The following is a 55,547-nucleotide window of genomic DNA, read 5'->3' on the forward strand; positions in this document are numbered from 1 at the left end:
CTCGGCGCCGCCGCTGCCGCGGGCTCGGCCGGCGCGGGTGGGCCCGCGCAGCGGCGGGATCGTGGAGCGACCGTCAGCGCCGGTGCGGTGTCCCCGTTCGGATCCGCCGGCGCGGCGGCGCCGCTCGGCGCGGCCACGCCGGGCGGGGTGACGGCGATCAGCGGCGCCGAAGCGACCCGCGCACCGGGTGAGGCCGGGGCGATGGCGGCGGCCGGCGGGGCCGGGGCGCAGCTGCGGTCCGGTTCCGGGGCTCCCCTCGGGGCGATGCCGGGCCGCGGCCTCGACGACGAGGACACCGAGCACCAGCCGGTGCGCCGGCCCGGCTACCTCGAACAGTTGCCGGTCGCCGGGTCGGTGGCACCGGCCGTGATCGGAGCGGACCCGGACGCCGGCTATGAGTGACGTGCTGGTGCCTCCGTCACGGGACGGCACGCGGCTGGACGGCGAGGAGATCGCGGCGGTCCTCGAGGTCCTGGCGCTCGACCGTCTGCCTCCCGTGCTCGGCCACCGGATCGTCGATGACAACGACGTCGACCACAGCGCCGCGATGCGGCGGGGTCGGGAGAGCCTGCGGTCGCGCGGGTTGATCGACGTCGGCAGCGGCGTGGACTCCGAGCTGCGCGACTGGATGTGGGCCCTGGTCCGGCCGGTCTGGCAGGTGTCGGTGCGGGTGGTGGTCGGCGACGCGATCGTCGACCGATTCTGCGTCGGCGCCGGAGCCTCCGGTGCGGTTGTGGTCGGCCGTTCCCTGACCGCCGACGAGTCCGGCGTCGAGACGTCGGGGATCGACGCGTTCGGGGCCGGCCACACCGTCGTACCGCCCGACCTCGAGATTCGCCGGGTCGTCGATTCCCCCGGGGACGTGATCGTCGGCATCATCGGCCGGGTGGGTGGCTTCCCGGTCGGCGTGCCCGGCCGTCCCACCGAGATGGTCGCGGACCTGTTGACGAAACGGCGATCGCCCGACCGGACGGCCGCTCTGCTCGAGCGGTGGGAGCTCGACGAGCGCCGCGCCCGTTCGCTGGCGTCCGCGCTGGCGAGCGAGGACCGCTACATCGAAATCGTCGTCGAACGTCGCCGGCACGAGGTACCGGTGCAGGCGGCCGCACCGATCGCGGTGATCGACACCCCGCAGGGCCGCATCCTGGTGTTGACGTCGACCGCCGGCGACGGCGCCGCGTGGATGTCGCTGGTGCCGGGATCGGCTCGGCGGCTGATCGAGGAGATCGACGGCGCGGTGCGGGCCGCCCGGCAGGCGCCGAACTCCGCCACCTTCGACGGAATACCGCCGGGCCTGCGCTGAGTCGACCGGGCGGCGCGTTGCCGACCCGGGCCTGCGCTGAGCCGACCGGGCGGCGCGCTCCCCGTCCTGGCCCGCGGCGCCCGTCAGTGCGCTTCGGCGGCCTTCTTGCGACGCGGGATCAGATGCATGATGCCGACCAGGATCGAGCCGACGATCAGACCGAGGACCGCGGAGCAGGCGGTGTTGATCAGCCACGCGAGCGCGCCGCCGACACCGGCCACGCCGTGCACCAACTCCTCGAGGTGATGCACAAACGCGTACAGCGGGTGGAATCCGAGCTCGTCCATGCCGACCAGCAGGATGTGGCCACCGACCCAGAGCATCGCGATGACGCCGACGACCGACAGCGTGGTCAGCACCTTCGGCATCGCGGCGACCAGCAGGCCGCCGACGCGCTTGGCGAAGGTGCTCTCGCGCTGCGCCAGGCCCAGTCCGATGTCGTCCATCTTGACGATCAGCGCCACCGCGCCGTAGACCAGCGCGGTGATCGCCACCGCGACGACGGCCAGGATGATCGCCCGCGACAGCAGGCCCTCACCGGCGACCTCGTTGAGCGCGATCACCATGATCTCGGCGGAGAGGATGAAGTCGGTGCGCACCGCGCTGCTGACGATCGAGTCCTCGTCGGCGGGCTTGTCGCTCTGCGCCTTCGCCTCGCCGTGGCCGAGGAAGTGGCCGAGGATCTTCTCGGCGCCCTCGTAGCAGAGGTAGGCGCCGCCGACCATCAGGATCGGGGTCAACAGCCACGGCACGAACTGGCTCAGCAGCAGCGCCACCGGCAGGATGAAGACCAGCTTGTTGCGCAGCGACCCGACCGCGATCCGGCGGATGATCGGCAGCTCGCGCGAGGCGGCGAGGCCCTGCACGTAACGGGGCGTCACCGCGGCGTCGTCGACGATCACGCCTGCGGCCTTGGCGGAGGCGCGACCCGCCGCCGCGCCGACGTCGTCGATCGACGCGGCCGCAGCCCGCGCGAGGACCGAGACGTCATCGAGTAGGGCGAACAGACCGCCGCTCATCGGACACCCCCGGCAGTCGCGGAGACGTCGGTGTGAAGGATGCGCACCCGACCAAGAATAGGCGGCTTCGGCGTCTTTCGGACATCACGGGCGCAACCATCCGATGATTTATGGGAATCGGATATCCCCGCTACCCCATAGGGTTTGACGAAATGTCCGATATATCCGAATCGATGGAGGGTGCATCGGCGGACGGGATGGGGAACGGTGGAATCTCGCGGCCCCAGCGCACGCAGGTCCACCGGCCGTCCGGGCCGAGGACCAACTCCGCGGTCTCGGTGTTGTCGAGATGCCGCGTGGTCGCGAAACGCCCGTCGACCCCGGCGAGGGTGGCGGCCACCCAGCGGATCGCGGCGCCGTGACTGACCACCCACACGTCGCCGTCGGCGAGGCGTTCGCGGATCAGATCGACCTCGGGCAGGTAGCGCGTGAGCACGTCGGTCCCGGATTCACCGCCGGGGATCGCCCGATCGGGTCGGCCGGTGAACCACTGCGCGTAGGTACCGGCGAAGAGTCGGTGCGCGTCCGCGTCGTTGCGATCCTCGAGGTCGCCGGCCTGGACCTCGTGGATGCCCTCGACCGTCTCCACCGGGCGGGCGATGACCCCGCCGATCAGGTCGGCGGTCTGTTGGGCCCGCACGGCGATCGACGCCAGCAGCGCGGCCGGAGGGCGACGGCTGTGGGTGCGGCCGAATGCGACCGCCTGATCGCGCCCGTCGTCGGTCAGGCTCTGGCCGGGCGGTCGGGTGTCGAGTTTTCGGGCGACGTTGGCGTTGCTCTGCCCGTGCCGAATCAGGATCAGACGCCCGGGAACGGCCGATGTCGGCTCCGGAGTCGTGGTCATTCCGGCACACCCGTGCGCATGCGATCGACCCAGGCGCGCGAGCCGGTCGTTCCGGAGGGCCGCGGCGCGGGACTGCCGCCGGCGGCGGGGCGGCTGCCGAGGAAGCGGATGTGCATCCGTCGATACAACGCCTCGATCGCCTCGCGGACGAGCGGATCGTCGATATGTCCGCTGCATTCGAGGAAGAAGCGGTACGTACCGCGCAGCGTCTTGGTCGGCCGCGATTCGATGAAGGTCAGGTCGACGCCGCGGGTGGCGAACTCGGTCAACGCCCCGTGCAGGGCGCCCGGCGCGTTGGTCGGCTCGACCACCACGGTGGTGCGATCGTCGCCGGTGGCCGCGGGCACCGCGTCCGGCCCGGTGACGTAGACGAATCGGGTGCGCGCGTCGCTGACGTCGGAGATCCCGTCGGCCAGGGTGTGCAGCCCCAGCTGCCGGCCGGCCAGGGCGGTCGAGACCGCCGCGTCCGCGTGGCCGGCGGCCACGTCGAGTGCGGCGGCGGCGTTGGAGGCCGCGAAGCGGACCTCGGCGTCGGGGACGAAGCGGGCGAGCCAGTCGCGGACCTGGGCGGTGGCGTGTGGGTAGCCGCAGATCGTGCGGACCTCCGCAGGGTCGATCGGCCGGGCGGTCAGGATCGCGAAGGTGATGTCGAGTTCGTTCTCGGCGACGATCTGCAGACGCGAGCCCTGCACCAGGGCGTCGAGCGTGGCCGGGACCGCGCCCTCGATCGAGTTCTCGAAGGGGACCACGGCGCCGTCGACCGCTCCGGTCCGCACCGCCTCGAGGGTGGCTCCCGGTGCGGCCGCGGATACCCGCTCGACCGGTCCGGTCCGGCCGCCCGCAGGGGTGCCGAATCCGCCGTCGAGTTCGAACCGTTCGAGGGCCATCTCGGTGAAGGTTCCCGATGGCCCGAAATAGGAGACACGCACCCTCCAAAGGGTACGTGCCGGGCGGGACCGGTTGGTAACACGCACTTGCGATGAAGGTATGGATAACCTAACTTGTGAGAGAGAGTTGATGCCGAGGAGGCCCCGATGGTTGCACCCACCTGCACCGGACCCACCGCGGCCGAGGCGGTGCGCAGCTGTCTGCAGCGGCATACCGAGGCGATGCTGGCCGTCGACGGCCAGTGCGCGCGCGAGGTCGCCGCGCACTTCCTGTTGCCCGCCGAGGCGCCCGACGCCGGGACCTCGATGATCCTGCTGGCCGATACGCGGCGGGATTCCGCGGCGGAGCGTGCACGACCGGCGGTCCTCGAACTAACCGACGATTGCCCGCTGGAGCTCAACGAGCGAGTGCGCGCCCTGGTCTGGATGCGCGGCCGCGTCGGCGCGGTTCCCGCCGAGCAGGTGCGTCCGACGCTGGCCCGGCTGGCCGATCTGCGACCCGATCATCGCCTGCTCGACGTGGGCGACGGTCTGGAGTTGCTGCGCCTCGACCTCGACTCGGTGGTCGTCGCCGACGGCGGTGGTGCCGAAGCGGTCACCCCGGCCGCGCTTGCCGCGGCGGGACCGGACCCCTTCTGGCGCGAGGAGCCGATCTGGTTGCGGCATCTCGACGCCCATCGCCCGGATCTGTTGGCGCGGATGGCCCGCCGGCTGCCCGCCCGCCCGCGTGGAGCGGCGGTGCGGCCGTTGAGCATCGACCGGTACGGCATCCGACTGCGCTTCGAAAGCGCCGACGGCGATACCGATATGCGGCTGCCGTTCGATCACCCGGTCGATGATGTGCAGGGGCTCTCGCGCGCCCTGCGCGTCCTGATCGGGTGCCCCTTTCTGAACGGCCTGCGGGCGAGCTGACCGGCTACGCGCGGACCGGCTCCGGCTCGGGCTCGACCACCGCGACCCGGGCGGGGTGTCCCCGCCGCCGCTGTGCCACCGTCCCGACCAGGACCGCCACGAAGATCGCGCCGTAGAAGACCGACATGCCCGCCGCGGTGGCCGCATCCAGGTAGTAGGCGATCAGGAAGCCCCCCAGAGCGCCGACCGCGGCGATCACCACCGTCCAGGCGACCATCACCGTCAACCGCCGCGAGATCAGCAGCGCCGTCGCCGGCGGCGCGATCATCAACGCGACCACCAGGATCGCGCCCGCGGCGTTGAACGCCGCCGTCACCGTGATCGACACCAGCAGCATCAGCGCCATATTCAACAGGCCGGTGCGAATCCCGCTCACCCGGGCGAACTCCGGGTCGAAGGTCGTCACCTCGAGGCGCCGCCACAGCAGGCCGACGAAGGCGGCGTTGATCACGAGAACCGCGAGCATCAGATACAGATAGCTCGGCCCGATCGAGACCCCGCCGATGTACCAGCGGTCGAAGGCGATCAGGTTCGGGTCGCCGACCAGCACCGCGTGGGTGTCGAGGTGCACATCGGCGAAGCGCGCCGAGACCATCAGCACCCCGATACTGAACAGGGCCGGGAAGATCAGGCCCTGCGGCGCGTCGCCGGCGAGCAGTCCGGTGCGCCCGAGCGCCTCGCTGCCGAGGACCACCAGCAGCCCGGACAGGGCGGCGCCCACCAGCAGCACCGGCGATTCGAGGTCGCGGGTCAACCAGAAGCCGACCACGATGCCCGGCAGGATCGCATGGGACACCGCGTCCACCAGCATCGAATTGCGGCGCAGCACCACGAAGACGCCCGGGATCGCGCAGGCGATCGCGGTGACGATCGACAGGGCGGCCACCCCGGCGGCGAAGCTCATCGCAGGCCCTCCGCGACGGCCGCCTCGGTCTCCAACCGGCGCAGCAACTCCCGGCGTGCCCGCCGTCGGCGTCGCCAACCGGTGACCACGCTGCGGTCCGGGGCGGCGAGCAACGAGATCACGAAGATGACGAACAGCGTCAGCACGATCAGCGGTCCGGTCGCCCAGCCGCCCAGCACGATCGACAGGTACGCGCCGATCCCGCTGCCGACCGCGCCGATCGCCGCCGAGCAGGCCACCATCGACGGCAGGGTCCGGGTCCACTGCCGCGCCGCCGCGGGCGGGGTGACGACGAAGGCGACCATCAGCACCAGCCCGACCGCCTTCACCCCGATCACCGTGGCGATGACAATCGTGGTGAACATCGCCAGATCGACACGGCGGCCACTGAATCCGAGCACCCTACTGTGGTCGGGGTCGAAGGTGCGCAGCGCGAATTCCTTCCAGAACAGCGCGGTCAGCGCCAACGCGATCCCGCCGACCACCAGGCTGGTGATCAGATCGGAGATCGTGATGACCGAGGCGTTGCCGAACAGGTAGCTCGAGATGCCGCCCTTGCCGGGGTAGTCGCCGTTGGTGATCGTGCGCAGGATCAACATGCCGACGCCGAAGAAGAGGGTCAGCACGATCGCCATCGCCGCGTCGATGCGGATGATCGACAGCCGGGTGATCGCATTGGCGAAGATCACCGCGAGGGTGCCGACCACGATCGCGCCGACGATCAGCGCCGGCATGCTGCGCCCGTCGACACCGATCGCGACGCACACCAGGAAGGCGATCAGGGTGCCGGGCAGCGCGGCATGCGAGATCACATCGGAGATCAGGCTCTGTTTGCGCAGGTAGGCGAAGCTGCCCAGGGCGCCGGACACCAGGCCGATCGTCGCGGTGCCGAGCAGCACCATCCGATAGGTGTGATCGGCGAATATCTCGACGGGGCTCACGAGATGATCTCGGCGAAGGCGTCGTCGGCCTCGCCGACGTTGTAGGCGGCGCGGATGTTCTCGCGGGTGTAGACCTCGTCCGTGGGGCCGGACGCGATCACCTGTCGGTTGAGCAGGGTGACGTGATCGCAGACCTTCGCGACGCCGGCGAGATCGTGGTGCACCATCAGCAGACTGTGGCCCCGCTGGTGCAGATCGAGCAGGACCGCGAGGATCGCGTTCTGGCTGCGGGCGTCGATCCCCGCGAACGGCTCGTCCATCACCAGCAGATCCGGTTGCGCCACCAGCATTCTCGCGAGAAAGACCCGCTGCTTCTGGCCGCCGGACAGCGCGCCGATCTGCCGATCGGCCAGGTCGGCGATATCGGTGCGGGCCATCGCCTCGCGCGCGTCGGCCCGCTCCCGCTTGCCGGGGCGCGAGAACCAGCCGAGCCGACCGTAGGTGCCCATCGTGACCACGTCGAGCACCGTCGTCGGGAAATCCCAGTCCACCGAGGTGGATTGGGGCATGTAGCCGACGCGGCGACGGACGCGGTCGAGGGGCTGCTCGAAGAAGGTCGCGCCGCCGGTCAGGGTGGGAACCAGGCCGAGCATCGCCTTGATCAGCGTGGACTTACCGGCGCCGTTGGGGCCGACGATGCCCATGAACGCGCCCTCGGGGACGGTCATGTCGACATTTTCCAGGACCGGATCGGCCCGATAGGCGACCGACAGTCCTGCTGCGCGGCATGCGGATTCGCTCATCGTGGTCCGTCCTGTGCAATCGGCTCGCCGGCGTCCGGCGATGTTTCGAGGGTGCCGCCCAGGGCGGCGGTAATCGCCCGGGCATTGTGTTCGAGGACCCCGAGGTAGGTGTCGACGCCGGGGTCGGCCCCGAGGGAGTCGGCGTACAGCTCTTCGGGGGCCAGCCGGACATCCCAGCCGCGCGCCTGCACCGCCTCGCGCAGGCTGGTCACCGCCTGCGGGTTGGCCTGATTGTCGGCGAAGATCGCCGGCAGCCGCCTGTCGGCGATCAGGGAGGCGAGCGAGCTGAGTTGGGCGGGGCTGATCGCCGCGCTGGTCGAGATGAAGTCGGTGGCGTGGACCTCGAAGTCGTAGGCCGCCGCGAGGTAGCCGAAGGCGTCGTGACCGGTCACCAGGACGCGGGTGTCGGCGGGGATGCTGTCGAACTGGCGGCGCACCGACCGGTCGACCGCGTCGATCTGCGCGATATAGGCGTCGGCGCGCGCGTGGTAGGCGTCGGCGCGTTCGGGGGCGATGGTCGACAGGTGGTCGGCGACGATGCCCACCACCCGTTCCCATAGCGCCGGGTCGTTCCATATATGCGGATCGTGCAGGGTGGTTCCGCCCGCCGACGAACTCGGCAGGGGTCGCAGCAACTCCTCCGGGATCCGGGAGCCGACCGCGACCTGGCGGTCGCCGAGGCTCGACAGCAGGTCGCCCATCTGCGCCTCGAGGTGCAGCCCGTTCCAGATCACCGCGTCGGCGTCCTCGATCCGTTGGATGTCGCGGGTGCTCGGCTGATAGGTATGCGGGTCGCCGCCCGGCCCGACCATCGTGGTGACCTCGGCGTCGGGGTCGAGCGTGCGCACGACGTCGGCGAGGTAGCCGGTCGTCGCGTAGACGTGCAGCCGATCCGGGTCGGTGGAGTTGGCCGAGCAGGCGGTGAGCAGGCAGGCGAGCACCAACACGAACCCGACGAGACCTCGGCGGCCGCGACGTGACCCGGCAGTGTTCACAGACCCTCCCCAAAAAGTTTGGTGGGCCGAACTTTACTCTACGGTTGACCTTCTTGGGTGGGATGTGATGCATCGCGCGTAGACCCGGTCTGCCGACCCGAGTGGGCGGATACCCGTGTGGAACATCCGGGCGCGGCACAGACTGGTGACACGGCCGAAGCGGCCGGCGGCGATACCCACCGATCCACGATCCGGCACCCGGGAGCGCACTGTGACGACCTCCTCCACCACGCCATCGGCCTACCCCACCGATCCCGCCCTCGAATGCGACGTCGTCATGAAGGGCGGCATCACCAGCGGGGTGATCTACCCCCGCGCGATCTGCGAACTCGCCACGACCTACCGGCTGCGTTCGGTGGGCGGCTCGTCGGCGGGTGCCATTGCCGCTGCCGGTGCGGCGGCCGCCGAATTCGGGCGCGACGGGGGCGGTTTCGAGCGCCTGGAGTCCTTGCCCCGCGAGATCACCGCCGAATCCCCGGCGGGCGGGTCCGTGCTGTTCCGACTCTTCCAGCCCTCCCGCGCGACCCTGGCCCTCTACCGGGCGTTGACCGCCGGCATGGGCGCTTCCCACGGGGTGGTGCGCACCGGTGTCGCGTTCCTGACGGGATTCTGGCGGTGGGCGCTCGTCGGCGCGCTCCCCGGCGTCGTGGTGGTGGCGCTCTGCGCCTTCGGAACCGGTCTGCCGCGCATCGCCGGGATCGTCGCCGGGGTGCTGCTCGCGCTGGTCGGACTGATCGGTGCGATCGCGTTCGGCGCCGGGAGGATGCTCGTCGGAGTATCCGCAACGGGCTTCGGCCTGTGCACGGGTATGCCGGGGGCCGGCGCGCGGAACGCCGCCGCGCTGACCCCGTGGCTGCACGAACTGCTGCAATCGCTGTCCGGTCTGCCCTCCGGCGAGATCCTTACCTTCGGTGCGCTCGCCGACCGGGGCATCGAGCTGAAGACGATGACCACCAACCTCACTCGGCAGCAACCGATGACGATGCCGTGGACCACCCACGAGTACTTCTTCGAGCCCGCCGAGATGCGCGAACTGTTCCCGGAGGACGTCGTGCGCTGGATGGAGGAGCACCCGCCGCTGCTGTCCTCCGACGGTCGGGAACCGAGTGCGGCCGATCGGCGGCAGCGCGACCTGCTGCGCGCGCAGGCCGGCACCAAGCGGCCCTGGCCCGACGCCGCCGATCTTCCGGTGGTCGTCGCCACCCGAATGAGCCTCAGCTTTCCGCTCCTGATCACCGCGGTGCCGCTGTACGCGATCAACTACTCGTCGAGGGCCAACGCGATCGCCCGCGACCGGGCCCGTGCCTGGCTCACCGCGCACCCGGATCGGCCGGCGACCGCGGGGGCGAGCGAGGTCCCGGCCCGTGACTTCGAGCGGGTCTGGTTCTCCGACGGCGGGATCTGCGCGAACCTGCCGGTGCAGTTCTTCGACGCCCCGCTGCCGACCCGACCGACGTTTGCCGTCAACCTCGCGCCGTTCCCACCCGATCGGGCCAAGAGCGCCGACGAGGCCGACAACTGCTACCTGCCGATCGAGAACTCCGAGGGCCTGCAACGTCCGTGGACGCCGCTGCCGACGTCGGGTCTCGGCGCGCTGCCGGCGTTCCTGCTGCAGATCGTCGATACCGCGCGCGGGTGGGTCGACGCCGCCCAATTGGTGATGCCCGGCTACCGCGACCGGGTGGTCACGATCTTCCACGACGCCGACGAGGGTGGGATCAACCTCGCGATGCCCGAATCGGTGGTGACCGGCCTGGCCGACCGCGGCGTGGCCGCCGCCGACCTGCTGGTCACCAAATTTGCCGGCACCCTCCCCGGCCGGCCCAAGGGCTGGGGTTGGGAGAACCAGCGGTGGATCCGCTTCCGCACCTCGATGGCCGGGCTCGATGATTGGCTCGGCGCCTACCGGGAGAAGTACGACTACAAGGCCGCCGCGGGCACCCCGTACGCGGACCTTGCGGGGCTCGGCGCCGACGCACCCCTGCCGTCGTACCCCTTCCCGTCGGCCGCGGACCGCACCGTCGCCAACGAGCAGACCGCGGAGCTGTTGGCCACCGCCGCGGCTTGGCAGGCCGACGAGGTCTGGCCCAAGCGCGCGCCCCGTCCCCGCCCCGTGCTGCGCCTGACCCCCGCCGACGACAGTTCCGACTGACCCGGCCCCGCCGCGCTGTCTCGCTACGGCCCATCCCTCGGCGCCGCCAGAGTGTCACTTTCGTCGGCTGAACCGCAGAGAATGACACTTTCGCGTGCGGCCCGGACGGGGGCCGGGTGCGGGTGGGCGCAGGGCGGTGGTGAGGTAGATCAGGCTCCGGCGTAGGTGCCGAAGCTCCAGGCGTTGCCTTCGACATCGCGGATGCTGAACCCGCGCGAGCCGTAGTCGGTCTCCTCCATCGGGCGAATCACCGGTGCTTCGAGCGCCTCCGCCCGGGCGAACACCGCGTCCGGGTCGTCGCAGACGACGTAGATGTTGGCCGCGCCGGGAGGGGAGACGAACTCGGACTCGGTGGAACGGGTGCGGCTGTGCACCATCACCCGACCGCCCTCGGGCCACAGCATCTCCGAGTGGATCAGTTCCCCCTCGGCCGGACCGGGGACGGCGATGCCCTCCTCGAACCCCAGAGCCGCGAGCCACCGCCGGGCGGCGAGGGCGTCGTCGTAGCTGACGCCCGGCCACAGATTGTGATCGGTTCGGGTGGGTACTGCGCTTGTCGATGTCATGGCGACAGTCTGTTCCGCCGACCTCCACCCGGTCTTGAACGAACCCGAACGGCGCTACTCGACCGCGACTCGATCGCGGGTGGTCAGCGTCTCGACCGCGCGCCAGCGAGCGGGCGTGATGTCCGCGAATCGTGACCATGACCTGGTCATATGCGGCTGATCGCTGTACCCGGCCAGAACGGCGACCTCGGCCAGCGAGCGACTCGGATCGCTCGCGAGATGGACCGAGCGGTGGAACCGGTCGAGCCGGGCCGGTTCGGCGGGGCTGATCCCGAACTCCGCGCGAAAGCGCTTCTGCAGGGTGCGGGTCGACCACCCGACCTCCGCGGCGACCGCGCCGATCGAGGCAGCGGTGTGGCAGAGGTCCCAGGCATGGCGCAGATCCCGATCGACCGCGCCCGGCGCGGACGCGGCCCGATCGAGCAGCGCCGTCTCGAGCAGGGCAAACCGCTGCGGCCAGGTCGCAGCACACCGCATCCGGTCGACCGTCCGATCGGCGTCCGGGAGAACCTCGGCGATCGGGACGCTGACATCGGCCAGCTCGCGGGCGGGCAGGCCCAGCAGCAGGCGCGCGGCGAGCGGCGCGAGCTGCAGCTGGATGCCGAACTGCCGGCCCTCGTGATGGATGTGCGCGGCGCCGATGTGCAGACCCGCCAGAACGGTGTCGAACGGCCGCGGCGTTGGCCCGTGCTGCCGCATGATCAGCGGCTCGTCGAGCGGGATGACGACGGTCAACGTCGACGACGGCATGCCGAGGTGGACGCCGGGCGCCGCGCCGACGATCCGATAGCCGTGCGCCGCGACCACCAGCCCCCGCAACAACGGGTGCGGCCGATGGTCGACGAACTCGTCCACACCGGCGACGATAGGCGCGATCACCGACACGGGTGTCGCAGCGGCCGCCACCGTGCCCGGCCCGACCACAATGGGCCCATGGCCGACGACGACACCTCCCCCCGGGCAGCCGACCCGCCGGCGTCCGGCTCCGACGCCGCGCCCGCGGTCCGGCAACCGCCGCCGGAAACGCGTCGGTCGATCGGCATCGAGATCGTCATCGTCCTGCTGTTCACCTTCGGACTGTCCGGGCTCTCCTCGATCCTCGGACTGCTGCGGACCTGGCTCGAGGCCCGTGCCCGCGGCGAATCGCTCGGCCAACAGGCCGTCGCCCTGAGCACCAACCAGTCGGCGATCTCCCTGATCGACTTCGCCCTGCAGCTGCTGCCGATCATCCGGCTCTGCGCCTGGGCGGCGCTGGTGACCTACCTGCTCTGGCGCGCCGGACACCACCTGAACCGGATCGGCTTCCGGTGGCGGCGCACGGACATCCTGCACGGGCTCGGGCTGGCGGCGCTGATCGGCCTGCCGGGCCTGGCGTTCTACCTGGTCGCGGTGGCGGCCGGGTTCAACCTGACCGTCCTGCCGACCGCCCTCGACGCCGACTGGTGGCGGGTGCCGGTCCTGATCGGGCAGTCGATCGCCAATGCCCTGGCCGAGGAGATCCTGGTGGTCGCGTATCTGATGACGCGGCTGAACGATCTCGGCTGGTCGAACCGGCGGGCGTTGGTGTCCTCGGCGCTGCTGCGCGGCAGCTATCACCTCTACCAGGGGCTCGGCGGCGGGGTCGGGAACCTCGTGATGGGACTGGTCTTCGGTGCCTACTGGCTGCGTTATCGGCGGGTGTGGCCGCTGGTGATCGCGCACGCGGCGATCGACATCGTCGCCTTCGTCGGATACGCGTTGCTGCGCGATCGGCTGACCTGGCTACCCGGCTGAGCGAACCTCTGAGCAAACCTCGACGGCGGGTCCCGGAACGTTGGGTCCGGCGGCGGATACCGACGGGTGGCCGCCGCGAGGTGCGAAGGCGTCATCCGGAACACCCCAGTCACTACTGTGGCGACCATGAGTGGCCGTGACCTCCCGCCCCGGGACGGAGATCGACGCGACGACCCGTCGCGCGATCCGCGTCGCCGCGATTCGGCGCGGGACGCCGGTCGACCAGAGGATCCGCAGCGTCCGCCGAACCCGGCCGCAGGTCCGCCGCCGCAGCGTCCACCGAACCCTCCGGGGGCCGACCGTCGGGTGCCACCCGCGGACGGTCGTGAGCCGAATCCGCCGCGCGGCCGGGAGCCGTATCCTCCCCGCGGTCGTGCGCCGTATCCACCCGGTGGTCGAGAGCCGTATCCGCCCGGTGGTCGCGGGGCCCAGCCGCCGCGCCGGCCCGAGGCCGATCCTCGCCGCGCCGACGGATCTCCTCGGCATCCGCAGGCCCAACCCCCCGCCGGTTACGACCCCCGGCGGCCGGATGCCCCACCGCCCCGCCGAGCGGACGGGTACCCGCAGCGTCCGCCGGAGGGATATCCGCCGCGCCGTCCCGAGCCGCCGCGTGACGGTCGGCCCGCTGCCGGTCGATCCGCGGAGCCCCCGCCCGCGGCGCCGCAGCAGGGCCGATCCGCGGCGCCCGTCCGGCCCGCGGGACCCCCGCCCGGCCACGGCGCGCCGCAGCGGGCAAACCCGGCCGATGCGCCGCGTCGCCCCGACGGCCCCCCTCCGAACCGCGGCGCCCGCCGACCCGACGGTCCACCCGCTGGCGAGCCCGGCGTCGGTCGCGGCGCTCCGCCGCGCGGATATCCGCCCGTCGACCCCCACGCCGGCCGACCGGGAGCCCCCGGGCGATCACCCGCGGACGAGCGGCCCACCGTGGTCACCCCGCAGGACCGAACCCCGCAGGATCGCACCCCGCCGGGTCGCATCCCGGCCGGCCGACACGAAGGCCCCGGCGCCCGGCCCGCGGGTCCCGATCATCCCGGCCGCCACGAGGCGCCGGAGGGGCGGAATCCGCAACGCCCGGGGCCCGGAGCTCCACCGCCACAACGACAACCGCAGCCTCGGCCGCACGAGATTCCGGTCCGTCCGGCCGCGGACGCGACCGTGGTGCACGGCAATGAGAGCCCCACCGCGTTCCGACCGCACCCGGCCCCGAGCAGTGGCGCTCCCACCGTCTTCGCCGGTGGCGGCCAACCGACCGTTTTCGACGGCGGCAAGGGTGGCGCGGCCGGGCCCGTCGATGCAGGTAACGCCGCCAAACCTCCCGGCGGACACGCGCCGCCAGGGGGCGGGAACGCGACCAAGGTGTACCCCGGCGACCCGGCCGCTGACCCCACGGCCCTGCACGGCGCCGGCGCCACGGCGATCGCGGGCGGTCCCGGTCGGGCGGCCGGAGCCGACCCGCGGGCGTGGTCGGCCCAACCCGATCGTCGCGCCGGTGATCGGCCGCCCGCCCACGCCACCAGGATCGAGAGCCCGCAGGATGCCCCCGCGGGCCTCGGGGTCCCCGGCTACGCCCCGCCGCAGACCCCCGAGCGTTATGCCGACGGCGCCCGCTCGTCGACGGTCGCACCCCCGCGCCCCGGGATCGATCGCCGCCCCCCGGCGGGACCGAAGCGCCGATTCGGCGGTCCACCGAAGCCCCCGGGCGGTCGGCGCGGGCTGCCCACCGCATTTCGGCGGCTGCCGCGCCCGCGCGCGGGCCTGTTCGGTCTGCTCGCGATCGGCCTGGTGGTGCTGCTGATCGGATCGGTGTTCTTCTTCGATTCCCGTTTGCAGCGAACCGACGTCATGCCGGAACCGCGCCCGGCGGATACCCCCGGTACCAACTGGCTACTGGTCGGCTCGGACAGCCGCGTCGGACTGACCCCGGAGCAGGAAGCGGAGTTGGCGACCGGCGGCGATATCGGCTCCAGTCGCACCGACACGATCATTCTGATCCACATTCCGTCGGGGTCCGGGCCGACGACAATGGTTAGCCTACCCAGGGATTCTTATGTATCAATTCCCGGGTATGGACAGGATAAGCTAAATACCGCATTCGCTCTCGGCGGTGGTTCTTTGCTAATCCAAACCATAGAGCAATCCACGGGAATTCGCATCGACCGCTATGCCGAGATCGGATTCGGCGGTTTTGCCGGAATCGTGGACGCGGTCGGCGGGGTCAATATGTGCCTGCCCAATCCGATCGACGACCCGCTCGCGGGTATCAATCTGGCGGCCGGATGTCAGGATCTCACCGGCGCCGAGGCGCTCGGTTTCGTCCGGACCCGCGCCACCGCCCTCGCCGACATCGATCGCATGAACAACCAGCGAATGTTCCTGTCCGCCTTGCTTTCCAAGGCGACGAGCTGGTCGACACTGCTCAATCCGTGGCGGATGTGGAACCTGACCTCGGGGGTGACCCAATCGCTGACGGTCGACAGCGGCACCCATCTGTGGCATCTCGCTCGGCTCGGCTGGGCGCTGCGTTCGTCGGTGGTGGCCACGACGGTGCCGGTCGGGGGCTTCGCCGATACGGCCGCGGGAAACGTGTTGCTGTGGGATGAGGTAAGGGCACCCGAATTCTTCGGCTATCTTTCTCGGGACGAACCGCTACCGGAAAATTTGATCACGACGACGCCGTAACGCAACTGTTAATTCGAAGTTTTGGTGGAACCCGAATATGTCGCTATTCTTGTCGACATGAGCGACGGAGACAGCAAGTTTGTGAAGCTGCTGAAGGATCAGGTGCGCAACGAGTTCACCGCGTCCCAGCAATATATCGCCATCGCCGTGTACTTCGATGGCAAGGATCTTCCGCAGTTGGCGAAGCGGTTCTACGAGCAGGCGCTCGAGGAGCGCGGCCACGCGTTGATGATGATCCAGTACCTCCTCGACCAGGACGAGGAGATCGAGATCCCCGCCATCGACGCGGTGGTCAACGGCTTCGGATCGGTGCGCGAGCCGGTCAAGTTGGCCCTCGATCAGGAGCGCACGGTCACCGAGCAGATCATCACCCTGGCCCGCACCGCGCGGGACATCGGCGATTACATCGGTGAGCAGTTCATGCAGTGGTTCCTGGCCGAGCAGGTCGAGGAGGTGTCGTCGATGACCACTCTGCTGGCCATCGTCGACCGCGCCGAGGACAACCTCTTCGACATCGAGGACTTCGTGGCGCGCGAGTTCAAGAGCGAGAAGGTCGCGGCGGTCGCGCCGCGCGCCGCCGGTTCCTGACCGGTTCCATCGGGTAGGACCCGCAGACACCACGAGGGGCACGGCTTCGGCCGTGCCCCTCGTGTGTTCGGTCCCGCCCGGACGCGGATCCGGATGCGACCGGGTCAGCGCAGGGTGACCTGGCGGCTGCGCAGGCCGTCGCGGGCCCGTCGCTCCGCCGCGGTCAGATCCTCGTCGGACCGGGCCAGCGCGGCCGCGAAACGCTGTTCGAGCTCCTCGAGCGGTGCGGCCCACTCGTCGGCGTGCCGCTCGGGGTCGAGATCGAAGACCGGCACCAGCAGCCCGTGGGTGCGGAACGAGCCCGCGAAGCGGGAACCCTCACCCAGGTGCAGCTCGCCGGACGCCGAGAGCCGCGCGAGGGTCGACATCAGGGCTTCCTCGTCCTCGGTGCGCACCCAACGCAGATGGGCCTTGTCCCCGGCGTCGACCCACCAGGGCGCGCCCGGCACATCCGCGGCGATCCGCGCCGACGGCATGACGGCGACGTTGGCCTGCGAGATCGTCGATGCCACAGACGGATCGGGATCGGAGCCCTCCGGTACCCACCAGTTGAAGTCCTGATGGACGGTCACCTCGAGCGACCCGTCGGCGTCGATCAGATCGGTCAGATCGGGGGTGTCGTCGTCCGGCTCCGCCCGATTGAGCGAGTCGCCGGTCGAGGCGTCGAGCACCCAGCGGATCGACTCCGCGAAATCCGCTGCCAGATCCGGGGACTCGCCGGCCACCTGGGCGCCGATGTAGCCGATGTTGTCGGTGCGGACCAGTGCGGCGATCGCACCGGGCAATACGGTGGCCAACTGCACCGGGCGGGAATTCTTGCGCAACGGCAGTTCCGCGACGGCGGACGGAACGAATTCGCGCAGCGCAACCAGGTCCGCCTCGAACGCCAGGTCGGCAAACGGCCGGACCGGGATCTGTGCCGCGGCGGCGCGTTCGGCGGCGCGTTTCGCCAGCAACTCGGCGCGGGCGGCGTTCTTGGGTTTGGGAGCCTTCTTGCGTGCCATGCGGGGCAATCTAGCGACCGAGCCACCCCGCGGTGCGACCGGGATGGTTGGTCGCCAGGAAATCGACGCCGACATCGCGGCAGAATTCGACGTCCTCGAGCGAGTCGACCGTCCAGCAGTAGGTCGCCCGTCCGGACGCCGCCGCCCGATCGACCGCATCGGGACGTTCCCGCAGCGTGCGGATCGACGGACCCACCGCGGTCGCGCCGACCGCGGTGGCGGCCGAGCCACCCATGTAGAGCGAGCTGTTCCCCAGCAGGACGGTCGGCAACAGCGGCGCCGACCGCCGGACCCGCCAGATCGCCGAGGGTGCGAAGGACATGACCACCGCGCGCGCGAAGGTCGGCGACGGGGGGCGGGCGAGGCCGTAGCGCTGCAATTCCGCCAGTACCTTGCTCTCGATCATCCCGCCGTAGCGGACCGGATGCTTGGTCTCGATGAACAGCTTGACCGGCTTCGACCGCCAGTCGAGGGCCAGTTCGATCAGGTCGGCGAGCCGCGCGATCGGTTCCGGCTCCGCCAGATCCTTGCCCCGCGCGTAGTCGTACTGGCGCAGGCCCTCGAGGGTCATCTCGCTGACCACCCCGACGCCGGTGGAGGTGCGGTCGATGCGGCGATCGTGGACGCAGACGACCTCGCCGTCACGGGTCAGGCGCACATCGCATTCGATACCGTCGGCGCCCTCGCGCAGCGCTCCGTCGTAGGCGGCGAGGGTGTTCTCGGGGTAGCTGGCCGATGCGCCGCGGTGGGCGATGATCAGCGGACGGCCCAGTTCGGTGGTCATATGCGTTCGGTTCCCACTGGGCTCGGAGCAGAGGCGGGCACGTCGGAGTCCGATGTGCTGCTGTCCGATGCGTCCGGGTGCGGCGCGTCGACACCGCGGATGGGGGCGATCGCGCCCGGTGTGGCCTTGTCGACCATGGCGTCCCCCTCGACAGAGATCACCCAACGCCGCAGGCGGCGCGGTCCACCTTCGATCGCCTCGTCCCGGATGCGACGGAAGACGACCGCGGTGGCGACGGCCACCGCCGCGGCAACCAGATCGGTTACCGCGCTGAACAATACCGCGTTGGCGGCGGCCTGCAACCCGTCGACGCGACGCAGTGCGAGCTGCCCGAGGAACATCGCCCAACCGAGCACCCACAGCGCCCACCACCAGCGGATCGCCGAGGTGAATCGGTGGGCCGTCGGGATCGCTCCGGCCCGGTCGATCTCGGTGAGGAAGACGCCGGGATAGACCCAGTTGACGACCGGCACCAGGCAGCCGAGAGCCAGGGCCCGGGCGGAGCGGGGATCGCTGCGCCCGACGACGTCGAAGACCGCCGCGCGATCGACGATCAGCCGGCAGACCGCCGCCGCAGCGGAGACCGCGGCCAGCACGATGGCGGCCGGGGACGCCAGCCAGACCAGGGCGTCGGAGACGAACCCCACCCAGAGCGGGATCAGGTGGGTGCGGTTGTAGGCGAGCAGCAGGTACCGGATCAGCTCCGCTGCGGCGGCCGCCGCGTAGAGCACCGCCGTCGCGAGCAGCAGGCCGGGCGCCCGGTAGGCCCACCGCTCGATCATCGACGGCCGATCGTCGCGCTCGTCGGCGTCCTCGGTCGACTGCCACAGCCCCCACCCGGGATTGCCCGGGTAGGTGGGAGTCGGAGACACCGCGGCGGTCTGCCGGGTGCCGGTCGACAGGGCGACCGAGGAATTCGGTGGCGGGGTGGCGACCCAGCGCACCCGCCCGGGAGCCGGCATCCGCTGCGGCACCGGCGCGGTGGCGAACGGTGCGCTCAGCCTGCCACCGCACCGCGGGCAGATCGCCGCCGGCGCCGCACCCACCGCCCAGACCGCCCGGCAGTGGGAGCAGACCTGATGGTGCGGCATGTCAGAAGATCGAACCCGCGTCGCCGGAGTCGGTCACGACCGGCCGTCCCGCCACCTGCCACCCGACCATGCCGTCGACGACGACCATCGGCTCGTATCCCACCTGCTCGAGGTAGGCGGCGACGCGCGCCGAGCGCCCACCCTGGCGGCAGACGACGTAGAGGTCGGCGTCCGGGTCGATCTCCTCGAAGCGGGTCGGGATATCGGTCATCGGAATATGCTGCGCGCCCGGGGCATGCCCCAGCGCCCACTCGTCGTCCTCCCGGACATCGAGCAGCACCGTGCTCTCGACCGCCGTGGGGTCGGGGACCTCGGCGGCCGTGATGGCGCTTGGTTCGGTCACCTCGCGATCCTGACACGTTCGGCGGCCACGTGTCACACCATGTCGGCTCTTCGATGTCCCGGCGACATCCCGCGAGCCCCCCGCCGTCGGCCGCGGCGACTCGGCCGACCGAGAGGTGTTCGAGAGGTGTTTCGGTGTCGTTCGATCGATCGACGTGGCCGGCCCGCTCACCGGGAAGGGCCCGATGAGGATGCGGGGAAACCAGGACTCGGTATGGTTTGCGGGTGACCCGCCGAGGTCTCGGTCGAAGGAAAGGTGCCCCGTCGTGAGTGCAGTTCGTCGGTGGCCGCCCGAACGGGGAGGTCACGCGCTCATGTTGATGAGCATGTTGATGCGGGAAGCCACGGCCGAGTTGGACGAGGAACGCTGGGATGGCCTGGCCGCGGACGATCTTCGGGTGATCGAGGCGACCACCACCGAGGGTGTCACCGTCGCCGAGGTCTCCCGCCGGGTCGGCATCCCCGAGGACGAGGGCCGCGCCGCCGTGGAGCGCCTGGTGGCCAGCGGCCACCTCGAGATGACCGACCACCCCTCCGATCGCGGCCGGAGGGTGCTGCACCGCACCCGGTCGGGCCAGCACGTGATGGCCCGGGCCGATCTGCGCATCCGGCAGATCGAGGCGCGGTGGGCCCAGACCGTCGGTGCGGGTGGCTATCGCCAGTTCCGCACGGCGCTCGAGCAGTTGGCGGTCGACCACGCCGGGATCGTCGCGAGCGGCCCGGAGCGGTCGGCCACGACCTCTCGGGAACGATCGGACGTGTCGGCCCGCGATCGGGGGGATTCCTCCGGTCGATCCGACGCCGCTCGCCGCGAAGGGGTGGGCAGAGCCGATAGCGGGACCCGGGACCGGCCGTTGGCATCGACGCGGGAGCGGTCCGCCGTACCGCGGCAGGCCGGCGTCCGGTCAGGCGATCAGACCCGCTCCCGCACCTAGCGTCGCCGGCGGTACCCAGCCGCGATCGAGCACCTCGCGATAGCCGGCCGCGACGCGGGCGACCACCGCGTCGAGGGTGTCGGCGCGACCGCCGTAGGTCAGCCGCACGTGGTGGGCCAGTCCACCGCCGACACCGAATTGATGGCCGGCGACGATCAGCACCCCGCGCGCCTGCGCCGCGGCCACCACCAGCGGCGCGATCGGTTCCGGCAGCCGGCACCACAGCGACAGCCCACCGGGCGGCACCGTCCGGCGCCACTGCGGCAGGTGTTCGCCGACGGCAGCGACCAGCCGATCGCGCGCCGACCGATACGAGCGGCGACGGTCGGGCAGGATCGTGTCGATCTCGCCGAGCAGGTGGGTCGCGATCAGCTGGTCGAGCAGCGAAGCGGACAGGAAGAGCGTCGACATCGACCGGGCCAGCCGATCGATCTCCGACCGTGGAGCGCGGATCCACCCGACGCGCAGCCCACCCCAGAAGGTCTTGCTGGTGCTGCCGACGGTCACCGTGTGCGGGTCGAACCGCGCGAACGGCGGTGGCTGGTCGATGTCGTCGAGGACCAGTTCGGCCATCGTCTCGTCGATGACCGCCGGTACCCGAGCCGCCCGCAGGACCTCGGCGACCGCCCGGCGGTCGTCGGCGCCCAGCAGCGCCCCGGTCGGGTTCTGAAAGTCCGGCATCAGCAGCGCGAACGCCGGCGCGCTGCGACGCACGGTGGCGGCGAGTTCCTCGACATCCCAGCGGCCCGCGCCCAGCCCCAGGGCGATCGGGCGGGCCCCCGAGGCGGTGACTGCCGCCATCGAGTTCGGATAACCGGGGGATTCGACGACCACCCGATCGCCGGGGTCGAGGTAGGTGCGGGCGACGACGTTGATCGCGGCCAGGGCGCCCGGCGTCACCAGGATGTTCTCGGCGTCGGTCGGTAGGCCGCGGGCCCGGTAGCGATCGGCGATCGCCGATCGCAGTTCCGGCAGGCCGAGCGGGTGGTAGCCGATCCCGCGCAGGTGCCCGGGCAGCGAGCGGGTGGCCGCCTCGAGGGCCGCGGCAAATCCCGGCGGCGCATCCGATGCGGCGCAGGTCAGATCGCCCGGGGTCGGCGCGCCGGCGCTGCCGCCGACCGAGGGTTCGGTCGGCACCAGTGGTCCGCTCGGCTCGGGGCGCCGGCCGGGCAGCTTGAGCACGGTGCCGGACCCGCGGCGCGAGATCGCCCAATCATCTGCCACCAGAACGGCATAGGCGCGCGTGACGGTGGTTCGGCTGACATCGAGCACCTCGGTGAGCGACCGTTCGCTGGGTAGGGTCGCCCCGGTGGGGATCCGCCCGTCGACCACCGCCGATCGGATCGCCTCGGCCAGCCGCCGATAGGCCGGCAGCCGCTCGCCCGGATCGCCCTGCTCGGCGCCCGCGCCGGCGCCGTCGCGGAGGGGGCCGCCGATCTCACGGACGAGTCGGGAGGCGGGAATGCGGGCAACCATGTGGCCATGTTGTCACAAGTGGCTATTGAATCAATATCCACTTGCTTGACAGGGTGTCCACATGAACATACGTCCTACCGGCGGCTCGACACCGCTGTTGCGGGTCGGTCCGGTGGCCCAGCTGCGTGCCGGCCGCCTACCGCGCCGATTGCTGCAGTTATTTGTCGGGCTGAGTCTCTACGGCCTGTCGATGGCGATGATGATTCGCGGAGCGCTCGGACTCAACCCGTGGGATGTCTTGCACCAGGGCGTAACCCGGCATATCCCGCTGAGCTTCGGCGCCGTGGTGGCGGTGGTCGGCGTGCTGGTGCTGCTCGCCTGGATCCCGCTGCGTCAGAAGCCGGGGCTCGGGACGTTCGCCAATGTCGCGGTCCTCGCGATGGCGGTCGATGTCGGCCTGGCCACTATCGCTCCACCCGAGCATCTTTCGTCACGATCGGCGCTATTGGTGGCCGGGATCGTGCTCAACGGTATCGCCGGCGCGCTGTATATCGGCGCGCAGTTCGGTCCCGGCCCGCGAGACGGACTGATGACCGGTCTGGCGGAGCGAACGGGGGCATCGATTCGGTTGGTGCGCACGGCAATAGAGATCTCCGTGCTCGGGGTGGGATTTCTGCTCGGCGGTACCGTCGGAATCGGTACAGTCGCCTACGCCGTGGGAATCGGCCCGCTGACGCAATTCTTCCTGCGCTACACCGTCGTCGACATTCGACCGGCGTCGGATCGAGCCGCAGCCGTGGATGCGGCCGAACCACGCGGGCACGTCGGTGTGCCCGCGGGTGCGGTGCGATCGGTGGAAATCAGCGCGGCACCTCGACCGCGGCGGCTTCGACTCGGCGGATCGCTCCGGTCGGACAGGTGACGCCGTTGAATCGCTGATTGCTGTAGGCGCCGGGATTCTTCACGAGATAGCGCTGGTGGTAATCCTCTGCGTGCCAGAAGCGTTCGAGGGGGGCGATCGTGGTGGTGATCATGCCGCGGTCGGCATCGTGCAGACGCTGCTGGTAGATGTTCATCGACTGGACCGCCACGGCGTGCTGGGCGGATCGGGTGGTGAGAATGATTGAGCGATACTGTGATCCGATGTCATTGCCCTGCCGGTCACCCTGGGTGGGGTCGTGATTCTCCCAGAAGTAGGTCAGCAGGTCGGTCATCGAGATCCGTTGCGGCTCATAGGTGATAAGCACCGATTCGGCATGGCCGGTCGTATCGGAGCAGACGTCGCGGTAGGTCGGATCGCAGGCCGCGCCGCCTGCATAGCCTACCGCCGTATCGGTGACACCGTCCAAGGTACGAAAGAGCTCCTCGGCGCCCCAGAAACACCCCATGCCCACGACCAGCGAACCGAGACCGGCCGCGTGCCCATCGGGTGTCACCGGGAAGGTGATCGGTCGCCCTGCGGCGACGTGTGTGGCGGTTGGACCCATGGGCGAATGTTACGCGTGATGCGGACCGATCCGCTTGCGGCCCGCGCGGCGCCGCCGGCCAAATCTCCTGTACGCGAGATGGAAGATGACCTTTCTCACTCCCCGGGATCGGCGCCCGGAGATCGATCGGCGCCCGGAGATCGATGCCCGGAGATGGTCGTCCCGTACGGGAACCGGGAATGGTGCTCGTGGTCGAAATTGTTGCATCCGAGGTAGGAATGCTATTGGGTTGGTTGGCGGCGTCGCCTCGCGCGGACGGCGACGCCTCGGCTGACCGCGGACGGTTCGGATCACTCGTTACCCGGATCCGGCGTGCCCGACGACTGTGAGAACCGCTTGAAGGAAAGGAACCACGTGTCCGTATACACGCTGCCCGAGCTTGATTACGACTACAGCGCGCTCGAGCCGCACATTTCCGGCCAGATCAACGAGCTCCACCACAGCAAGCACCATGCGACCTACGTCGCCGGTGCCAACTCGGCCCTCGACAAGTTGGAAGAGGCGCGCGAGAAGGGTGACCAGAGCCTGATCTTCCTGAACGAGAAGAACCTGGCGTTCCACCTCGGTGGCCACGTCAACCACTCGATCTGGTGGAAGAATCTGTCCCCCAACGGTGGTGGCAACCCCGAGGGCGAGCTGGCCGCGGCGATCGACGACCAGTTCGGTAGCTTCGACAACTTCCGGGCGCAGTTCACCGCTGCCGCCAATGGCCTGCAGGGATCGGGCTGGGCGGTGCTCGGATACGACACCCTCGGCAAGAAGCTGCTGACCTTCCAGCTCTACGATCAGCAGGCGAATGTGCCGCTGACCATCATCCCGCTGCTGCAGGTCGACATGTGGGAGCACGCCTTCTACCTGCAGTACAAGAACGTGAAGGCCGATTACGTGACCGCGTTCTGGAACGTCGTCAACTGGCCGGATGTCCAGGCGCGCTTCGAGCGGGCGACCGCGGCCGAGGGTCTGTACTTCCCCGCCTGATCCCAGCCCGGGGTTCGATCGCGAACGACATCGACACGGCCCGACCGCAGCCTGCGGTCGGGCCGTGTCGTGTCCGTGGGTCGCAGTCGGCGGCACCCGGTGCCGGCACTCGTGCGGTCTTGTGTGCCGGCACAGCTGTATGGGATCTGTTTTAACAGGCTCAGCGGCGTGCCCCGCCCGGGCGGATGTACGTCCGCCAGTTCGCGCTCGAGGAGGTCGGCATGTCGTCATCGGATGCTCGAATCGGAATCACCCCGTTTCAGTCCGACGGAAGTCTGCGGGGTTTCGTGCTGTCGGGCCGGTGGCCGGACACCACCAAGGAGTGGGCGCACCTGCTGGCGTTCACCGTCCGCATCGCCTCGATGCCCGGACTGCTGTCCACCTCGACGGTCTTCGGCGTGCGCGAGGAACTCCCGGAGGATCCGCCCCCGGGAACGATCGGTCTGGTGCTCGCCGAGGGCCCGGTGCTCGGCGACGAGGCGATCCCGCCCGGCCACTTCGCCGGCGGAAGCCCGCCCGCGGTGATGGTCCTGCATCCGCCGCACGACACCCGACCGAGCCTGCCGGAATGTGCCGGCGCCGCGTCGGGGTGCGTGCTGCTGCCCGGCCTGCCTCATCTGGGGCTCGACCACCGCGCGGCATGGGTGGAGGCCGACGCGGAGGGGACGGTGACCTCGATGGTCAGCCGGGTCGGCGTCGACCCGATCACCGACCCGGATACCGCCGTGCTGGCCATGCTGCTCGCGGCCTGAGCGGCAGCGGAGCGCGGGCTGCGCCGGGGCGGTCGCCGAACCGGCCGATCGGCGACCGGCCCGCCGACATATCGGGCACAAACGGGGAGTGGCTCCGTAGTGCTGCTGGTGCGACGTTTGTCCGGTATGGTGGCGTACGCAAGTGGAGGGGAGTATCCCGCCACGGCGGTGTCGTCATCACGGTCGCATTCTCCGCGGCCCGGTACCGTCGGCCTCGGCGTTCGTCCGAGGTTGGGAGAGACCTCCGGTGACCGTTGGTGGAAGCCGGAGGTATATCTGTGTTCGACGTACCCGTGTGGGCCTGGATCGCGACGATCAGCCTGATCGTCGTCATGTTGGTCGTCGACTTCGTCGGCCACGCGCGCACCCCGCATGCGCCCACTCTCAAGGAATCGGCCTGGTGGTCGGCCGCCTACGTGCTGCTGGCGGTGATCTTCGGCGGATTCGTCTGGTGGGGCCTCGGCGGTGACGCCGGGCAGCAGTACTTCGCCGGGTACATCACCGAGAAGTCGCTGAGCGTCGATAATCTGTTCGTCTTCGTGCTGATCATGGCGGCGTTCAAGGTGCCACGTATCTATCAGCAGAAGGTGCTGTTGATCGGCATCATCATCGCGCTGATCATGCGCGTGATCTTCATTCTGCTGGGCGCCGCGCTGGTCGAGAACTTCTCGTTCATCTTCTATATCTTCGGCGCCTTCCTGCTCTACACCGCCTGGGTGCAGCTGCGGCACAACTCCGACGACGATGACGACGAGTACGAAGAGGGCCGCTTCATGCGGGCGGTCCGCAAGGTGCTGCCGACCACCGACACGTACGTCGAAGACAAGATGTTCGTCCGCCGCAACGGCAAGCTCTTCGTCACCCCGATGCTGATGGTGATGATCGCGATCGGCAGCGCCGACCTGCTGTTCGCGGTCGACTCGATCCCGGCGATCTTCGGTCTGACCCAGAGCGTCTTCCTGATCGTCGCTGCGAACGCGTTCTCGCTGCTGGGCCTGCGCCAGCTCTACTTCCTGATCGACGGCCTGCTCGACAAGCTGGTCTACCTGCACTACGGCCTGGCGGCCATCCTCGCGTTCATCGGCGCGAAGCTGGTCATCCACGCCATGCACACCAACGAGCTGCCGTTCATCAACGGCGGCGAGCACATCACGATCATCCCCGAGGTCCCGATCTCCGTGTCGCTGGTGGTTATCCTCGCGATCCTGACGATCACCACCGTCACCTCGCTGACGATCGGCAACCGTCGCGCCGAGCGGGCGGCGGCGCTCGAGGACGGCGCCTCGGAGGACAAGACCATCTGATCCCGATAGGGATCCATTCTCACCCGGACGGGTCGAGCAGCCGGTCGAGTAGATCGACCAGCTGTTCGGCCCGTTCGTCGTTGCGGCCGCCGATCGGCGCGAGTGTCTGGTTCTGCAGCGCGGTGACCACCCCGACCGCCGCGCGCAGCCGCACCCGCCCGATCGGGGTCAACGTCAGCCGGTGGGCGCGCCCGTCCCCGGGGTCGGGTCGGCGGACCAGGAAGCCGTCGCGTTCGGCCGCCCGCACCAGCTTGGAGACGTAGAGCGGTTCGAGCCCGATCGCCTCGGCCAGTTCGCGCTGGAGCGGGCTGCGCCCGGCGTTGTTCATCGCGAACAGGGCGACCGCGACCGTATAGGTCGCATGGGTCAATCCGTGCGGCTCGAGCGCCCGATCGACCGCAACACGCCATCGGGTGGCGAGCACCCAGAGCCGATGGCCCACCGAGGACCAAGTTGTAGCCATGGCATCAATATACATGGCTACTATATGAATATTCGCCCAGTTCAGAGCCTGCTTCGACCCCTTCGGCGCGGTCCGTGCGGTCGGACAACCGGCACGTCGGACCGGGTGTCCAATGGCCCTTTCCGGGCCGTCCCGATGCCCTGACCAGGAAGTTCGGTGACCCTAACCTTTGCGCTCGATTGCTGGAGCGAGGTGCGAATTCCTACAGTCGGCGGCGGTTCGAGACAAGCAATTCCGGGCCCGACAGACGGATACATCGCCGCAGCCGAGCAAAGAGGCTCCCGCCGGCACGACGGAAGGTTCTATCGGTCATGACCACTGCATTGGTGGTGAGCTTCGCGGTCATCTTCATCGCCGAGTTGGGCGACAAGTCTCAGCTGATGGCGATGACCTTCGCTTTGCGATACCGCTGGTGGGTGGTCATCGGTGGCATCACCGCGGCGACCGGCCTGGTCCACCTGGTGTCGGTCGCGATCGGACATGCGGTCGGCACCGCGATGCCGACCCATCTGATCGGCGTCATCGCCGGTATCGCCTTCCTGATCTTCGGTGCCTGGACGTTGCGCGGCGACAGCCTCAGCGATGCGGAGGCCGGCAAGGCCGCCCGCGTCACCGGATCGGCCTTCCTGGCCGTGACCCTGGCCTTCATGCTCGCCGAGCTCGGCGACAAGACGATGCTCGCGACGATCACCCTGGCGACCGACCACAACTGGGTCGGCGTGTGGATCGGCTCGACCGTGGGCATGGTCGCCGCCGACGCCCTGGCGATCCTGCTCGGCGCGCTGCTGGGCAAGCATCTGCCCGAGCGGGTGGTCAAGATCGGCGCCGGCGTGCTGTTCTTCGTCTCCGGTACCTGGATGATCGGCGACGCCCTCGGCCTGCCGGCCGCGGTCACCATCCTCGCCGCCCTCGCGGTGGGAGCGGCCGTCACCGCCGCGGCGATCCGACTGACCCGGCCGAAGCAGGATGCCGACGCGATCGCCCCAGGAACACCGAGAACACCGGGAACGCCGGGAACGCCGAGGACGAGGCCGTTCTCACCGGTCGCAACGAGACGGACGATTCGGACACCGGGTCGGTGCGGGTGATCGACCGCCGCTGACGCCCGAACCTCGCATACGCACCACACGCGCCGAGTGGCCCCGAGGGCCGCTCGGCGCGTTTGTGTTCTCGGTGACACCGGTACGGTACGAACTGCTACCCCGACGAAAGGACTCGACATGGAACCAGCCGGCTCAGCAGCAGTGATCACCGGAGGGGCGTCGGGGCTCGGCGCGGCCACCGCCGCCCGCTTCGCCGCGGCCGGAGCGACCGTCTTCGGCATCGACCTGCCCCAGTCGATCGAGAAGGCCGGTGACAGCGTTCCCGAGGGCGTGACGCTGCTACCCGCCGACGTGACCAGTGGCGACGAGGTCGCCGCGGCGATCGCCACCATCGTCGAGTCCGGCGTGCCGCTGCGCATCGTCGTCAACTGTGCCGGTGTCGGCTGGGCGGGGCGGATCCTGTCCAAGAAGGGCCCGCACGACCTGGAGCTGTTCCGCACGGTCATCACCGTCAATCTGTTGGGCACGTTCAACGTGATGCGCCTGGCGGCCGACGCGATCAGCAAGACCGAGCCGGTCGACGAGTACGGCCAGCGCGGCGTCGTCATCAACACCGCCTCGGTCGCGGCGTTCGAGGGCCAGGTCGGCCAGATCGCATACTCGGCGTCCAAGGGCGGCGTGCACGGCATGACCATCCCGGCCGCCCGCGACCTCGCCCAGTTCGGCATCCGCGTCAACACGATCGCCCCCGGCATCGTCGACACCCCGATGCTCGCCGGGGTGACCGAGGAATACCGCAAGGGCCTCGAGCAGGGTGTGCCCTTCCCGCATCGGTTGGCCCAGCCGGGCGAGTACGCCCAGTTGGCCGAGGACATCGTGCGCCACGACTACCTCAACGGGGAGACGATCCGCATGGACGGCGCCCTGCGGATGGCGCCGCGCTAACGGTCGCGCAAACGCGTCAGCTCACCCGGGCGACCGACGACGGTGCGATCAACGGCACCTCGTCGGTCGCCCGAGTGCTCATCCAGACCCGCAGCGCCCGGGTGGCGCGCACATCGTCCTCGTTGTACTCGAGCAGGCGGGTGCGCTGGCCGATGTCGGGTGCCGCGTCGTAGCCGACCGCCCGGCGATACCAGGCCATCGATGCCTCGCCGCCCGCCTCGTCGTCGCGCCAGGCGAAGCCGGCCATCGGCGCCAGCTTCTTGAGACCGCGTCCGCCGGGGGCGATGAAGTTGTGCCCGACCGCCTCGAACATGTCGACCCATTCCGGTGAGTCGATGAACGCGTGGATCTCCTCGACGGTCGGAATGCCCGGCCGGCCGACGAAGCGCCGCGCCGACTCCAGGAGCCACTTGTCCTCGGCGAACCGCGAGTAGCAGTAGGCCGCAAAGGTCTGGCCGCGCCGGTGGGCGAGCGCGCGGCGCTGCATCAACCACTGCCAGAACTCGGCGAACGAGCGGGCCTCGTCGTCGGTGGGCAGCGGCTCCCAGGTGACAAATGGGTGGTAGCGCTCGCCGCCGTCGGTCCACTCCAGGGCGCCCCACAGGTAGGCGCCGAATTCCTGGTAGCACTCCATATCGACATCGATCTCGACGTCGGCGCGCGTCACGGTGACCTGCGGCCGGCGGCGGACCAGCGGAACCTGCTGCAACCAGGCGCGCGCGATCACCCCGGCATCCGCGAAGTCGCCCTTCGACCAGCCGGTCGGCAGCTGCCCCTGCCAGTCGGCCAGCTGGTCGATCGTCGTGATGCCGGCCGCGCGCAGCGCCTCGCCGCGGCCACCGGGGGCGACGAGCGAGATGTCGTGGCGTTCGCCGAGGACTCGCTCGCATTCCGACCACCACGGACAGCTGCGGCATTCGGAGATCCGCCCGGCGCCGGTGATCCGCCGGCCGGTGGCGATGTCCATGCGCTCGTCGAAGCGCCGGTGATACTCCGGAGCGGAGTCGGCGGCCCGGTGCACGATCATGACGCGGCCGTCGTGGCCGATCACCGCGCCGAAACCGCTCGCAGCGGCCAGGTCGTGCTGCTCGAGGATCAGTCGGGCCTGGTTGAGCATCAGCTGGTCGCGCAGCTGCGGGCGCGGCTTGAGCGTCGGGGCGATCTGCGGGTCGAACCGGTCGAGGTCGCTGACCAGAGCCCCGGCCCCGGGGTCGACCACCTTGTGATTGACCACCAACACCGGCAGATAGCCGCCGGCCGGGTCGGCGAGCAGCGCCTCGGCCCGCCACCGTCGGCCGCCGCGCCGGTCGTCCGGCAGGCGCGGTCCCCAGATGAGCTCCACCCCGTCGCCGCAGGCCCGCAGGGTCGCCGCGATGCGATCGCCGGTGGGGGCGTCCGCATCGATGACCACCATGCTCGATCGGTCCTGCGCCAACCGGAGCCGGACGGTATCGCGATGGGAGCGGGCGGCGTCGCGCCGCAGGGTGACGCCCACCGGTTCGGCGACGTCCCGCAGCAGCGCGTGATACGCGGTATCGAGATAGAGCCGATGTCCGCAGCGGGTCAACACGTCGGCACCGAGCAGCGGAACCGGCGGCCCCACCGGCCTCGGCTCTATCGACGTCTTGCTCTCGGACACAGGGGGAAGCGTAGTTGGCGGGGGCGACACGATCGCGGGGCGAAGCGACGGCGGCCGGCCGTTCGGTCGCGGCGGAACGTCGCCGGATCGTGCCCGCCGCGCCGTGGACCATCGTTCGACGACCGATCCGCCCGGACTATTGTGCGAGGGACGACACGCAGCCGGCGCCGGGACACCGCCGCGGCCGGCGCGCGGCACCCGATCGGACAAAGGGGCACCACGGACCATGGCGTTGTTCGGCAAGAAGGCCAAGCGGGAGCGCCGCCTGGCCAAGGCGGAGGAAAAGGCGATCACCCGCAAGGCCGAACTCGAGGCCAAGCTGACCGCGCGCAACGACCGCAAGTATCGCCGCCGGGCATTGCGGTCGCAGCGGCGGCTGGAGGATGCGCAGCTCAAGGTCGAGCAGGCGCAGCTGCGCACGCTGGCGGCGCAGGAGAAGGCGGCCAATCGCAAGCTGCTGACCGTGTCGAATGTCCGGCGCTATGTCGCGGTCGCGCAGATCGCCGTTCCGGTGCTCGCACCGATCGTCTACCAGGCGGCGACCGCGCTGCGCGCCCAGCTCGACCAGCGCCGCGCCGCGAAGCTCGGCGTCAGCGTGCAGGAACTCGCCCAGTTCTCCGGGCACGGAGCCGGGCTCTCGGCGCGCATCGCACACGCCGAGACCTCGCTGGGCCGGGTGCGCGAGTTGCAGCCGCAGGATCGCGAGACCAAGGAGTTCGCGGCCGAGGTCGGTGACCGGCTCGGCAAGCTCGCGACCGCCGTCTCCGCGGCCGAACCGATGCCGGCGGCCCGTCGTCGGGCGGCACATTCGTCGATCGACGTGGAGCTGGCGGGTATCGAGGCCGATCTGCTGGCGCGGCTGGGCGTGCGATGACCCTCGCCGGATCGATCCGCCGGACCGTCGGACGGGGCGATCGGACCTCGAGGCCGGTGCGCCTGCTGCTGGCGGGCGTCCTGGTGGTCATGGCCGCGATCGCCACGTCGCTGGTCCTCGGCGTCGGCCCGGCGGGCGCCCATTCGGTGGTCGTCACCTCGAATCCGGTCGACGGCGCGCTGCCGGCGTGGCCGTTTGTGGGTGTCGCGACCGTGGTGGCCGTCGGTGGGCTGCTCGCCGTTCTGCGTTCCCTTCGGCACGCCGAGCGGTAGGCCCGTCGGCGCGTGAGGTGGAGGTCTCGCCGATCGAGACCGAGCGCACCCTGGTCAGAATCGGGCATTCGGTGGTAAGCACATGGGTATGACCAGCACCGCGCGACCGAGCGCCGGACAATTCGTGCGCTACCAGTTCGGTGCGGTGTTGCCGGAAGACCTGCGGGAGTGGGTCCGTGAGGACCTGGTGGGCCCCGGCGCCACCGGCCGTTACGTCGCACGGTTTGTCGTTCCGCCGTTGCCGATCTTCGCGTTGCTGTTCTTCGTCCCCGGCCCGTGGTGGCTCAGCCTCGGCATGATCGTGCTGTTGCTGGTACCGCTGGCGTACTTCTGCATCGGCCTGTCGACGGTGTACCGCCGCCACCGGCTGGCGGTACACGGTCTCGATCCGGAATTGGTCCACGAGCGGGCCGACCGGGCGGAGTCGGCGATGCGCGCGGACTACGAGCGTCGGCACCGCGCCTGATCGTGCACCCTCGTCGCGGCCGGTCGCAGGGGGATCCGTAACCGTCGAGTCCCCGCGGTTACAGTTTCGGACATGACCGAATCGTTCATCGCCACCGCCGACCTCGCCGACCGTATCGGTCCGGATATCCGTAGCTGCGACACCGCATTTCGCAATATCGGTGGTCGCGCCCGGTTCAGCGGTCGAGTGACGACGATCCTCACCTTCCAGGACAACCTCCTGGTCAAGGAAACGATGAAGAAGCCCGGGAAGGGCGGCGTACTCGTGGTCGACGGCGGCGGCAGCGTGCACACCGCCCTGGTCGGTGACGTCATCGCCGGATTCGGTGTCGACAACGGCTGGTCGGGGGTCATCGTCAACGGTGCGGTGCGCGATTCGGCGCTGCTCGCCGGACTGGACATCGGCGTGAAGGCGCTGGGCACCAACCCGCGCAAGTCGACCCAGACCGGCAACGGGTCGGCGCTCGACGTCGCGGTCGAATTCGGTGGCATCCGGTTCGAGCCCGGCGAGTACGTCTACTCCGACGAGGACGGAATCGTGGTCGTCGCGGAGCCGTTGCCGGTCGACGAGTCCTGACCTCGGCCGGACCGCGGCCCGTCCGCGGTCCGGTCAGTCCTCGGTCTGCTTCGGCGCGCGGCGCAGGCGCCGGCGTGCGATGTCCCCGCCGCGCAACGCGGCGCCCAGGATGCGACCGCGCGGTCCGGCCGGAACCGCCCGCACCCGGGAGACCGAATAGCTGTCGGGTCCCGACCAGGCATTCTTGATCCCGTTGGTGCCGATGCCGTGGTCGAGGCGGTCGAAGTCGAGTCCGTCGTGCTTGTCCGCCAGTTGGGCCAGGATCTGGTGTCCGGGCTGGCCCGACGCGATCGCCGGGTCGAAGTGCGAGAGCCAGCTGTGCAGCGTGCGCCCGGAGCGCAGCGAGATCTCGTGCGCCATCCAGGTGTCGCCGACCACCATGCCGGCGATCAGCAGCCGTCCCTCCCGCGCTTCCGCGGTCAGTGTCGATTCGACCAATGCGGACAGCGGCTCGGCGAGGTAGTCGATCCGTCCGGACATCGAGGCGGTGCGGGCGGCGGACACGCGGCGCAGGTCGGCCCACCGCGCGGCGAGTTCCTCGGGAGCGGACACGGTGACAAATTCGACCGGACCGTGTTCGCGTTCGACCGCACGCAGCGCGGTGCGCAGACGCTTGAGCGAGCGGGCGCTGCGGATGTCGTGGGCGCCGTCGCCGGCGGCGAGGGTCAGCACCGGGGATTCGTCGACGACCTGCTCCTCGAGCTGCCAGTCGCGGCGGCGGCGCAGCGCGTCGAGGAAGGTGCTGTCGGTGGGGATGCGGTCGAAGGTCAGCGGCAGCCGCTCGCGTCGCAGCACGTCGAGCAGGGCGTCGGCGGAATCCGGCCCGTCGACGAGCGCATCGCTCGCCGCGCCCAACCGGTGTCCGGCCGACGTCGCGAACCGCAACGGGCCCGCGCCGAGGATGCGCAGCCCCAGGACCGCTCGAGCGCCCGAGGCGTCGACGATCCCGGCGACCGCGGTCGTCACGCCCGGCAGTCCGCGTCCACCGATCGGCAGACCTGCGGTTGCGGCCACATAGGCCGGTCGCTCGGTGAACGGCGCACCCACCCGATCGGCCAAATCGGACCAGTCGCCGACCGTTACCGGGTCGCCGACCACAGCGAGGTTCCCGAATGGTTCTACGGTCGGCACCCAATACTTATACCAGGGCGGCGATCCGGGTTATTTGTCCGCTTCCGGAATGGACGGTGCACCGGCGGCCGGCGAGGCGACCACCGGCTCCTCGCACCGTTGTTCAGGCGTCGCCGGCAGCCTCGGTCTCGATGACCACCGACAAGCCGGCGACCTCGACGACGTCCCCGGCGACCAATTGGCGGCCCCGGCGGGTGTCGACCGTGCCGTTGACCAGCACCTCGCCCGCGCCGATCAGATCCTTCGCGTCCGTGCCCGAGTCGACCAGGTCGGCCAGCTTGAGCGCCTGACCCAGCCGGATCGAGCCGTCGCGGATCGTCAGTACCCGTCGTTGGGTCACCCGAACTGCACCCCCTGCGCGAGGGGCAGTTCGGAGCTGTAATTGACGGTATTGGTCGTCCGTCGCATATAACCGCGCCACGCGTCCGAGCCGGACTCGCGGCCACCGCCGGTCTCCTTCTCCCCGCCGAAGGCGCCGCCGATCTCCGCCCCGGAGGGGCCGATGTTGACGTTCGCGATGCCGCAGTCGGACCCGCTCGCCGACAGGAAGCGCTCCGCCTCGCGCAGGTCGGTGGTGAAGACCGACGACGACAGGCCCTGCGGCACATCGTTGTTCAGCGCGATCGCCTCGTCGAAGTCGGAGTACGTCAGCACGTAGAGGATCGGTGCGAACGTCTCGCTGCGCACCACCGCGGACTGCTCCGGCATCCGCACGATCGTCGGATGGACGTAGTACGCGTCGTCACCGGAGTCGCCGCCGACCGCGACCCGATCGCCGCCGGCCACGATCGATCCGCCCTGCTCGGCGGCCGCGCTCAGTGCGGCGGTGAAACCGTTGTAGGCCTGCTGATCGATCAGCGGGCCGACCAGGGTGTCCGCCTCGAGCGGCGAGCCGATCGGCAGGCTGGCGTACGCCTTGGCGAGCCGCTCGACCAGTTCGTCGGCGATCGACTCGTGCGCGATCACCCGGCGCAGCGAGGTGCAGCGTTGACCGGCGGTACCCGCGGCGGAGAAGACCAGGCCGCGCACGGTCAGGTCGATGTCCGCCGAGGGGGCGACGATCGCGGCGTTGTTGCCGCCCAGTTCGAGCAGGACGCGGCCGAAGCGCGCGGCCACGCGGGGAGCGACCTGCGCGCCCATCCGCGTCGATCCGGTCGCCGAGACCAGCGCGATGCGGGTGTCGTCCACCAGGGCCTCGCCGACGGCGCGGTCACCGATCACCAACTGGGCGATCGCGGGATCGGCGCCCGCGCGGCGCGCCGCCTCCTCCATGATCGCCTGGACCGCGAGGCCGGTCAGCGGGGTCTTCTCCGAGGGCTTCCAGACGACGGTGTCGCCGGAGACCAGGGCCAGCACCGTATTCCAGGACCACACCGCCACCGGGAAGTTGAAGGCGGTGATCACCGCGATCGGGCCGAGCGGATGCCACTGCTCCATCATCCGGTGGCCCGGCCGCTCGGTGGCGATCGTCAATCCGTAGAGCTGGCGGGACAGTCCGACGCCGAAGTCGCAGATGTCGATCATCTCCTGGACCTCGCCGAGGCCCTCGCTGCGGATCTTGCCCGCCTCGATCGACACCAGTTCACCCAGATCGGCCTTGTGTTCGCGCAGCAGTTCGCCGAGTTCGCGCACGACCGCACCGCGCACCGGGGCGGGCACCGAGCGCCACGTGGTGAACGCCTGCTGCGCCCGGGCGATCACCGCGTCGACGTCGGTGGTCGCGGGCACCCGCGCGATGGTCTCGCCGGTGATCGGCGACCGGGCGATCACCGCCTCGGCGGACGGGTCGGCGTCGGGCAGCGTCGTGCCGACCGCCTCCAGAATGCGGCGTGCTCGATCCGTGACCGTTGTCTGAGCGGTTGTCACCGGTGTCCACCTTTCGTCTCGACGTTCGACGATAGTCGGCCGTTTCCGTCCGACATCGAACGGCTGGGAGATAATCCTATGATCCGATTGATGTGCCGGAAAAAATAACGCACAATCGTCACTATGACCGATATCTTACAGTCCGAGCCGGTTGCGGCAGTCGATAGTTCCATCGGGCCGGAGCTGGTGCATTCGGTCCTGTCGGCGCACATCCTGGCCGACGGTTACGACCTCGTTCTCGACCTGGACCGCTCGCGCGGCTCCCGCCTGGTCGATGCGCGTACCGGCGCCCGCTATCTCGACATGTTCACCTTCTTCGCGTCTTCGGCCCTGGGCTTCAACCACCCGGATGTCGCGGGTGATCCGCAGCTACGGGCGGAGTTGGCCGAGGTCGCGGTCAACAAGCCGAGCAACTCCGACATCTATTCGGTGCCGCAGGCGCGCTTCGTCGACACCTTCGCCAGGGTGCTCGGCGACCCCGCCCTCCCACACCTGTTCTTCATCGACGGCGGCGCCCTGGCGGTGGAGAACGCCCTCAAGACCGCCTTCGACTGGAAGAGCCGCCACAACGAGTCGCGCGGTATCGACCCGGCGCTCGGCACCCGGGTACTGCACCTCGAGCACGCCTTCCACGGCCGCAGCGGCTACACCCTGTCGCTGACCAATACCGATCCGAACAAGACCGCCCGCTTCCCGACCTTCGACTGGCCGCGCATCCCGTCGCCGTACGTGCGGCCCGGTGTCGATCTCGACGCCCTCGAGGACGCCTCGCTCGCTGCCGCCCGCGCCGCCTTCGAAGCGCATCCGCACGACATCGCCTGCGCGATCGTCGAACCGATTCAGGGCGAGGGTGGTGACCATCACCTGCGCCCCCGCTTCCTGCGGGGGCTGCGCGCATTGTGCGACGAGTTCGACGCGCTGCTGATCTTCGACGAGGTGCAGACCGGCGTCGGCATCACCGGCACCGCGTGGGCCTACCAGCAGTTGGGCGTCGATCCCGACATCGTCTCGTTCGGCAAGAAGACCCAGGTCTGCGGCATCATGGCCGGTCGGCGGGTCGACGAGGTCCCGGACAACGTCTTCCGGACGAGCTCGCGGATCAACTCGACCTGGGGTGGCAACCTGACCGATATGGTCCGCTCCCGTCGCATCCTCGAGATCATCGAGCGGGACGGTCTGATCGAGCGGGCCGCCGACAACGGCGCCTACCTCGGCGACCTGTTGACCGACCTCGGCTCTCGGCATCCGCTGCTGGACAACGTGCGCGGTCGCGGCCTCATGCGGGCGGTATCGCTTCCCGATGCGCAGGTGCGCGACCGGGTGACCACGAGCCTCTACGCCGACGAGCGCGTCTTGCTGTTGGGCTGCGGCGAGCGCAGCGTGCGCTTCCGGCCGTCGCTGGCCGTCGAGCGCGGCGAGTTGGACGAAGCGGTTGCCGCCCTCGATACGGTGCTGCGCCGCGAGGGCATCTGACCCGCTCGATCCGCGCCGGCGCCCGATGGGCCGGCATAGGAAAGCCAACCCGAAGCCGGGCGCGCCGGACCGCATACGAAGCTGATCCGGCGCGCCCGCCCCTATTCCGTCGAAACGTCGCAGTCGTCGGAACAATGCGTCGGTTCGGCGGCTTTGTCCCCATTTACCTCATCGCCTTCGTCGACAACGGACAAAAGAAAAGCTGCTGCCGGGGAGAAGGGCGGTAGTCGGGGACGCGTGGACCGGTCGGGACAATTGTGGGAATGCGGTCGGTCCGAGCATCGGCGATCCGACCGGTCGCTGCGGGTCACGCCGATGGCCGCGGTGGACCGCAGGTTGTACCGCAGGTCGACATAGCCGCTGGTATATGCGATTGCTATCCCGGATGATCGTCGATTACGGGATAATCTCCCGACACGTCCGCCCGTGGATGTCCACCGGTCTGATATATCGGTCGAAAAGGCGCTTCGAGTTGCTTGTCGACCGCGCAAACGGGGGTAAGAATTCGCCTCACGAGGGCGCGGTTCTGTCGGCAAACCCGGCTATGCTCGGCGGGGTTCCTGTCGGTATACGGCACCGCGATAATTGGTGAACCCTGAATGGCGAGGTGATGCGCCGTGAATGACGTCGCCGCTCATCTCGAAGGCATTCGTGATCGGCCGACGGGCGTACTGGGCGTGCTGTTCGATCGTGCCCCGACACCGGTCTGCGCGATCCGTGACGGACACGTCGCCTATCTCAATGAGGCCGCCGCCCGGCTGTGGGCCGCGCCGGCGACCGAGACGATGCTGGGTCGATCCGTCCGCGACTGCTTCGTGCGGACCCGGTTGCTCGATCCGCAGCCGCCGGTCGGCGGGATGCCCGCGACTCTGGTCGTGCGGCGCTGCGACGCCACCATGGTCGAGGTCGGGGCGACCGTCCTGCGACCCGATCCGGCCCTGGGCGCCGATCTGCAGCTGCTGGTCCTCGGCGGCGATGCCGAAACGGCCCTCGCGCAGTTCGAGCACGCCGAACCCCACACCCTGCGCTCGCTCGCCGCCGGTGAACCGCATCCCTGGCGCGGCACGGACCCGGGCCGTCCGATCTCGGCCGGGCCGCTCGCCCAGCGGGTCACCGAGGGCCTCGGCCGGCTGGCCGAGATGGTGGTCGCCGGCCTCGACGAGGGCATCGCGATCGTCGACCGCCGCGCGCGGATCCTGTGGGCCAATCCGGCCGCGACCCGGATCACCGGGCTGCGGCCGGGCGACAGTCTGCGCACGCTGGACCTGCGCACCGAGGACGACGCCGAGGTCTTCCCGAACGTGCTGCCGGTCGACCCGCATCCCGCAGACCCCCATGCGCGGGCCGCGTATGCGCACGACGAGTCGGGCGACGAGGACTTCGCCGACGACCTGCCCGCCGAATTGTTGTGCCGGCTCGATCGCGATGACGGTGTCGCGACGTGGCTGTCGGTGGCCTGCGCGCCGCTGCGGGACGGTGCGGACGGCCACGCGGTGGTCTCGATCGTCGACATCTCCGAGCGGCAACTGGTCGCCGAGAAGCTGCTCTACGCTGCCGGTCACGACGAACTGACCGGGCTGCCCGGTCGCTCGCTGTTGATCGAACGGATCGGCACCGCCCTGGCCGGGCGCGCCGCCGGCCGCCTCGGCGCGCTGATGTTCATCGACCTCGACCGACTCAAACTGGTCAACGACACCCACGGCCACCTGGCCGGCGACGAGGTCCTGCGGGTCTTCGCGCAACGTCTGCGCGGCAATCTGCGCCGCGACGACGTGATCGGGCGGTTGGGCGGCGACGAATTCGTGGTCCTGGTGCTGGGCTGCCGGCGCGCCCGGGACATCGTGTCGATCGCCGATCGCCTGCAGCAGCAACTCAACGAGCCGATGGGGATCACCCTCGACGACGGTGGCGAGGAACCGATGGTTGTATCGGTCGGCGCGAGCATCGGCATCGTCACCATCGACGACGACGATCGGCGTTCGCCGCGGCGACTGCTCGCCGAGGCGGACAGCGCGATGTACCGCGTCAAGCGGGCCGGCCGCGGCCACATCGCCCCCGGTCAGCCGCTGTCCCGGTAGCGCTCGTCGCGCCGCGTGTCCGGCGTCACGATCGCATGTCGGAATCGGGACCCGACTGTGCGGAAGGGCGCCCGATGTGAGTTAATGGAGATGGTCGTTGTTTTTTGTGTGTCATCCGTTTCACAGTCCGCGGGCAACCGTGGATGCTCGTTTCCCTTCCCGGTGTGGAGGGGTCGCGTCGAGAAGCCGACCCGGGCTTCGTGGACCGCGAGCCCGCACCCGCATCGAAAGGAAACCCGACATGACCGTCGGAACCGTCAAGTGGTTCAACGCCGAAAAGGGCTTCGGCTTCATCTCCCGTACCGACGGGCCGGACGTCTTCGTCCACTACTCCGAGATCGAGGGCCGCGGCTACCGCAGCCTCGAGGAGAACCAGAACGTCGAGTTCGAGATCACCGACGGCGCCAAGGGCCCGCAGGCCACCGCCGTGCGGCCGCTCTGATCTCCAGCGCGTAGCTAGACCTCTCAACGGCCCCGGGCTTCACAGCCCGGGGCCGTTGTTGTCTGTCCGGAGTCCGGCGCTGTCGTCCGTCCGGCGGTGTTATCCGTCCGGCGGGGACGCTGCGGCCGAAGCGGGGACCGTGCGGCGGAAGCGGGGACCGTGCGGCCGGGGCGGCCCGGCCGCGGTCAGAAGAGGGTCAGCGTGTCGTCGGAACCGGCGCCGGTAGGGCGGGTCCGCTCCGCACGCTTCGAGCGCGGCGCCCGGCCGCTGCCGGCGGAGGGCGGCGTCGCGGCCGACTGCTCCTCCCGTACGCGCTTGGCGGCCCCGGACGGCTTGGTGCTTCCGGGCGACGTGCTCCCGGGCGACGTGCTCCCCGGAGACGTGCTCCCCGGAGACGTGGCGGAGACCGGGGCGTCCGCCGGCGACGATCCGTTCGCGACATCGCGAGCGGCGGCCCCGGCGAGTCGATCGGCCATCTCGTTGTAGTGATTGCCGACATGCCCGCGCACCCAGCGGAAGCGCACCGGGCCGGTCCGGCTGCTCAGCTCCCGATCGATCGCGACGATCAGTTCCCGGTTGCTGACCGGCGACCCGGATGCGGTCTTCCAGCCCCGCCGTTTCCAGCCGGGCAGCCATTCCGTCGCGCAGTTCACCGCATATTGGGAATCGGTTTCGATCACCATCGGTTCGGCGCCCGGATGGGCGCGCAGCGCCTCGAGGACGGCCGTCAACTCGGCGACCTGGTTGGTTCCCGACGTCGCGCCGCCCGATGCGGTCGGTCCCTGGTGGTTCACCCACGCCCAGCCGACCGCGCCGCCCGGGTTCCGCAGGCACGAGCCGTCGGTGCTGACGATGATCACGCACCCACCATACGGCTGGTTTTCCATAATGCCCGGCATTTCGGGCGGCCCGGGTTGCCACAAAATTTGCGACGACCGGGGATCCGCGGCGGTGCGCGCCGCCGGAGAAGCGGACCAAGTGGTCAGATTAGTTGGGGGACTTGGCATCGGCGGTCGGTCGGTTCGTCCGCCGATACCGGGGCGAATGCGTTCGACGACCGTCCGGAATTGTTCGATCAGGCGGCGAGGATTGGCCGCGACCATTGTGTGTCGCCATTGCCGGCGAGCCCGGGCGATATGTCCGTCGACCTGGCGGACCGGGCGGCGACCGGCCCGGGATGATGGCGGACGTGAGGATGACAGCATGACCGCGCGACTCGTTCCCGCCACCGGTCCCGCCCGGGCCGAACTCGACGAGTTGCGGGGTCGGGTACGGGCATTTCTCGCCGACCGGATCGCCGCCGGCAGCTTCGTGCCCGCGGTCGATACCTGGCTGACCCGCGCGGACCCGGAGTTCACCCGGGCGCTCGCCGCGCAGGGCTGGCTCGGGATGACGATCCCCGAGCAATACGGCGGCCACGGCCGCACCTTCCTGGAGCGCTACGTCGTCACCGAGGAGTTGCTCGCCGCCGGCGCCCCGGTCGCCACCCACTGGATCGCCGACCGGCAGGCCGCGCCCTCGCTGCTCGAATACGGCACCGAGGAACAGAAGCAGCGATTCCTGCCCGGTATCGCGGCCGGCGAGATCTGCTGGGCGATCGGCATGTCCGAACCCGACACGGGATCCGACCTCGCGAGCGTGCGCACTCGCGGCGTCCGGGTCGACGGCGGCTGGCGGATCAGCGGTACCAAGCTGTGGACCTCCGGCGCACACCACGCCGATGCCTTCTTCGCGCTGGTGCGCACCGCCCCGCTCGACACCGAACACCGCCACGCCGGGCTCAGCCAGTTCATCGTGTTGCTCGACTCGCCGGGGGTCACCATCCGGCCGGTGATCTCGATGTCCGGGCACCACCACTTCAACGAGGTCCTGCTCGACGACGTCTTCATCCCCGACGAACTGGTCTTCGGGGAGATCGGCAACGGCTGGCGGCAGGTCACCGGCGAACTCGGCTACGAACGCAGCGGCCCGGAACGGTTCCTCTCGACGCTCGGCGTGCTCGACGGGTTGGTCGACGCCGTCGCCGCCGGGGACGCCCCCGCCGACCCGCGCATCGGCGCGACCCTGGCGCGGATGGTGACCCTGCGCCGCATGTCCACCGCGGTGGCCGAGTCGCTGCAGCGCGGCGAGAAGGCCGATCTGTCCGCCTCGGTGGTCAAGATCCTCGGCACGACGATCGAGGGCGATATCGCCGACCTGGCCGACGAGATCGTCGGTTACGCCGCCGCCAACGATCGCATCGCCGACCTGATCCGCGCCGGCGTCTGGCAGCGCCCCGGATTCACCCTGCGCGGTGGTACCAACGAGATCCTTCGCGGGGTCGTCGCACGTGGATTGGGGATGCGCTGATGGCCGCACCGACCGCCGATGATCGGTCCACCGAGCTCGCGGACCTCGCCGCGATGCTCGCCGATCTGTTCACCGTCGGCCCCGAGCCGGCGACCGACGAGGACGGCACCGTTCCCCTGGACGCCGCGCTGTGGGCGACGCTGGACGAGCTGGGCCTGCAACGGCTCACCGCGAGCGAGTCGGTCGGTGGGTCCGGCGCCGGCTGGCGGGAGGCCGACGTCCTGCTGACCGCCGCCGGGCGATCCGCCGCCGCGGTGCCGATCGCCGAACACGACCTGCTGGCGACCTGGCTGCTCGAACAGGCCGGCCTGCCGGTGGATGGTCGGCTGCGCACCGCGGCGGTTCTGCGTGACGGGCGGGCTCGCTGGGTGCCGTGGGCACGCGCGGCCGAGGCGATCACCGTCCTGATTCCCACCGATGACGGCGGATGGGGTGTCGCCGATCTGGACATCGCCGCCGTCGAGGTGACCCCGGCTACCAATCTGGCCGGCGAGCCGCGCGACCACATCGAGATCATCGGGCAGGCCTCGGGTACGCCCGTACCGGCGCACGTCGCAGATGACTACCGCTATCGCGGCGCGCTCGCGCGGGCGTTGGCGATCAGCGGCGCCGCCGAACGCATCGTCGCGCTGGTGGTCGAGCACGCCACCGGACGCGTGCAGTTCGGTCGCCCGATCGCGCGCTTTCAGGCGGTGCAGCGGATGGTCTCCGATCTGGCCTGCGAAGCCGAACTCGCCCGGGCGGCCGCCGAGGGCGCGGTGGAAGCGGCCGCCCTATCCGCCGAGGTCGGATCCGGTTCGGACGCCGCCCCGACGGGATCGACGCCGGCGGGTTCGCCGCCTCTCGATCCCATGGCGCGGCAGGCCGTGGCGGTCGCCGCGTCGGTGACCGGACACGCCGCCGCGGTGATCGCCCGCAATGCCCACCAGGTGCTCGGCGCGATCGGTACCACCCGCGAACATGAATTGCACCGACACACCAACCGAATTCTTTCCTGGCGCAGCGAGTTCGGTCCGGTCGGTGCGTGGGACCGCGAACTGCTCGAATCCGCCGTCGCCGCGGACGGCGACGTCTGGCGGTGGATGACGCGCACCTGACTCGCGCGTGCGTCGGAGCCGCGTTCATGATGGGATGGCGCCATGACACCACCTCCGCTCGGTGCCACCCTCACCTCCGACGGCGTCGACTTTCGGGTGTGGGCTCCACACGCCGGCGCCGTATCGGTCATCGGTGATTTCAACGACTGGGATGCGCAGTCGCATCCGCTCTCCCGGGGCGACGGGGACATCTGGGAAGGTCACGTTCCCGATGTCGCTGCGGGAGCGCAGTACAAGTTCGCGCTGACCACCGACTCCGGCCGCATCGATCGTATCGATCCCTATGCCAGGGCGGTCACCAACTCCGTCGGCAACGGCATCGTCTGGGATCCGAACGCATTCGACTGGGAGGGTGACGATTTCGACTGCCCGCCCTTCGACGACCTGGTGATCTACGAAACGCATATCGGTAGTTTCGTCGCCGGTCCGGACGAGCCGGGCGATTTCACCGATACGATCGGCCGGTTCGACTATCTCCAGGCATTGGGAATCAACGCGATCAAAGTGATGCCGCTCGCCGAGTTCGCCGGCGACTATTCCTGGGGGTACAACCCCGCTCATCCGTTCGCCGTCGAGTCGACCTACGGCGGCGCGGACGCGTTCAAGAAGCTTGTACGCGAGGCGCATCGACACGGAATCGCCGTCATCCTGGATGTGGTGTACAACCACTTCGGGCCGTCGGACCTCGACCTGTGGCAGTTCGACGGCTGGAGCGAGAACGGCAAGGGTGGCATCTACTTCTTCAACGACCACCGGTCGTCGACACCCTGGGGTGATACCCGACCGGACTACGGGCGGGAGGAGGTCCGCCGCTACATCCTCGACAATGCGCTGTACTGGCTGCGCGAATTCCACGTCGACGGTTTGCGTTTGGATATGACGCTGTACATGCGCAGTGTCGAGGGATGGGGCAACGATATCCCCGAGGGCTGGACGATGATGCGTTCCATCGCCGACGCAGTGCGCGAGGAGTTCCCCGAGGCGATCACCATTGCCGAAGACCTGCAAGGGGATCCGGCCGTCACCGCTGCCGATGGGGCAAATCTGCACAGCCAGTGGGATGGCCGTTTCGTGCATCCGATCCGCAAGGCGTTGATCACGATGGACGATGCGCACCGGTCGATCCCGGCGGTGGTCGATGCCCTGGTCGCCCGGGACAACGACAACTCCTTCACCCGAGTGATCTACACCGAGTCGCACGACGAGGTGGCCAACGGCAAGGCCCGGGTGCCGCAGGAGATCGAGCCCGACAATCCCAGCGGCTGGCCGGCCCAGAAGCGCGCCACCCTCGGCGGGGTGCTCACCCTGACCGCCGCCGGTATTCCGATGCTCTTTCAGGGGCAGGAATTTCTCGAAGACGAGTGGTTCCGCGACAGCGTGCCGCTCGACTGGGACCGGGCCGAGAAGTTCCGGGACGTGGTGCGGATGTTCCGGGATCTGATCCGGCTGCGCCGGGACTTCGACGGCGGCACCGCGGCGCTGCGTGGGCAGCATACCGAGATCCTGCACGCGGACGACGAGACGAAACTGCTGGCCTATGCGCGTTCCGACGACGACGGAAATCGAGCGGTCGTGGTGATCAATCTGGCAGTCGAGCCGCAAACCACTCGGATTCGCTTCCCCGACAGCGGATCCTGGAAGCTACGGTTCAATTCCGATGGGCGGACCTACTCCTCGCTGTTCGGTGACCATCCCAGCGGTGACGTCGAGGCGACCGACGTCGACGGGGTGATCGGCGCCGATGTCACCGTCGGCCCGTACGCCGGCATCATCTACGGGCGGTGATCAGCGCGGCGGATCGGGCAGGTCGGCGAGGAATTCGAGCAGCAGGGCGGTGACCTCGGCGGGTCGCTCCTGCTGCAACCAGTGCCCGGCGCCGTCGAGGACCAGGGTGGCGCGGTAGTCGTCGAACCACGGCGTCGAACGGTCGAGGTCGACGCCGCTGACCACCGGATCCTCCGAGCCGTAGGCGAACAGGGCCGGGGCGGCGATCGTGCGGTCGGCGATCGGCGCGGTCAGCCGCCAGTTGCGGTCGAAGGTGCGGTACCAGTTCAGCCCGCCGGTGAAGCCGGTCGCGGTGAAGGTATCGACGAAGACATCGAAGTCCTCGTCGGTGATCCACTTCGGCGGCTCGGCGACCGCATCGAGGCGATCGAGGAAGCCGCGCCCGTCGTCGGGCAGCGCCCCGGAGAAGCCGGACGCGCCCGCCCGCATGCCGCCGAACATCCGCAGGAACGAGGTGCGCACGTCCGCGTCGAGTTCGGCGTCCGCCACGCCGGGCTCCTGGAAGTGCAGGATGTAGTAGAAGCGGTCGCGGTAGACGTACTCCATCGTCGCGACCGGTTCGCGCTTGCTGCGCGGCAGCAGCGGTGTGCTCAGCCCGACCACCCCACGCACCCGTTCCGGGTGGATCAGGGCCTGCTGCCAGACCAGCGCCGACCCCCAATCGTGGCCGACGAAGACCGCCTGCTGCGCGCCGGCGTCGTCGAGCAGGCCGATCAGATCGCCGGTCAGGGCGTGCACGTCGTAGTCGGCGATGTCCTTCGGGCGGGTCGACGCCCCGTAGCCGCGTTGGTCGGGGGCCAATACGTGATAGCCCGCCGCGGCCAGCGGTCCGATCTGGTGGCGCCAGGAGAACGCCACCTCGGGGAAACCGTGGGCCAGGATCACCACCGGGCCGTCCGCGGGGCCCGCTTCCAGGACGCTGAGTTCGATTCCGTTGGTCGCGATGCGTCGTCGCACCGCGGGCACGTCGGTCATGGGATTCACCGTAGTTGCGCGCGGCCGAGTGGGGAACCGGTCGACGGTCGGTGCCGTCGATAGGCTTCGGCGATGCGGAGTCGTCCGGGTGTGGTGCGGAGGTCGGTCGTGCGGGCGTCGGTGGCGCGCCGCTCGGTGGCGGTGCTGATCGCCGCGGTGGTCACCGCTTGCGTGTCCTGCGGCAACTCCTCCGCCGCGCCCGACCCGATACCTCGGATCGCCACGGTCACCTACGAGCGCAGTGCGGGGCCGTTGGACGATTCGACCAATGGTGAACGCGTGCAGAATGATCCGCGCCGGATCGCGGAGCTGGTGGAGCTGCTCGGGCGGTACGACACCCTCGATACCCCCGCCCGGCCGGACTCGACCGTCGCCTGCGTCTGGGCGACGTTGACGACGGTCCGCTACGTGACCGTCGACGGTGCGGCGCACGAGTTGCGGGCGACGAGTTGTGACCCCACCCCGTTCGAGGCGGATCTCGGCGCCCTGGTGGGCGCCTGGCTCACCGACCCACCGCGCTGATCCGGTCGCACCCCGTACCGCTCACCCAGCCCATTTCGAGAGCAGTGCTCTTGCGGTCGTGCCGTGTGCCCGCTACCGTCTATGCCCATACGAGAGCGCTGCTCTCTGGGATGTCGAATGGAGGGGGCTCACGTGACCGAATCGATCACGATCTGGGACGTCGTGGCGTTTGCCGCCGAGATCGCGCTGCTGTTCGTCGCGGTGATCGCCGTGCGCGCCCTCGTCGGCGGCGGTCCGGGCGGCTGGTTGGCCGCGGCGGGCGCCCTGCTGCTGATCGGCATCGTCTGGGGCCTGCTCGTCGCACCGAAGGCGCCCTACCTGCTCGCCCCCGGCTTCCGAGCCGCCGTCGCCGCCGCGATCTTCCTCGCGGTCTCCGGCACCGCCCTCTGGGCCGGCCTGATCACCACCGGCGCCCTGCTCGCGCTGATCGGCGTCCCCCTGATGGTGTTCGTCCAACTCTCCCGCGGCACCCCCGACGCCCTGTCCTGACGTTCGGCGAGTTGCCCTCGAGCAAACACGCGCCGAGAAGCCCGGTGGGGCGTCGACTCTGCTCTACCCTGCCTTCGATCGCGTGCGGACGAACCGGCGGAGGGGGCGAGGTGAACAACCCCGGCTGCGTGCCGACTCGAGTTCGACAGAGGCGTATGCCGGGGACTTCGCCCGCAACTTCTATCCGGCCCACCACCCCTCCGACAATCATCCCCAGCCGAAAGTGGAGTTCTCCCCGCGGTGGGCGCGGGTGGATCTCCCGGATCGGCGCGGGCGATACGGTGGAGGACGACCACTCATCGCCGACGGCGTCCGTACGGGTGTCGATCGGCCGAACCGCAGAGGTGGTGGGCGAGATCGCCGTGGCAGCTTCCGACCGGGATCGCGACGAGCAGGGCAGACCGCGCAATGCGCGCCCCCGCGACGGGCTCGGTCGGCCACTGGCGCCCGGTGCGACCGGGGAACCGCGCATCCCGGACGATCTGTTGCTCCCGCCCGAGGAGTCGTTGCGGTACGCCCAGGAACTGCTCGACGCCGGCCGCCCCTTCCACGCCCACGAGGTACTCGAAGCGTCTTGGAAGGCGGCGCCCGACACCGAACGCGACCTCTGGCAGGGGCTCGCGCAGTTGGCGGTCGGGCTGACCCACCTGCTGCGCGGCAACCGGATCGGGGCGCGCGCCCTGCTCGAGCGCGGTGCGAACCGGATCGGCCGCTACCCGGATGACCCCTACGGTGTCGACATCGGCGGGCTTATCGCGTGGTCGGATCGAGTGTGTTCGACGCTGGATCGATCGGTGCCGCCGAGCCCGATGCGGCTGTGTCACCCGGCCGCGTCTCGACAACCCCCGACCGAGCCTCGACGACCGCCGGAGCCTCGACAGCCGGCGTCGACTCCCCGACATCGTCCCGGCTCGACTCCGCGGCGTCCGGCGGATTCGGCGCGGTAGCCGGCCGGTCGGCGCGGCGCGCGGTCCGAACGGCTGCCAGCCGCATCATCGCCAACCACAGCCCGCCGGCGACCAGCGCCCAGAAGGCCGAGCCGATGCCCGCGATCGCCATCCCCGACGCCGCTACGACGAAGGTGATCGCCGCCGCCTCCCGGTAGGCCGGGGTCCCGAGCGCGGCCGACGCCGCCCCGGCGAAGGTCGCGATCAGCGCGACCCCGGCGATGCTCTCGATCAGCCCGTGCGGCGCGGCGTCCGCCACCGCCCCGACCGCGGCCGCCGACGGCCCCAGGACCAGATAGGTCACCCCGGCCGCGACGCCCGCCACCCAGCGGCGCGATGGATCGGGGTGCGCCTCCGGACCGGCGGACAACGCCGCGGAGATCGCCGCCAGGTTGACCGCATGCCCGCCACCGACCGCGCCCACGGCGGTTGCCGCGCCGGCGTAGAGCAGCGGCCCGCGGGTACTCGGCCGGTAGCCGAACGACGCCAGGACCGCGATGCCCGGAATGTTCTGGCTGGTCATCGTCACCACGAATAGTGGGATGCCGATCGCGACCAGGGTGGTGGCGTCCCACGTCGGGGTCACGAGTCCGAAGCGGGGGAGCAGCCGGTCGACGGTCAACTCGCCGAAAACCCCGGACAGCGCCATGACGACCACCGCCGCACCGAAGGCGCCGGGGACCGCCCACCGGCGGGCGAAGGCCATCAACAGCAGCCACACCACCAGCACCGGCGCGATCGCCGCCGGCGAGGCCGCCAACGCGGTGAACGGGGCGACACAGAGGCTGAGCAGAACGCCGGCGAGCATCGCATTGGCCAGCGGGGTGGGGATCGCCTCGACCAGCCGCCCGAGCGGGCGCACCAGGGCTGCCAACGCCAGCAGCACCCCGGCGAGGACAAAGGCGCCGACCGCGGCGGCGAACCCACCGGCCGGGATCGCGGCCGCGGCCAAGAGCGCGGCCCCCGGCGTCGACCAGGCCATCGTGATCGGCATCCGGGTGCGCCACGAGAAGAACAGACAGCCGAACCCGGTGGCCAGGCACAACACCATCAGACCCGACCCGGCCTGTGCGGTATCGGCGCCCACCGCGCGCAGACCGGTCAGCACCACCGCGAAGGAGCTGGTGAACCCGACGACCGCGGTGACGATGCCCGCGATGATCGCCCGCGCCGTCTGATCGGTGCCGGCGGGGTGCGGTGGCGCAGGTTCGGGAGCCGGAGGCGGGGAAGCCGGAGTCGACATGAGCATCGACGATAGAGCCGAACCCCGGACGGGTTCGCGCCGAGACCAACCGGCCGAATTGGCCCTGTCGGTCGGACCGGGATCGCCGGTCGATCGGATCAGTTCGGTGGATCCGGCATCCACACCTTCGCCTGCGAGTCGGCCGGGTAGTAGTGGCCGTTCGGGATCGTCTGCAGTTCGATCAGCATTCCCCAGGGTGCTCGCACGTAGACGCTGCCGTTGCCGGGGGTGTCCTCGAACCGGCTGTTGCCGTGGACGTCCGACAGCGCGGTGCCGCCCGCGTCGATCAGGCGCCGGCGCATACCCTCGATGTCGTCGACGTAGAAACTGATGTGGTTCAAGCCGATATCGGCCAGCCCGGCGGCGGGGCGCTGGTCGCCCTCTATCTGGAAGATCTCCAGACCGGGGCCTTCGCCGATCACCACCATGCGCTGGCGGCGGATCCGGGCGCCGGGCGGAAGACCCAATTGCCGTTCGACCTCGGGGCCCTCGCGAGGCTCGTCGTCGAGGGTCAGGCCGTCGTAGGCGATCTTGGCGCCCAGGCCGTCGACCAGGAACTGCGTGGCGGCATCCAGGTCCGGAACGGTGACGCCGATATGTTGAATGCCGCGCGGACGCGGTAGCGATGCACTCATCACAAGCCTTCCTCGTGTGCAGCCCGGTGCGAAGCTGGGATCCCCGAGCGAGGTGCACCGCGTCAGAGATCGTCGTCGACCCAGTCGGTGCCGGTCCATTCGATCAGGGCCGAATCGAAGGCAACCTCCAACCGGTCTACCAGCGTCTGCGCACGCTCGTCGGCGATCCCCACCTCCAGGTGTGCGACGGAGTCGTACACGGTGTTCCGGATCACCGCACCGTCCTGGCGGGCGGCGTTGTCCAGGCGCCCGGCCTCGGCGTGGTCGACATCGACGGTCAGGATGCGCAGGCGGCTGCGAGCGCGGGACCCGGCGGCGTCGAGCGCGTCGGACGCCGATTGCCCGTACGCGCGGGCCAAACCACCGGTGCCGAGCAGCGTGCCGCCGAACCATCGGGTGACCACCACGACCACGTCCGACAGGTCGCGCCGGGTGATCGCCTCGAGGATCGGCGCGCCGGCGGTCCCGGACGGCTCGCCGTCGTCGCCGCTGCGCCGCACCATCGCCTCGGGTCCGACGACGTAGGCCCAGCAGTGGTGACGGGCGTCGTGGTGGGCGCGGCGCTGCTCGGCGATCGCCGCGCGGGCCTGCTGCTCGTCGGCCACCCGCAGCGCCACCCCGAGGAAGCGGGACCGCTTGACGTCGATCTCGGCTTTCCCGGTTCGCCGGACCGTGCGGTAGCGCTGCACGTCGGACATTCCGGCAGTCAACCACAGTTCGGCAGCGGGACTACCCTGGCGAACGCGAGGCCGACTCCGGTCCCGACCACCCCGATCAGCTCACGAAGGTGACTTGTGAACGTCTTCCAATCCCGGCCGGCCAAGTTCTTCAACGCCGCGTTCCTGGCGCTGCGCGATGCTCCGGTGGTCGGTCCGCTGCTCGGCCGCAGCCTGGTGGAGATCAGTTGGGTCGGCCGCACATCCGGCAAGACCTTCAGCACCCCGGTCAACTATCGCCGCACCGGTGACTCTGTGGTGATCGGTGTGATGGCGCCCGATCAGAAGAAGTGGTGGCGAAACTTCCTCGGTGAGGGTGGCCCGATCACCCTCAAGGATCTCGACGGCAGCGACCGCAGCGGCCACGCGGTCGCCACCCGCGACGAGGCCGGCAAGGTGCTGGTCAAGGTCGCGCTCGACGCGACGACCTGACACCCGCTCGCCGCACCCGGAGATCCGCGGATACGGCCATCGCGTACCCGCCCGACCGGGGAGAGGTATCCCTGCCCGATTCGGGTGGTTGCGTCCTGCCCGAAGCGCGCGGCGGCGCCCGGCCAACCGGGGCCGATCCCACCCGAAGATGGGTTTTCCCGACGGTGCTCGAGCGGAAGGCTGGGCGGGAGCCCACCATTTTGTCAAGATGGAGACATGTTCCCGACGCTTGATCTTTCCACGGCGGACATCAATCCCGACGCGTTTCGCGCCGAGCTGCGCGATGCCGCCCATCGGCACGGCTTCTTCTACCTGACCGGCCATGGCATCCCACCGGAGCTCGTCGTCGAGGTGCTGACGCTCGCCCGCCGCTTCTTCGCGTTGCCGGACGAGGCCAAGTCCGAGATCAGCATGTTGAACAGCCCGCACTTCCGCGGCTACTCGCGGATCGGCGGTGAGCTGACCAACGGGCTGGTCGACTGGCGCGAGCAGATCGACATCGGCCCGCAGCGTCCGGCGATCCCGAACGCCGAGGGGTACTGGAACCTGCAGGGACCCAACCAGTGGCCGTCCGCCCTGCCGGAGCTGCAGCCGGTTTTCGAACGCTGGATCACCGCGGTCTCCGGGGTCGGTCTGCGGCTGCTCGGACATTGGGCGGTATCGCTCGGCGCGCCCGCCGACGTCTTCGACGCCGCCTTCGCACACGCCCCGGCCGACCTGACCAAGGTGGTGCGCTACCCGGGGACCGCCGACACCGAGCAGGGCGTCGGCGCGCACAAGGATTCCGGGGTGCTGACGCTGCTGTTGCTCGAGCCGGGGTCGGCCGGCCTGCAGGTGGAGACGACTCCCGGACAGTGGGCGGACGTCCCGCCCGTCGACGGGGCCTTCGTGGTCAACACCGGCGAACTGCTGGAGGTGGCCACCGGCGGCTACCTGCGCGCGACCCGGCACCGGGTGATCGCACCCGCCCCGGGCACCGACCGGATCTCGATCCCGCTGTTCCTGAGCCCCGCGCTCGACGCCACGGTCCCTATCATCGAACTGCCGCCGGAGTTGGCGGCCGAATCGCGCGGCGTCGAACTCGACCCCAACAACCCGATTTTCAACACCTACGGACAGAACGCCTGGAAGTCGCGCGTGCGCGCACATCCGGACGTCGCGCAGCGCCACCACGGCATCACGCCGACGGCGGTCGCGTCCGCTTACTGAAACCCGCACGGTCGCACCGGGATACGCCGGTGCGCACAACGACGTGCCGGCCGCCACCGATGGCCGGAACCAACCGCTGGGAGGAATTACAGATGGTCGCCTCGAGTATTCGTCTGCCGAGAGCGCTGCGCCTGGGCGCGGGCGCGGTCGACACGATTCCGGAACTGCTGACCGAAGTCGGGTCGCGGCGACCGCTGATCGTCACCGATACCTTCCTGGTCGGCACCGGACTGATCGACCGCATCGTCGAGGCGCTGACCGCCGCAGGGTCCGAGCCGGCGGTCTTCTCCGGTGTGGTGCCCGACCCGACGACCGATTCGTTGGTCCCCGGCGTGGAGGCGGTCCACGCACACGCCGCGGACGCGTTGATCGGCATCGGCGGCGGCAGCCCGATCGACACCGCCAAGGCCCTGGCCGTGCTCGGTGCCACCGGCGAGAAGATGACCGAGTTCAAGGCGCCGCGCGTCTACGGCGGACCGGCCCTGCCGGTGATCGCCGTGCCGACCACCGCCGGCAGCGGGTCGGAAGCCACCCAGTTCACCATCATCACCGACAGCGTCTCGGACGAGAAGATGCTCTGTATCGGGCCATCGTTCCTGCCGACCGCCGCGGTGGTCGACTACGAGCTGACCCTGTCGATGCCCGCGCGGCTGACCGCCGACACCGGCATCGACGCGCTCACCCACGCGGTGGAGGCCTACGTCAGCCGCAAGGCGAACCCGTTCTCCGACGAGCTGGCGCTGTCGGCGATTCGCGCGATCTCCGCGAACCTGCGCGCCGCCTACGAGGACGGCTCCAACCGCGCCGCGCGCGAGGCGATGATGCTCGCCTCCGCCCGCGCCGGCATGGCCTTCTCCAATTCGTCGGTCGCCCTGGTGCACGGCATGAGCCGCCCGATCGGCGCGCATTTCCATGTCGCCCACGGACTGTCGAATGCGATGCTCTTCCCGGCGGTCACCGCGTTCTCGATCCCCGGCAGCCCCAAGCGGTATGCGGATTGTGCGCGCGCCTACGGCATCGCCGACGACCGCACCCCGGACTCGGTGGCGGCCTTCGCCCTGGTCGACGCGCTGGAACGGTTGTGCCGGGAGGTGGCCGTGCCCACCCCGCGCGATTACGGGATCGATCCGACGCGCTGGGAGGAGTTGGTGCCGCTGATGGCGCGCCAGGCGATCGCCTCCGGATCGCCCGCCAACAATCCGTTGGTGCCCTCGGTCGACCAGATCGAACAGCTGTACCGCAAGATCTTCGACTGAGCCGTGGATCCGGCCCCCGTGATCGGGGGCCGGGCTACCGCCTGCCGAGGTGGGCGTCGAGCGCGGTCAGACCCGCGGGCACCGACCGGCGCCCCACCCCGATACGGAAATAGCGGTCGGGGACGTCGCTCAGTGGCGTGCAATAGATCTCGGACGGCAGGAGCAGCACTCCGGCCTGCTCGACGAGCTCCCGGCAGAACCGGTTGGCGCCTTCCGGTCCGTGGTACCGCGCGAAGGCCACGCTGCCGCCGACCGGCGGATGCCAGGACAGCAGGTCGGCATACCGGGCGAACAGATCGTCGACCAGCGGCACGTTCGCGGCGACGATGTCCCGGTTGCGGTCCCGAATCCGGTCGCCCGCGCGCAGCGCCACCGTCGCGAGGAATTCGCTCGGCCCGGCATTGCAGATCGACGTGTAGTGCTTGTGCCGCTCGAGCAGATCGAGGAAGGCGTGATCGCGGGAGGCGACCCAGCCGACCCGTAAACCCGGCAGCCCGTAGGCCTTCGACATCACGTTGATCGACACCGCCGTGGGCGACAGGTCGGCCGCCTGCGGAAGCCGGCGGGCGGCGTCGCGCTCGACGCCGCGATAGACCTCGTCCGAGACCAGCCGGATGCCGCGCTCCTCGCACAGGTCGACCAGATCCTGCCACCTCGCCGGGTCGAGCACCGCGCCGGTGGGGTTGTGCGGGAAGTTCATTCCGATCACCCGAGTGTTCGGGCGCAGCGCCCCGCGGACGTCGTCGAGGTCGATCGTCCAACCGGACTCGGTATCGACCAGCGGCACACCGGTGACCTCCGCGCCGGCCGCCAGGGGGATCGCCTCGAACGCTTGATAATTGGGAACCGGCACGATGACGTGATCGCCCGGTTCGACGGCGAGCTGCATCACCCAGAAGATCGCCTCCTCGGCGCCGGCGAACATCAGGATGTCCTGCGGCTCACAGGCGTCGTAGGTCGCCGCGACCGCCTCCCGCAGCGGATCGCCGCCGCGGGTCTCGACGTACCCGAGACCGAGGGTGTCGAAGGCGGCGCGGTCGTCGTCGCTGCCGAGGGCGAGCAGTTCGCCGATCGACATCGATTGGGCGTCCGACGCCGTCAGGTGGTGCCGAGCGGTGAACTCCCAGCGGGAGAAGTAGTCCTCGAGGCGGAACGTCGGCAGACGTTGAAAGGTGCTCTCGGACATCGGCACTCCCTCTCCTGTCAACCGGGCCGGGTCGGGTCAGCCCACCCGCCCCAACGCGGCGAGCACCCGGGTCTGACGATCGGCGTCGGCGGGTGCCTCGGGCCCGCGTGCGCAGACCCCTTCGCTGTAGAGAGTGTCACCCCAACCGGCGATCGCCGCTTCGAGGGAGTCGAGATCGGTGTCGCTGAAGCGGTGCGGGGTGTCGGTGACCGCGGCGATATCCCAGCGATGGGCGACCAGGTCGAAGCCGTAGAACTGCAGCAGGGCGTCGCCGACGGTCATCGCGCCGAACGGGGTCTCGAATTGCTGGGCGACCACCGTCGGATCGGCGAGGGCCGCCCGCACCGCCGCGACGTGTGACGACCACGCCGCCGCCGGATCGGAGAGGTCCCCGGCGGCCGGCAGATCGACGCCGTGGCGGCCGAGGAATTCGCGCTGGGTGTCGATCAGGTGGGCGAGGACATCGCGGGCCGTCCAGCCCTCGCACGGGCTCGGCGCGTCCCATTCGGCTGCGGTGACGCGACCGACGACGTCGCTCATGCCGTCGGCGAGCAGGTAATAGGTTTCCGAGATACTGGGAGTCGACATGTGTACCGACCTTAGGAGCGGCCGGTGACGGATGGCTTGATGAAATCCGACAGGTTGGCGCCTCCGGCGAACGATGAACCGGAGGCGTTCGGACGCGCTCACCTGGCCGACCCGGATCATCGGGGTGCGGTCGAGGTCATTCGCCGGGATCCACCGGAGGATCTGGCCGATCGGGTGCGGGGGTTCTGGTTTCCGAGCTGGCGGGTTCCGGCCGGCGCCGAGTATCCCCAGCGGGTGCTGCGCTATCCGGTCTGTCTATTGGTGGTGACGCCGTCGTACGCGAGATTTCACGGTCCCGCCACGGGACTGTCCACCACGGTGCTGACCGGCACGGGGTCGGCGGCCGGCGTTCTGCTCGCCCCCGCCACCGGGGCGCTGCTGCTCGGCGGATCGGTGGCGCCGTGGACCGACCGGCATACCGAGATCGCGGAGGTATTCGGCGCTCGCGGCG

Annotated in this window: 57 protein-coding genes and 2 pseudogenes (1 of these 59 running past the window's edge); 32 read left to right on the forward strand and 27 right to left on the reverse strand. The window is 70.0% G+C overall.

All coding sequences use genetic code 11. From position 1 onward, the window contains the following. Together MB1_RS26120 and MB1_RS20685 are read left to right on the forward strand one after the other, a co-directional pair. Positions 1-402 (forward strand): annotated as a pseudogene (locus tag MB1_RS26120) (hypothetical protein); the annotation flags it as partial. Continuing rightward, a complete protein-coding gene (locus MB1_RS20685; protein ID WP_084352346.1) occupies positions 395-1,303 on the forward strand; it encodes an ESX secretion-associated protein EspG in 909 nt (302 codons plus the stop codon). The pseudogene MB1_RS26120 and the gene MB1_RS20685, both read left to right, overlap by 8 nt. A gap of 83 nt (positions 1,304-1,386) precedes the next feature. On the opposite strand, the gene MB1_RS20690 is transcribed toward MB1_RS20685, so the two are convergent. The 3 genes from MB1_RS20690 to pheA form a co-directional block, all read right to left on the reverse strand. Then, complete coding sequence (locus MB1_RS20690; RefSeq protein ID WP_066912058.1) at positions 1,387-2,322, reverse strand: DUF808 domain-containing protein; 936 nt, start codon at positions 2,320-2,322, stop codon at positions 1,387-1,389. Positions 2,323-2,452: 130 nt separating this feature from the next. Further along, the gene (locus tag MB1_RS20695) at positions 2,453-3,166 is read right to left on the reverse strand and encodes a histidine phosphatase family protein (RefSeq protein ID WP_066912061.1); all 714 of its coding nucleotides are present in this window, start codon (positions 3,164-3,166) and stop codon (positions 2,453-2,455) included. Then, complete coding sequence (gene pheA / locus MB1_RS20700; protein ID WP_281190315.1) at positions 3,163-4,095, reverse strand: prephenate dehydratase; 933 nt, start codon at positions 4,093-4,095, stop codon at positions 3,163-3,165. Before pheA ends, MB1_RS20695 begins: the two co-directional genes overlap by 4 nt. A gap of 105 nt (positions 4,096-4,200) precedes the next feature. Between pheA and MB1_RS20705 the strand changes: the two genes are divergently transcribed. After that, positions 4,201-4,965 carry a DUF2470 domain-containing protein gene (locus MB1_RS20705; RefSeq protein ID WP_066912064.1) on the forward strand — a complete coding sequence of 255 codons (765 nt, stop codon included), beginning with the start codon at positions 4,201-4,203 and terminating at the stop codon, positions 4,963-4,965. A gap of 4 nt (positions 4,966-4,969) precedes the next feature. Here the strand turns inward: MB1_RS20705 and MB1_RS20710 are convergent, their stop codons facing one another. The 4 genes from MB1_RS20710 to MB1_RS20725 are packed head-to-tail and all read right to left on the reverse strand — an operon-like array spanning position 4,970 to position 8,548. Next, positions 4,970-5,869: a metal ABC transporter permease gene (locus tag MB1_RS20710; RefSeq protein WP_066912066.1), complete on the reverse strand. Its 900-nt coding sequence runs from the start codon at positions 5,867-5,869 to the stop codon at positions 4,970-4,972. Then, positions 5,866-6,810 carry a metal ABC transporter permease gene (locus tag MB1_RS20715; RefSeq protein WP_066912072.1) on the reverse strand — a complete coding sequence of 315 codons (945 nt, stop codon included), beginning with the start codon at positions 6,808-6,810 and terminating at the stop codon, positions 5,866-5,868. Before MB1_RS20715 ends, MB1_RS20710 begins: the two co-directional genes overlap by 4 nt. Continuing rightward, on the reverse strand, positions 6,807-7,553 hold the full coding sequence (locus tag MB1_RS20720; RefSeq protein ID WP_066912075.1) for a metal ABC transporter ATP-binding protein: 747 nt from the start codon (positions 7,551-7,553) through the stop codon (positions 6,807-6,809). Before MB1_RS20720 ends, MB1_RS20715 begins: the two co-directional genes overlap by 4 nt. Next, entirely contained in the window at positions 7,550-8,548 is a 999-nt protein-coding gene (locus tag MB1_RS20725) for a metal ABC transporter substrate-binding protein (RefSeq protein WP_174531990.1), read from the reverse strand. Before MB1_RS20725 ends, MB1_RS20720 begins: the two co-directional genes overlap by 4 nt. A 211-nt stretch (positions 8,549-8,759) precedes the next feature. Between MB1_RS20725 and MB1_RS20730 the strand changes: the two genes are divergently transcribed. Continuing rightward, positions 8,760-10,700, forward strand: a complete 1,941-nt coding sequence (locus tag MB1_RS20730; RefSeq protein ID WP_066912081.1) for a patatin-like phospholipase family protein — start codon at positions 8,760-8,762, stop codon at positions 10,698-10,700. A gap of 149 nt (positions 10,701-10,849) precedes the next feature. On the opposite strand, the gene MB1_RS20735 is transcribed toward MB1_RS20730, so the two are convergent. Together MB1_RS20735 and MB1_RS20740 are read right to left on the reverse strand one after the other, a co-directional pair. Continuing rightward, positions 10,850-11,266 (reverse strand): VOC family protein, encoded by a 417-nt coding sequence (locus tag MB1_RS20735; RefSeq protein WP_066912084.1) that lies wholly within the window; start codon positions 11,264-11,266, stop codon positions 10,850-10,852. A gap of 54 nt (positions 11,267-11,320) precedes the next feature. Next, a complete protein-coding gene (locus MB1_RS20740) occupies positions 11,321-12,121 on the reverse strand; it encodes a helix-turn-helix domain-containing protein (RefSeq protein WP_157084207.1) in 801 nt (266 codons plus the stop codon). A 78-nt stretch (positions 12,122-12,199) separates the two neighbouring features. Between MB1_RS20740 and MB1_RS20745 the strand changes: the two genes are divergently transcribed. From MB1_RS20745 to MB1_RS20760, 3 genes are all read left to right on the forward strand, one after another. Continuing rightward, positions 12,200-13,039 (forward strand): CPBP family intramembrane glutamic endopeptidase, encoded by an 840-nt coding sequence (locus MB1_RS20745; protein ID WP_066912090.1) that lies wholly within the window; start codon positions 12,200-12,202, stop codon positions 13,037-13,039. A 1,782-nt stretch (positions 13,040-14,821) separates the two neighbouring features. Then, on the forward strand, positions 14,822-15,718 hold the full coding sequence (locus MB1_RS26670; RefSeq protein WP_369406878.1) for an LCP family protein: 897 nt from the start codon (positions 14,822-14,824) through the stop codon (positions 15,716-15,718). A gap of 57 nt (positions 15,719-15,775) precedes the next feature. Continuing rightward, positions 15,776-16,306, forward strand: coding sequence for a ferritin (locus tag MB1_RS20760; protein WP_066912096.1), 531 nt, complete (start codon positions 15,776-15,778; stop codon positions 16,304-16,306). Positions 16,307-16,410: 104 nt separating this feature from the next. Here the strand turns inward: MB1_RS20760 and MB1_RS20765 are convergent, their stop codons facing one another. The 3 genes from MB1_RS20765 to MB1_RS20775 are packed head-to-tail and all read right to left on the reverse strand — an operon-like array spanning position 16,411 to position 18,966. Further along, positions 16,411-17,310: a DUF5926 family protein gene (locus tag MB1_RS20765; RefSeq protein ID WP_066912099.1), complete on the reverse strand. Its 900-nt coding sequence runs from the start codon at positions 17,308-17,310 to the stop codon at positions 16,411-16,413. A 10-nt stretch (positions 17,311-17,320) separates the two neighbouring features. Beyond that, complete coding sequence (locus MB1_RS20770) at positions 17,321-18,094, reverse strand: glycerophosphodiester phosphodiesterase (protein WP_066912102.1); 774 nt, start codon at positions 18,092-18,094, stop codon at positions 17,321-17,323. Next, a complete protein-coding gene (locus MB1_RS20775) occupies positions 18,091-18,966 on the reverse strand; it encodes a DUF4328 domain-containing protein (protein WP_169801712.1) in 876 nt (291 codons plus the stop codon). Before MB1_RS20775 ends, MB1_RS20770 begins: the two co-directional genes overlap by 4 nt. On the opposite strand from MB1_RS20775, the gene MB1_RS26125 reads away from it, so the two are divergent. Continuing rightward, positions 18,950-19,174: a hypothetical protein gene (locus tag MB1_RS26125; RefSeq protein WP_169801713.1), complete on the forward strand. Its 225-nt coding sequence runs from the start codon at positions 18,950-18,952 to the stop codon at positions 19,172-19,174. The two genes, MB1_RS20775 and MB1_RS26125, sit on opposite strands and share 17 nt — an antisense overlap. 12 nt (positions 19,175-19,186) lie before the next feature. Here MB1_RS26125 and MB1_RS20780 read toward each other — a convergent pair whose 3' ends face one another. Next, positions 19,187-19,528, reverse strand: a complete 342-nt coding sequence (locus MB1_RS20780) for a rhodanese-like domain-containing protein (protein ID WP_066912109.1) — start codon at positions 19,526-19,528, stop codon at positions 19,187-19,189. A gap of 265 nt (positions 19,529-19,793) precedes the next feature. On the opposite strand from MB1_RS20780, the gene MB1_RS20785 reads away from it, so the two are divergent. Beyond that, positions 19,794-20,462: a winged helix DNA-binding protein gene (locus tag MB1_RS20785; RefSeq protein WP_157084209.1), complete on the forward strand. Its 669-nt coding sequence runs from the start codon at positions 19,794-19,796 to the stop codon at positions 20,460-20,462. Here MB1_RS20785 and yczR read toward each other — a convergent pair. Then, entirely contained in the window at positions 20,433-21,938 is a 1,506-nt protein-coding gene (gene yczR / locus MB1_RS20790; protein ID WP_066912115.1) for a MocR-like transcription factor YczR, read from the reverse strand. The two genes, MB1_RS20785 and yczR, sit on opposite strands and share 30 nt — an antisense overlap. Positions 21,939-21,999: 61 nt before the next feature. Here yczR and yczE point away from each other — a divergent pair, with 61 nt between their 5' ends. Beyond that, the gene (gene yczE / locus MB1_RS20795) at positions 22,000-22,800 is read left to right on the forward strand and encodes a membrane protein YczE (protein ID WP_169801714.1); all 801 of its coding nucleotides are present in this window, start codon (positions 22,000-22,002) and stop codon (positions 22,798-22,800) included. On the opposite strand, the gene msrA is transcribed toward yczE, so the two are convergent. Next, positions 22,739-23,365, reverse strand: a complete 627-nt coding sequence (gene msrA, locus MB1_RS20800) for a peptide-methionine (S)-S-oxide reductase MsrA (protein WP_066912119.1) — start codon at positions 23,363-23,365, stop codon at positions 22,739-22,741. The two genes, yczE and msrA, sit on opposite strands and share 62 nt — an antisense overlap. 354 nt (positions 23,366-23,719) lie before the next feature. Here msrA and MB1_RS20805 point away from each other — a divergent pair, with 354 nt between their 5' ends. From MB1_RS20805 to MB1_RS20815, 3 genes are all read left to right on the forward strand, one after another. Beyond that, on the forward strand, positions 23,720-24,343 hold the full coding sequence (locus MB1_RS20805) for a superoxide dismutase (protein WP_066912122.1): 624 nt from the start codon (positions 23,720-23,722) through the stop codon (positions 24,341-24,343). Between the two features lie 221 nt (positions 24,344-24,564). Beyond that, positions 24,565-25,095 (forward strand): peptidase, encoded by a 531-nt coding sequence (locus MB1_RS20810; RefSeq protein ID WP_066912314.1) that lies wholly within the window; start codon positions 24,565-24,567, stop codon positions 25,093-25,095. Positions 25,096-25,373: 278 nt separating this feature from the next. Continuing rightward, positions 25,374-26,399, forward strand: a complete 1,026-nt coding sequence (locus MB1_RS20815; RefSeq protein ID WP_281190317.1) for a TerC family protein — start codon at positions 25,374-25,376, stop codon at positions 26,397-26,399. Positions 26,400-26,418: 19 nt separating this feature from the next. Here MB1_RS20815 and MB1_RS20820 read toward each other — a convergent pair whose 3' ends face one another. After that, positions 26,419-26,862 (reverse strand): MarR family winged helix-turn-helix transcriptional regulator, encoded by a 444-nt coding sequence (locus MB1_RS20820; protein WP_066912125.1) that lies wholly within the window; start codon positions 26,860-26,862, stop codon positions 26,419-26,421. Between the two features lie 311 nt (positions 26,863-27,173). Here MB1_RS20820 and MB1_RS20825 point away from each other — a divergent pair, with 311 nt between their 5' ends. Further along, a complete protein-coding gene (locus MB1_RS20825) occupies positions 27,174-27,950 on the forward strand; it encodes a TMEM165/GDT1 family protein (protein ID WP_084352350.1) in 777 nt (258 codons plus the stop codon). Positions 27,951-28,082: 132 nt separating this feature from the next. Continuing rightward, on the forward strand, positions 28,083-28,850 hold the full coding sequence (locus MB1_RS20830; protein ID WP_066912128.1) for an SDR family NAD(P)-dependent oxidoreductase: 768 nt from the start codon (positions 28,083-28,085) through the stop codon (positions 28,848-28,850). Between the two features lie 16 nt (positions 28,851-28,866). Here the strand turns inward: MB1_RS20830 and MB1_RS20835 are convergent, their stop codons facing one another. Next, a complete protein-coding gene (locus MB1_RS20835) occupies positions 28,867-30,489 on the reverse strand; it encodes a TM0106 family RecB-like putative nuclease (RefSeq protein ID WP_245650297.1) in 1,623 nt (540 codons plus the stop codon). 226 nt (positions 30,490-30,715) lie between these two features. Between MB1_RS20835 and MB1_RS20840 the strand changes: the two genes are divergently transcribed. From MB1_RS20840 to rraA, 4 genes are all read left to right on the forward strand, one after another. Continuing rightward, positions 30,716-31,363 (forward strand): DUF6474 family protein, encoded by a 648-nt coding sequence (locus MB1_RS20840; protein WP_066912131.1) that lies wholly within the window; start codon positions 30,716-30,718, stop codon positions 31,361-31,363. A gap of 56 nt (positions 31,364-31,419) precedes the next feature. Beyond that, on the forward strand, positions 31,420-31,635 hold the full coding sequence (locus MB1_RS20845; protein ID WP_169801715.1) for a hypothetical protein: 216 nt from the start codon (positions 31,420-31,422) through the stop codon (positions 31,633-31,635). 88 nt (positions 31,636-31,723) lie between these two features. Further along, positions 31,724-32,101, forward strand: coding sequence for a DUF5313 family protein (locus MB1_RS20850; protein ID WP_066912137.1), 378 nt, complete (start codon positions 31,724-31,726; stop codon positions 32,099-32,101). Between the two features lie 72 nt (positions 32,102-32,173). Then, positions 32,174-32,677 carry a ribonuclease E activity regulator RraA gene (rraA, locus tag MB1_RS20855; protein WP_066912140.1) on the forward strand — a complete coding sequence of 168 codons (504 nt, stop codon included), beginning with the start codon at positions 32,174-32,176 and terminating at the stop codon, positions 32,675-32,677. A gap of 33 nt (positions 32,678-32,710) precedes the next feature. Here rraA and MB1_RS20860 read toward each other — a convergent pair whose 3' ends face one another. The 3 genes from MB1_RS20860 to amaB form a co-directional block, all read right to left on the reverse strand. After that, positions 32,711-33,808, reverse strand: coding sequence for a GNAT family N-acetyltransferase (locus MB1_RS20860; RefSeq protein WP_157084211.1), 1,098 nt, complete (start codon positions 33,806-33,808; stop codon positions 32,711-32,713). Between the two features lie 103 nt (positions 33,809-33,911). Further along, positions 33,912-34,148, reverse strand: a complete 237-nt coding sequence (locus tag MB1_RS20865; protein ID WP_066912146.1) for an RNA-binding S4 domain-containing protein — start codon at positions 34,146-34,148, stop codon at positions 33,912-33,914. Continuing rightward, positions 34,145-35,674 (reverse strand): L-piperidine-6-carboxylate dehydrogenase, encoded by a 1,530-nt coding sequence (gene amaB / locus MB1_RS20870; RefSeq protein ID WP_066912149.1) that lies wholly within the window; start codon positions 35,672-35,674, stop codon positions 34,145-34,147. The genes MB1_RS20865 and amaB overlap by 4 nt, the downstream gene beginning before the upstream one ends. Before the next feature lie 123 nt (positions 35,675-35,797). On the opposite strand from amaB, the gene lat reads away from it, so the two are divergent. The 3 genes from lat (at position 35,798) to MB1_RS20885 (ending at position 39,667) form a co-directional block, all read left to right on the forward strand. Beyond that, positions 35,798-37,147, forward strand: a complete 1,350-nt coding sequence (gene lat / locus MB1_RS20875) for an L-lysine 6-transaminase (RefSeq protein ID WP_066912151.1) — start codon at positions 35,798-35,800, stop codon at positions 37,145-37,147. Between the two features lie 617 nt (positions 37,148-37,764). Beyond that, the gene (locus MB1_RS20880) at positions 37,765-39,225 is read left to right on the forward strand and encodes a sensor domain-containing diguanylate cyclase (protein WP_157084213.1); all 1,461 of its coding nucleotides are present in this window, start codon (positions 37,765-37,767) and stop codon (positions 39,223-39,225) included. A gap of 241 nt (positions 39,226-39,466) precedes the next feature. Beyond that, positions 39,467-39,667, forward strand: coding sequence for a cold-shock protein (locus MB1_RS20885; RefSeq protein WP_066912156.1), 201 nt, complete (start codon positions 39,467-39,469; stop codon positions 39,665-39,667). A 185-nt stretch (positions 39,668-39,852) separates the two neighbouring features. On the opposite strand, the gene MB1_RS25780 is transcribed toward MB1_RS20885, so the two are convergent. After that, a complete protein-coding gene (locus tag MB1_RS25780; protein ID WP_084352352.1) occupies positions 39,853-40,527 on the reverse strand; it encodes a ribonuclease H family protein in 675 nt (224 codons plus the stop codon). A 343-nt stretch (positions 40,528-40,870) separates the two neighbouring features. Between MB1_RS25780 and MB1_RS20895 the strand changes: the two genes are divergently transcribed. Genes MB1_RS20895 through MB1_RS20905 form a run of 3 tightly spaced genes read left to right on the forward strand, consistent with a single transcriptional unit; the run spans position 40,871 to position 44,898 of the window. Next, positions 40,871-42,016 (forward strand): acyl-CoA dehydrogenase family protein, encoded by a 1,146-nt coding sequence (locus MB1_RS20895; protein ID WP_066912161.1) that lies wholly within the window; start codon positions 40,871-40,873, stop codon positions 42,014-42,016. Then, on the forward strand, positions 42,016-43,113 hold the full coding sequence (locus MB1_RS20900) for an acyl-CoA dehydrogenase family protein (RefSeq protein ID WP_066912164.1): 1,098 nt from the start codon (positions 42,016-42,018) through the stop codon (positions 43,111-43,113). The genes MB1_RS20895 and MB1_RS20900 overlap by 1 nt, the downstream gene beginning before the upstream one ends. A gap of 42 nt (positions 43,114-43,155) precedes the next feature. Beyond that, entirely contained in the window at positions 43,156-44,898 is a 1,743-nt protein-coding gene (locus MB1_RS20905; RefSeq protein ID WP_066912170.1) for an alpha-amylase family glycosyl hydrolase, read from the forward strand. Here the strand turns inward: MB1_RS20905 and MB1_RS20910 are convergent, their stop codons facing one another. Further along, positions 44,899-45,873, reverse strand: a complete 975-nt coding sequence (locus MB1_RS20910; RefSeq protein ID WP_066912322.1) for an alpha/beta fold hydrolase — start codon at positions 45,871-45,873, stop codon at positions 44,899-44,901. A 72-nt stretch (positions 45,874-45,945) separates the two neighbouring features. Here MB1_RS20910 and MB1_RS20915 point away from each other — a divergent pair, with 72 nt between their 5' ends. The 3 genes from MB1_RS20915 (at position 45,946) to MB1_RS26675 (ending at position 47,831) form a co-directional block, all read left to right on the forward strand. Further along, positions 45,946-46,395, forward strand: a complete 450-nt coding sequence (locus tag MB1_RS20915; protein WP_157084216.1) for a hypothetical protein — start codon at positions 45,946-45,948, stop codon at positions 46,393-46,395. Positions 46,396-46,527: 132 nt separating this feature from the next. Then, positions 46,528-46,884 (forward strand): DUF2568 domain-containing protein, encoded by a 357-nt coding sequence (locus MB1_RS20920; RefSeq protein ID WP_066912175.1) that lies wholly within the window; start codon positions 46,528-46,530, stop codon positions 46,882-46,884. 362 nt (positions 46,885-47,246) lie between these two features. After that, positions 47,247-47,831, forward strand: a complete 585-nt coding sequence (locus MB1_RS26675) for a DUF309 domain-containing protein (RefSeq protein ID WP_439646968.1) — start codon at positions 47,247-47,249, stop codon at positions 47,829-47,831. 70 nt (positions 47,832-47,901) lie between these two features. Here the strand turns inward: MB1_RS26675 and MB1_RS20930 are convergent. From MB1_RS20930 to MB1_RS20940, 3 genes and pseudogenes are all read right to left on the reverse strand, one after another. Next, a pseudogene (locus MB1_RS20930) lies at positions 47,902-49,080 on the reverse strand (benzoate/H(+) symporter BenE family transporter); the annotation flags it as partial. Between the two features lie 92 nt (positions 49,081-49,172). Further along, positions 49,173-49,709 (reverse strand): VOC family protein, encoded by a 537-nt coding sequence (locus MB1_RS20935; RefSeq protein ID WP_066912180.1) that lies wholly within the window; start codon positions 49,707-49,709, stop codon positions 49,173-49,175. 62 nt (positions 49,710-49,771) lie between these two features. Then, entirely contained in the window at positions 49,772-50,407 is a 636-nt protein-coding gene (locus MB1_RS20940; RefSeq protein ID WP_066912183.1) for an IMPACT family protein, read from the reverse strand. A gap of 96 nt (positions 50,408-50,503) precedes the next feature. Between MB1_RS20940 and MB1_RS20945 the strand changes: the two genes are divergently transcribed. The 3 genes from MB1_RS20945 (at position 50,504) to MB1_RS20955 (ending at position 53,322) form a co-directional block, all read left to right on the forward strand. After that, entirely contained in the window at positions 50,504-50,857 is a 354-nt protein-coding gene (locus MB1_RS20945) for a PNPOx family protein (RefSeq protein WP_066912186.1), read from the forward strand. 216 nt (positions 50,858-51,073) lie between these two features. Further along, positions 51,074-52,066, forward strand: a complete 993-nt coding sequence (locus MB1_RS20950) for an isopenicillin N synthase family dioxygenase (RefSeq protein WP_066912189.1) — start codon at positions 51,074-51,076, stop codon at positions 52,064-52,066. Positions 52,067-52,125: 59 nt separating this feature from the next. Then, positions 52,126-53,322: an iron-containing alcohol dehydrogenase gene (locus tag MB1_RS20955; protein ID WP_245650298.1), complete on the forward strand. Its 1,197-nt coding sequence runs from the start codon at positions 52,126-52,128 to the stop codon at positions 53,320-53,322. A 34-nt stretch (positions 53,323-53,356) separates the two neighbouring features. On the opposite strand, the gene MB1_RS20960 is transcribed toward MB1_RS20955, so the two are convergent. Together MB1_RS20960 and MB1_RS20965 are read right to left on the reverse strand one after the other, a co-directional pair. Then, a complete protein-coding gene (locus MB1_RS20960) occupies positions 53,357-54,508 on the reverse strand; it encodes an aminotransferase class I/II-fold pyridoxal phosphate-dependent enzyme (RefSeq protein WP_066912195.1) in 1,152 nt (383 codons plus the stop codon). Positions 54,509-54,544: 36 nt separating this feature from the next. Continuing rightward, positions 54,545-55,096, reverse strand: a complete 552-nt coding sequence (locus MB1_RS20965) for a TIGR03086 family metal-binding protein (protein ID WP_066912197.1) — start codon at positions 55,094-55,096, stop codon at positions 54,545-54,547. A gap of 39 nt (positions 55,097-55,135) precedes the next feature. Between MB1_RS20965 and MB1_RS20970 the strand changes: the two genes are divergently transcribed. After that, a protein-coding gene (locus MB1_RS20970; protein ID WP_066912199.1) for a helix-turn-helix domain-containing protein crosses the window boundary here: on the forward strand, positions 55,136-55,547 show its 5' end (the start). The gene runs 443 nt beyond the window's last position; only the first 412 of its 855 coding nucleotides appear in the window; it begins with the start codon at positions 55,136-55,138; the stop codon falls past the right edge of the window.

The organism is Millisia brevis NBRC 105863 (genome assembly GCF_001552615.1).
GTDB lineage: Bacteria > Actinomycetota > Actinomycetes > Mycobacteriales > Mycobacteriaceae > Millisia > Millisia brevis.

Bases quoted from the DNA above. Each gene is read 5' to 3' on its own strand.
- MB1_RS20685 (WP_084352346.1), top strand. From the start codon at position 395: ATGAGTGACGTGCTGGTGCCTCCGTCACGGGACGGCACGCGGCTGGAC.
- MB1_RS20690 (WP_066912058.1), bottom strand. From the start codon at position 2,322: ATGAGCGGCGGTCTGTTCGCCCTACTCGATGACGTCTCGGTCCTCGCG.
- MB1_RS20695 (WP_066912061.1), bottom strand. From the start codon at position 3,166: ATGACCACGACTCCGGAGCCGACATCGGCCGTTCCCGGGCGTCTGATC.
- MB1_RS20705 (WP_066912064.1), top strand. From the start codon at position 4,201: ATGGTTGCACCCACCTGCACCGGACCCACCGCGGCCGAGGCGGTGCGC.
- MB1_RS20710 (WP_066912066.1), bottom strand. From the start codon at position 5,869: ATGAGCTTCGCCGCCGGGGTGGCCGCCCTGTCGATCGTCACCGCGATC.
- MB1_RS20720 (WP_066912075.1), bottom strand. From the start codon at position 7,553: ATGAGCGAATCCGCATGCCGCGCAGCAGGACTGTCGGTCGCCTATCGG.
- MB1_RS20735 (WP_066912084.1), bottom strand. From the start codon at position 11,266: ATGACATCGACAAGCGCAGTACCCACCCGAACCGATCACAATCTGTGG.
- MB1_RS20745 (WP_066912090.1), top strand. From the start codon at position 12,200: ATGGCCGACGACGACACCTCCCCCCGGGCAGCCGACCCGCCGGCGTCC.
- MB1_RS20760 (WP_066912096.1), top strand. From the start codon at position 15,776: ATGAGCGACGGAGACAGCAAGTTTGTGAAGCTGCTGAAGGATCAGGTG.
- MB1_RS20765 (WP_066912099.1), bottom strand. From the start codon at position 17,310: ATGGCACGCAAGAAGGCTCCCAAACCCAAGAACGCCGCCCGCGCCGAG.
- MB1_RS20770 (WP_066912102.1), bottom strand. From the start codon at position 18,094: ATGACCACCGAACTGGGCCGTCCGCTGATCATCGCCCACCGCGGCGCA.
- yczR (WP_066912115.1), bottom strand. From the start codon at position 21,938: ATGGTTGCCCGCATTCCCGCCTCCCGACTCGTCCGTGAGATCGGCGGC.
- yczE (WP_169801714.1), top strand. From the start codon at position 22,000: ATGAACATACGTCCTACCGGCGGCTCGACACCGCTGTTGCGGGTCGGT.
- msrA (WP_066912119.1), bottom strand. From the start codon at position 23,365: ATGGGTCCAACCGCCACACACGTCGCCGCAGGGCGACCGATCACCTTC.
- MB1_RS20810 (WP_066912314.1), top strand. From the start codon at position 24,565: ATGTCGTCATCGGATGCTCGAATCGGAATCACCCCGTTTCAGTCCGAC.
- MB1_RS20820 (WP_066912125.1), bottom strand. From the start codon at position 26,862: ATGGCTACAACTTGGTCCTCGGTGGGCCATCGGCTCTGGGTGCTCGCC.
- MB1_RS20825 (WP_084352350.1), top strand. From the start codon at position 27,174: ATGACCACTGCATTGGTGGTGAGCTTCGCGGTCATCTTCATCGCCGAG.
- MB1_RS20830 (WP_066912128.1), top strand. From the start codon at position 28,083: ATGGAACCAGCCGGCTCAGCAGCAGTGATCACCGGAGGGGCGTCGGGG.
- MB1_RS20840 (WP_066912131.1), top strand. From the start codon at position 30,716: ATGGCGTTGTTCGGCAAGAAGGCCAAGCGGGAGCGCCGCCTGGCCAAG.
- MB1_RS20850 (WP_066912137.1), top strand. From the start codon at position 31,724: ATGACCAGCACCGCGCGACCGAGCGCCGGACAATTCGTGCGCTACCAG.
- rraA (WP_066912140.1), top strand. From the start codon at position 32,174: ATGACCGAATCGTTCATCGCCACCGCCGACCTCGCCGACCGTATCGGT.
- lat (WP_066912151.1), top strand. From the start codon at position 35,798: ATGACCGATATCTTACAGTCCGAGCCGGTTGCGGCAGTCGATAGTTCC.
- MB1_RS20885 (WP_066912156.1), top strand. From the start codon at position 39,467: ATGACCGTCGGAACCGTCAAGTGGTTCAACGCCGAAAAGGGCTTCGGC.
- MB1_RS20895 (WP_066912161.1), top strand. From the start codon at position 40,871: ATGACCGCGCGACTCGTTCCCGCCACCGGTCCCGCCCGGGCCGAACTC.
- MB1_RS20900 (WP_066912164.1), top strand. From the start codon at position 42,016: ATGGCCGCACCGACCGCCGATGATCGGTCCACCGAGCTCGCGGACCTC.
- MB1_RS20905 (WP_066912170.1), top strand. From the start codon at position 43,156: ATGACACCACCTCCGCTCGGTGCCACCCTCACCTCCGACGGCGTCGAC.
- MB1_RS20910 (WP_066912322.1), bottom strand. From the start codon at position 45,873: ATGACCGACGTGCCCGCGGTGCGACGACGCATCGCGACCAACGGAATC.
- MB1_RS20915 (WP_157084216.1), top strand. From the start codon at position 45,946: ATGCGGAGTCGTCCGGGTGTGGTGCGGAGGTCGGTCGTGCGGGCGTCG.
- MB1_RS20935 (WP_066912180.1), bottom strand. From the start codon at position 49,709: ATGAGTGCATCGCTACCGCGTCCGCGCGGCATTCAACATATCGGCGTC.
- MB1_RS20940 (WP_066912183.1), bottom strand. From the start codon at position 50,407: ATGTCCGACGTGCAGCGCTACCGCACGGTCCGGCGAACCGGGAAAGCC.
- MB1_RS20950 (WP_066912189.1), top strand. From the start codon at position 51,074: ATGTTCCCGACGCTTGATCTTTCCACGGCGGACATCAATCCCGACGCG.
- MB1_RS20955 (WP_245650298.1), top strand. From the start codon at position 52,126: ATGGCCGGAACCAACCGCTGGGAGGAATTACAGATGGTCGCCTCGAGT.
- MB1_RS20960 (WP_066912195.1), bottom strand. From the start codon at position 54,508: ATGTCCGAGAGCACCTTTCAACGTCTGCCGACGTTCCGCCTCGAGGAC.
- MB1_RS20965 (WP_066912197.1), bottom strand. From the start codon at position 55,096: ATGTCGACTCCCAGTATCTCGGAAACCTATTACCTGCTCGCCGACGGC.